Source organism: Streptomyces bathyalis (genome assembly GCF_015910445.1).
GTDB classification, from domain to species: domain Bacteria; phylum Actinomycetota; class Actinomycetes; order Streptomycetales; family Streptomycetaceae; genus Streptomyces; species Streptomyces bathyalis.
The window spans coordinates 3,032,776-3,090,446 of record NZ_CP048882.1 but is presented as its reverse complement, the minus strand read 5'-3'; the positions used below and the strand labels follow the sequence as shown (position 1 = coordinate 3,090,446).

Sequence of the window (57,671 nt, the reverse complement as noted above, 5' to 3'; positions counted from 1 at the left end):
GTCCTCGGCCAGCCAGTCCGCGTCCACGGCCGGCGGGCGCGAGGTGACGAGGCAGAGGTTGCCGGAGTACCTCTGCAGCAGCGGGCGTAACTGGACGTGGACCGCCTCGCGTTGGGGCTCCGGCGCCTCGTCGATGCCGTCGACGAGAAGCAGGCCGCGCTCCGAGGCCAGTACGCGTTCGACCCAGCCGTCCGGTGCCTCCGCCGCGAGCGGATGGTGCACGGCCGACAGGAACTCCTCGGGCGCCGGGAACCCTTCGGTGGCGAAGCGGCGCACGGGCAGCACGAAAGGTATGCGGTCGTGCAGCGTCTGCAGTTCCTCGGGGAGGGCCGCGCGTGCGGTGGAGACGGCCAGCCACTGGATGAGGGTGGTCTTGCCCGAGCCCGCGACTCCCCGCAGCAGCACGCGTTTGTGCCTGGCCAGTGCGCGGTCCGCGGTCATGACGGGGGCGGCCCCTCCCGCACCGGCGCCTGACGCGGTGGGCTCGTCGTCGTTCGGCTCGCCGTTCCCCTCGGGGGAACCCTCCCCGTCGCCGTCGGTCTCGCCGGTGTCGCCGTCGCCGCTGAACTCGGCGGAGAGATTCAGGTAGGTCGCGTCGAGCGACCAGTGGTCGGGCGCGTCGGGGTTGGGCAGGTCGATGCCGTAGATGGTGACGCGGTTGTACTGCTCCGCGACGTGCCGCAGATACCGCAGCTCGAACTCGGAGTCCTCCGGCAGGTGCCGGGCCGCCGATGCGGCCAGCGCCTCCCTGTCCTCGAATTCGACGAGTTCGCGGACGTACTTGCACTGGTCCGGAAGCGAGTTGGTGAGCGAAGGGGAGTTCTGGACGATCAGATGGAGGAAGTGGAGGCATACGGCCGCCAGCAGGTCCTCGAAGAACCACGAGGCCTCGGAGGAGAGTTCGGGCCCGGCGTCCGGCACGGCCGAGTGCAGCCGCCTCGCGTATGCGGGCGCCCCGAGCCGCACGGCCTCCGCGTCCGTGGTGTCCAGGTCGCCGACCGCCCACAACGAGTGCGCGAGGAGGGTCGCGACGCCGGGCTCCTCGTCCGGGGGCAGCCGCTGCCCCGTGCCGCTCAGTCCCAGCCGGACCAACTCGGCGGCCACCTCGGACAGTTCGGCCCGGCCCAGCGTCGGTTCCTCGCCGCGGTAGGCGACCAGATGGGCCATGAGCCGCCCCGACGGGGACGCCGGAGCAGCGGCGGCGACCGGGCCCGGAACGAGAAGAGGACTGATGAGCGGGTCGACGACGGAGGAGGCGAGACGTACGACGGGCTGATCCATGGACTCGGGGACTCCCGGCAGGGCTGGTGTCAGCGGTGAAGTGCGCTGACAGGCGAAGCGGATGAGTGTGCGTCAGATCACGTTGTGTATCCAGCCTATGCGGACGAGTCGCGCCTCGGCCACGGTCGGGGAGCCGACCGGGCATCAGCCGACGGAGAACACGTCGCTCTCCCGCACAACTGTCAGATGGGAGGGGAGAGTTGCCGTGTACCGGGGGGCCGTCTCGGGGACGACGAGCGTGTGCAGGCGCGGGAACGCCGACAGCCACTCCTGCCCACCCTGACGCGCGTAGCCGTCGCGCAGCCACAGGTGCGTCAGCTTGTGCGGGTCGAGGTGTTCGACCAGCTGGTCGGGGTGGTACTTGCCGACGATCTGGATGCGCGAACGGCCGCCCATGGCACGCAGAGCACGCAGATGGTCGGTGTGGTGCGCGGTGAAGTACAGCTCCGACTCGTCGAGATGAGCGATGATCTCGCGCGCGTATTCGTCCGTGTCGAACCGGTGCCACGCCCACACCAGTTGACGCCTCAGATCGAGTGAGGGGTGGTCGCGGAAGCGGGCCAGCACCGGCAGCGCGGCGTCCGTACCCGTACGGGACGCGGCCACGACCGCGCACGTGGCCTCGGCGTCCGTGAGCCCCTCAGGCCCGGGCAGCAGCCCCAGCAGCATCGGACCGCCGATGTCCGCCACGTGACGGGCCGCGGCCATGCTCCTCGGAGGGAAGAGCCGCGAGGTCTTCGCGGTGACCTCCTCGCGCACCTGCGGATGCAGGTCGGTCGCATGCTCCAGGCAGGCAGCGGCCAGCAGGAGATTCCGTACGCCCCCGGGCTGCACGTCCTTCTCCGTTCCGCCCGCACCGTCCTCGTCCGGCACCCGCGCGACGAGACCGCGCAGCAGCCGGGCCCGGTCGATGGGCTGGGCGTAGTCGACCGCCATGCGGATCACGTCCTCCCAGTGATCCTTGTGCGCGTTGTCGAGCAGCAGCGGGAAGTCGCCCTCCTCGACCGCCGCCTTGGCGCCCAGTGCGTCCTGGAAGGTGCGGTGGACGAAGTCGACGCGGCCTTCCGCCGGTTCGCGCAGCACCCCGGACCGGTCGAGCAGGTAGCGGAAGAGCTCCCTGGGTGTGGCGTCGACCGGCGCCACCAGCGGCATCCAGCGGCCGAGTTGGGCGACGGCGTCCTCCTCGTCCATCTCCGTGCGTCCGTTGCGGATCATCCAGTGCGCCAGCCGCTCGAGCAGCAGCAACTGGGCATCCTTCGTGAGGCGCAGCCCGTCCGGCACCGGGACGGAACGCTCGCGGTCGCGGTGCTCCAGCAACATCGAGAGCGCCGCGTCGTACAGATCGCGGCGGCCGTACGGGAGAGCCCCGCAGCGTTCGCGGCTGAGGGCGCACAGCAGCCCGCACATCAGCGGGTTGACGGCGAGGCGCCCCAGGTCGGGGTTGGTGCGGACGGCGCTGATGAGGGCCTCGGCATGTCCGGGCTCCGCCTCGGCGGCGCTGTGCCAGCGGTTGATGAACGCGGCGACGTCGTATCGCGACATCGGCGAGAGGGACAGCTCCGTGAAGCCCTGCCCGGCCAGCCAGTTCTCGGGGGCGGCGGACGGGCGCGACGTGACCAGCCAGAGGTTGCCGGGGAAGTCGCCGGTCAGCTCCCGCAGCCAGCGCCTCGTCTCCTCCCTGCGGTCCGCGGGCACCTCGTCGATGCCGTCGATCAGGAGGAGCGCGCGCCCCGCGGTCAGCACCCGCAGCGCCCATCCGTCTGGTTGCGCCCCGGCGAGGTTGCTGCGTACTGCGTGCAGGAAGCGGTCCGGTGCGGGCAGGCCCTCGTGCGTGATGCGGCGGAGCGGCAGTACGAAGGGGATGCGGCCCAGCAGATGTGTCGTCTGCTCGTCGTAGGCCTGACGGGCGGCCGTCACCGCCAGCCACTGCATCAGCGTCGTCTTGCCCGAGCCGGCCCCGCCGCGCAGCAGCACACGGTCGTGACCGGCCAGGATGCGGTCCGCCGCCAGCGGTGCCCCCGAGCGGAGAGGCTGTGCCTGCTCCTGTGCGCCGCCCTGTGTCCCCTCGGCGTCCGGTGTGTCCTGCGTGATCTCGAGCGGTATGTAGGCGGCGTCGAGGCGCCATTCGCGGTGGTGGCCGAAGTCGAGGCCGTAGATGGTCAGTTCCCCGTGCCTGCGGGCGATGTGCTCCGCGTACCGCTGCTCGAAGCGGGCGTCCTCCGCCGACCGGGCCGGGACGCGTTCGAGGAGCAGGTCCGCGGTGTTGATGAGGCGGTCGAGCTGGTGCGTCTGCTCGGTGAGGGTGCGGGGGATGAACGTCGAGCGCCGGCTGAAGAAGTCCAGGATGTGCAGGCAGGCCGTGTGCAGGAGGGGCCCGAAGTAGGCGTCGGCGTCGGCCGAGAGCGAGCGCGGGACGGTGAGCCTCCGCGCAAGGCCCTGGGGCCCGAGGCGAACTGCCTGCACGTCGTCCATGTCCAGGTCGCCGAGGCTGTGCAGGGCGGTCGTGAGCGCGTCGGCCAGTTCGCGGCGGGTCTCCTCGCAGGGGCCCTCGCGCGGGCCGGACGCGTGAACGGCACGCTCCGTCAACTCGGCGGCCAGCCTGCGCAGGTCCCCGTCAGTAAGGGTGCGCTTCTCGCCCCTGAAGGAGACGAGGGAGGAGACACGGACCGGCCGGTCGGTCAGGCCCGCTCCCGGGCCTTCCTGCACGAACAGCTTCTTGACGATCGGAGCGACCGCTGCGGAGGCGATGCGCGTGGCGATCGTGACGGGCTCCATGGGCGGATCGTAAGGGACGGGAAGGGCGCCCGGCGCGGGAGTTGGGGAGTCGCAGGGATGCACGCTTCCCGTCCACGGATGCACACACGGTCATGCGACGTGGGTCACTCGCAGTCCCTGCGAACCGGCCGCGCAGTGCTCTTCGGCGTGAGGTGAGGCACAGCCCGACGGGCGTGTACGAGCGGCGTTAGGAGTGCCGCGGCGCCGAGTTCCGGTCTTCCGGTTTCCGGGTGGGCCGCGGCACAGAGCGGTTATGAGGGGACGGCCGCTTGGGCGCTGTCCGAATAATCCTTAAGAGTGCCTTGACGTCTGCTCTATCCGTACTGGCCGCATTAGTAATAACGCTCTTTGGTATCCCGGATCGGGCGGGTTACCAATGATTTGTCCCCGAGGTCCCACGCCGGGGGTTCCCCCAAAGCCATTCCGGAGGTAGTACCCGTATGTCGAAGACGCCCAAGAACGCGCACAACCCCCGTAGCCGCAACCGCCTCGCCGTAATAGCGGCCGGGCTCGGCGTATCGGTGGTCCTGGGCGCGGGCTCGGCTGTCGCCGCCCACTCGGACGGGCAGAGCGACGTCTTCGCGTCAGGAACCGCGTCGCAGATGGCCGACTCCGCGCGGTCACAGGCCGATTCCGCGCGTGCGCAGGCCGACCAGCAGCACATGCAGGCCGCGGCCAAGAAGAAGGCGCAGCAGCGAGCGGAGGACCAGAAGGAAGACCGGAGTTCGCGCAGTGCCGACCGCAAGAGCTCCCTGAAGAAGAAGGCGAATTCCTGGACCAAGCCCGTGTCCGGCAAGTACGAGCTGAGTGCCGGATTCGGCAACAGCGGTGACCGCTGGTCGCACAAGCACTCCGGCCAGGACTTCGCCGTGCCGACCGGCACTCCGGTGAAGGCCGTGCACAGCGGCACCGTCGTCAAGGCGGGCCCGAACGGAGCCGGTGACGGCTCCTCGTACGGCAACGCCGTCGTCATCAAGCACAAGAACGGCACGTACTCCCAGTACGCGCACCTCTCGAAGCTGAAGGTGAAGTCCGGTCAGCATGTGAAGACCGGCCAGAAGATCGGGCTTTCGGGCTCGACCGGCAACTCGTCCGGTCCGCACCTGCACTTCGAGATCCGCAGCACGCCTGACTACGGGTCCGGCAAGGAGCCGGTCCAGGTCATGCGCTCGCACGGCGTCAAGGTCTGACGGGTCGCCGGCTCCGGCCGGAACGGTCCCGATCGGTCCGGCCGGAGCGGTTCTGCCCGGCGCGGTTCTCCCATCGGAGGGGGAACCGCGCCTCGGCGGTCTGTGCCCGGCCCGGAAGGGCCCGTCCCCCAGCCCGGCCGAGCCACCGCTCGCCGCGTCGGCAGGGTCAGTCACGGCCCCCGTGCGCGGTGGTCAGCAGCTCCTGGGCGACTTCGAGGACGGCCTGACGCTTGTCCTCGGGATCGCTCTCGATGTCCTGCAGCGTGAACATCCCCGCGTGCACCGTGAACAGCGCGGCGGAACAGCGCACTTGATCGCTCAGTCCGGCGTCCGGCAGCTGGATGATGGCGATCAGCTTCAGCAGCCGGTCCTTGAAGGACTCACCGATGCTCAGCTCGCGCATCGTCGCCTGGTTCTCATGCATGAAGCGGAACAGGGGGGCGGCCTGGTGCAGGACTTCGCTGTAGCGCCGCAGCACCTCCAGCTTCGTCTCCAGGACGGGAGGCTGCTCGCCGGCCCAGGCGATCAGCTCGTCACAGGGCCGGGCCAGGTCCTCGAACAGGCTGATGACGATGTCTTCCTTGGTCTTGAAGTGGTAGTACAGCGCGGCCTTGGTGACGCCGAGATGCTCGGCGATCTCCCGGAGCGAGGTCTTCTCGTATCCGCGTGCCGCGAAGAGTTCCAGGGCGACGTCCTGAATGCGCTGCCGCGTGTTGCCCCTGGTCATGAGCCTCGGCCCCTCGTCTCCCGAAAAACTTACTTGACGCCCGGCTAGCTGCCGTCCTAACTTGCTCATAGTACTCAACTAGCCGGTCGGCAAGTAAGTGATGTGGGGGAGCGGGATGAGCACGGAGACAGCGGAAGAGCCGGCCGGTAAGGCCGGCGGAGGGCCCGGCCCCAGCGTACGGATGTCCGTCTTCGCGCTGATGATCGCCGTGATGCTCGCCATGCTCGACAACATGATCGTCGGCACCGCGATGCCCACGATCGTCGGCGAACTCGGCGGCCTCGAACACCTCTCCTGGGTCGTCACCGCCTACACCCTCACCACGGCCGCCTCGACGCCGCTCTGGGGGAAGATCGGCGACATGTACGGCCGCAAGGGCGTCTTCCTGACCTCGATCGTGGTCTTCCTCGCCGGTTCCGTCGCCTCGGGCGCCGCACAGACGATGTCCCAGCTCATCGGCTTCCGCGCCCTCCAGGGCCTCGGTGCCGGCGGCCTCATGGTCGGCGCCATGGCGATCATGGGCGAGCTGGTGCCGCCCCGCGAGCGCGGCAAGTACATGGGGATGATGGCCGGAGTGATGTCGCTCGCCATGATCGGCGGCCCGCTCGTGGGAGGCACCCTCACCGACCACCTCGGCTGGCGCTGGGCCTTCTACATCAACGTGCCCCTGGGCGGCATCGCGCTCGTCATGGTCGTCACCCTGCTGCATCTGCCCAGGAGGCGTGCGAAGGGCAGCATCGACTACACCGGGGCGGTCCTGCTCACCACCGGGATCACCTCCGCGGTACTGGTCACCAGCTGGGGCGGCACGGAGTACGACTGGTCCTCGTCCGTGATCATCGGCCTCTCCGTGCTGGCGCTCGCGGCGGTCGTGGCCTTCCTCGTCGTGGAGCGGCGGGCCGCGGAGCCCGTGCTGCCGCTGGGCATCTTCCGCAGCCGCAACTTCTCGCTGATGGCGCTGATCGGTTTCCTGCTGGGCTTCGTGATGTTCGGGGCCATGACGTTCCTGCCGCTATACCAGCAGAGCGTCCAGGGCGCCTCGGCGACCAACTCCGGGCTGCTGCTCCTGCCCGTGCTGCTGCCGATGATGGTCGTCTCCGTGACCACGGGCCGCGCCACCACGCGCACCGGCCGGTACCGCGCGTATCCGGTGATCGGGGGCGCCCTCATCCCCGTCGGGCTCTTCCTCCTCGCGCAGCTGGATGTCGGTACGAGCCGGACCACCTCCGCGCTCTACATGATGGTGCTCGGCGCCGGCATGGGCTTCCTGATGCAGCTGACGATGCTCATCGCGCAGAACAGCGTGGAGCTGAAGGACATGGGTGTCGCCTCGTCGACGACCACGCTCTTCCGCACGATCGGCGGCTCCTTCGGCGTCGCCCTCATGGGCACGCTCTTCGCCGACCGCGTCCGGGAGACCATGACCGAGCGGGCGGGCGCGGCCGCGGGCGGCGGGCCCAGCGGTGGCGGCGGGACCCCCGCGCAGCTGGACGCGGCGTCGCTGGAGCGGCTGCCGGCGCAGGTGCGGGAGGCATACGAGCACGCGGTGGCCGACGGGACGCACACCGTCTTCCTGGTCGCGGCCGTGACGGCGCTGCTGATGTTCGTCGCCACCTGGTTCGTCAAGGAGGTCCCGCTCAAGGGCGGTGAGCCGGCCGCCGAGGACGAGACCGAACCGACCCCGGAGCCCGAGGGCACTGTCAGCCCCGTGTGACAGCCTCTACGCATGAACACGCCGGGCATGGCGCGGCTGCGCGCCATGCGCTTCGCCAAGGACGCCATGGACCGCGACTGGTCCGACCCAGGGCTCGACCTGGACGCCGTCGCGGCCCATGCCGGTTACTCGCGGTATCACTTCGTCCGGGCCTTCAAGGCCACCTACGGTGAGTCGCCAGGCCAGTACCTCAGCCGCCGCCGCATCGAGCGGGCGGAGGAGCTGCTGCGCTCGGCGAACCTGTCGGTGACGGAGATCTGCATGGCGGTGGGTTTCACCAGCCTCGGCACCTTCTCCGCGCGGTTCAAGAAGCAGACCGGCACCAGCCCGAGCGCCTACCGCAGGCAGCACGGGCGCCGGGCGGCGGCGATGATTCCCGGCTGCTACGCGATGCTCTTCACCGGCGGCTTCAAGGAGCCCCCTCCGGCATCCGGGAGTCCGCTGGGCAAGCGCCCTGAGGGCACGTCCGGCGGCGCGCCCTTGCCGGACGGCGAAGAGCGCAACAACGGAGAAGCCCTCCGGCAGCGGCGCTGAAAAGGTGAGACGCAGCCGCGGGCACTGCCGCGGCGAGATCCCTGCCCATCGACAGATCCGGAGCTGACCGTGATCAAGAGTCTGGCCATCACCACCGTCTGGTCCACCGACCAGGAGCGGGACAAGAGGTTCTTCATCGAGACCCTCGGTTTCACCGAGCGCACGGACATGGACATGGGCGAGATGCGCTGGGTCACCGTCAGCCCTCCCGGGCAGCCGGACGTGCAGCTCACGCTGATGCGCCCGGACGGGCCGGGCCTGGACCCGGAGTCGCGCGAGGCCATGACCGCGCTGGTCAACAAGGGCGCGCTCGGGGCGGGCGTGTTCAGCACCGACGACTGCCACGCGACGTATGCCGAGCTGAAGGCGAAGGGCGTCGAGTTCCTTCAGGAGCCGCAGGAGCGCCCGTACGGCATCGAGGCTCTCTTCCGCGATCCGTCAGGCAACTGGTACTCGCTCACCCAGCAGCGGGAGAGCGAGGAGCTGGACATGAGCAAGCCCTGGAGCGGCAGCGTCGACGACGCAGGGGACGACTCCTAGGACGAGCCCGGCACACGACGCTGGCACGACGCCGGCACGACGCCGGGACGGCGCATCCGACGGCGCCGCCGCGCCCGGGGGACCGGCGGCGCCGTCGAGGTCAGGTGAGCGGCAGCCGGTAGACACCGCCGGGCATCGGCTCGACGAGGCCGTCGGCCACCAGCCCGTCCAGGGCGCGCGCCCGCTGTACGGAGTCGTTCCAGACGCGGTCGAGGGTGGCCTGCGGCACGGGCGTCACCGCCTCGCGCAGCACCGCCAGCAGCTTTCCCCGCACCTGCCGGTCCGTCCCGGCGTAGGTCTGGGTGCGGCGCGGCGGGTCCACGTGTTCGGGAGCACCCGCAAGCTGCCACGCGCACAGATGCGTGATCGGGCACCGCGAGCAGGAGGGGGCGCGTGCGGTGCACACCAGCGCCCCGAGTTCCATCGTCGCGGCGGCCCAGCGCGCCGCCGTCGTCTCGTCCTCGGGGAGCAGCGCGCGGGCGAGCTTGCGCTCGGCGGCGGTGGTGGCGTTCGGCGGGTACTGCCGGCCGCTGACCGAACGGGCGAAGACGCGGCGGACGTTGGTGTCCAGGACCGCGTGCCGCTGCCCGTACGCGAATGAGGCCACGGCTGCCGCCGTGTACTCGCCGACGCCGGGCAGCGCCAGGAGTTGTGCGTGTTCGTGCGGCACGTCGCCGCCGTGCCGTTCAGCTATGGCGGCCGCGGCGCCGTGCAGGCGCAGAGCACGCCGCGGGTAGCCGAGCCGCCCCCAGGCGCGCACGGCTTCGCCGGGCGGTTCGGCGGCGAGGTCGGCGGGGCGTGGCCAGCGGCTGAGCCACTGCTCGTACACCGGCAGCACCCGGTTCACGGGCGTCTGCTGCAGCATGAACTCGCTGACCATGACCCCCCACGCGCCCGCTTCGGGGCGGCGCCAGGGAAGGTCTCGGGCGTTCGCGTCGAACCAGTCGACGACGGGGGAGTGGAGGGCGCGGGCGGTCTGCTCGAAGGAGCCGGGGGTTTCTGCCGACTCGGCTCCGGGCTCGGGCTCGGGCGGAGCGGTCTCGGTGGTCGCAGTCATGGCAGAACCGATCCTGACACGGAGGCAGCCGCCCGAGAAACGCGACGCACAGGCGACGGGGGTGGTCATCGGAGTCGTGACATCCCTGGCACGCGCCGTTGTCCCGGCGGGACGGGGAGTTGGAGCGCGCGTGCGCGAAGTGGGCGGCGCGGTGGGCGAGATCGCGGTGCGCCGACCGCCGCACCCGCCCTGCGCCGGGTGCGGAGACATCCGAATCGGAAGCCCGTCCGGGGCCGGTGGCGTGTCGTCACATCAGCCTACGAGAGGTGTGTGTACAGGGCCTTCGCAATTCGGATACGGATGATCCGCACGTTCATCATAAAAGTTGCCGCATCGTGCGGCGGGTACCGGGCTTTGGGGCCCGTGTTGTCTCGTAAGGTTTCCGCGTGGGATCACTGCGTAATCCGATCGGCCCCCTCCCTTCCTCCATCTACTGGCGCCGAAGGGCAGTTGCTCTTGTCATCGTCGCGCTGCTGGTTCTGCTGGCCGTCTGGGCGCTCGGCCTGGGCGGCGGTGACAGCGGCAACGAGGGCAAGGGCGACGACGGCAAGCCGCCCGTCAGCACCATCACACCCGGGCCGACGGATTCCGGTCCCGCCATCACCGAACGCCCCGGCGGGCGCGACGAGTCCAACGAGGGCGCCGGCTCCCAGGGCGGCTCGGGAGGCGACGACGGGGACGGCGGATCCGGTGGCGTTGGTGACGGATCGTCGGGCGGAGGCTCGGGCTGGCGGCCCGGCGGCAGCGACTCGTCCGCCACCGGCGGCGACAGCGCCGGCGGCGGCGGTTCCGGCTCGGGAGCGGGAGGCGGCTCGGGAGACTCCGGCGGCGGCGCGGCCGTACCGGCCGGGTCCAAGCTGCCGGCCTGCGGTTCCGGCGTCACCGTGACCCTGCGCAGCGTGCACAAGGAGTACGAGCCGGGGGAGAAGCCCGAGTTCGAGCTGACGGTGAGGAACAAGCGCGGCACGCCCTGCAAGCTCGACCTGGGACGCAAGGAGTCGATCGTCACCATCAAGAGCGCCGGCGGCAAGAAGATCTGGGCGTCCGACGACTGCGTGCGCGACGAGAAGCCCGCGCTCTACCAGCTCTCCGGGAGCGGGACCTCCACCCACACATTCGTCTGGTACCGCGAACCCAGCGTGGCCAACTGCGGCACGCCGGCGAGCGATTCGGTGAAGCCCGGTGACTACGAAATCGAGGTCGACGTCAAGGGCGTGAGGGAGCTCGACGCCTCCTTCGAACTGAAATAGGGGCCGCTTCCCCTACGTGCCCGGCAGCGGGCGTGCGCAGGGCGGCCGCGCGCCGGTGTGCGACTGTCGGCAGACCAGGGTCCCTCAGACGTACCGCTCCAGAATGCTGGACTCCGCGAGCCTGGAGAGTCCTTCCCGCACGGAACGGGCCCGCGCCTCCCCGACTCCGTCGACCGTCTGCAGATCGTCCACGCTCGCCGCGAGCAGCTTCTGCAGACCACCGAAGTGTTCGACCAGGCGCTCGATGACGGTGCCGGGCAGCCTCGGCACCTTCGCCAGCAGCCGGAATCCCCTGGGCGAGACGGCGGAGTCCAGCGTCTCGGGGGCGCCGCTGTAGCCCAGCGCCCGCGCCACCGTGGGCAGTTCGAGCAGCTCGGAGTGGGTGAGCCTGTCCAGTTCGCCGAGGGCTTCGCCGACCGTGCGTGAGCGGCGCCCGCTCGGCTCCGGCACGTAGTCGCGGGCCACCAGCTCGCGCTCCGGCTCGACTCCCGCGATCAACTCGTCGAGCTGGAGGGAGAGCAGCCGCCCGTCCGTGCCCAACTCCACGACGTACTCCGCGATCTCCGTCGCGATGCGGCGCACCATCTCGAGGCGCTGGGCGACGGCGGAGGCGTCGCGCACCGTCACCAGGTCCTCGATCTCCAGGGCGGAGAGCGTGCCCGCGACCTCGTCGAGCCGCAGCTTGTAGCGCTCCAGGGTGGCCAGGGCCTGGTTGGCGCGGGAGAGGATCGCGGCCGAGTCCTCCAGCACGCGCCGCTGCCCGTCCACGTAGAGCGCGATCAGCCGCATCGACTGGCTGACGGAGACCACCGGGTATCCCGTCTGGATGGAGATCCGCTGCGCGGTGCGGTGGCGGGTGCCGGTCTCCTCCGTGGGGATCGAGGCGTCCGGCACGAGCTGCACGCCGGCCCGCACGATCTTGGTGATGTCACGGTCGATGATCAGCGCGCCGTCCAGCTTGCACAGCTCGCGCAGCCGGGTCGCCGTGAAGTCCACATCCAGGACGAAGCCGCCGGTGCACAGCGGTTCGACGTTCCTGTCCATGCCGAGGAGGATGAGTCCGCCGGTGTTGCCTCGCAGTACCCGCTCAAGGCCGTCACGCAGGGCTGTACCGGGCGCCACCGCGCTCAGCGTGGCGCGCATCAGGCCCTCGGCACCGGATCCTCCCCCACCGGTCCTGCCGGGAGCTGCTGCCCGGTCATTGGCTGCCACGGCACTCCTTCGGTCGTTCGTGCGTACGGGCGGGACCGGGGCAAAGTCTACCGGCGGCGCGCGCCGCACCCTACTGCGCTGGCGGGGCGGCACCCTCCCGGAGTGCGCCGGACGCCCTGGACCGGGCGGGCAGCACGGCCAGCGCATCCCCGATGTCCGCGACCTCGCGCACGCGCATGCCCTCCGGGACCTTGCCGGGGTCGACCGGAACGAGGGCGTGTGTGAACCCCAGACGGGCGGCCTCCGCGAGCCTGCGCTGAACCCCCGTGACCCGGCGCACCTCACCGGCTAGACCCACCTCACCCACGGCGACGAGGTTCTTCGGGAGCGGGGTGTCGCTCGCCGCGCTCGCCAGCGCCAGCGCGACCGCCAGGTCCGCGGCCGGCTCGGAGAGCTTCACGCCGCCGACGGTCGCGCTGTAGATGTCCCGCTTGCCGAGGGCGCTGATCCTGCCCCGCTGCTCCAGCACCGCGAGCATCATCGAGACACGGGAGGTCTCCAGGCCCGACGTCGTGCGCCGCGGCGAGGGGATCTGGCTGTCCACCGTGAGCGCCTGCACCTCCGCGACGAGGGGGCGGCGGCCCTCCAGCGTCACCGTCAGGCACGTCCCCGGCACCGGCTCGGCGCGCCGGGTCAGGAAAAGCCCCGAAGGGTCGGCGAGGCCCGTGATGCCTTCGTCGTGCAGCTCGAAGCAGCCGACCTCGTCGGTCGTCCCGTACCGGTTCTTCACGCCGCGCACCAGGCGCAGCCGCGCGTGACGGTCGCCCTCGAAGTGCAGGACGACGTCGACGAGATGCTCCAGGAGGCGCGGCCCGGCGATCGATCCGTCCTTGGTGACGTGGCCGACGAGCAGCGTGGACATGCCGCGCTCCTTGGAGGCGCGGATCAGGGCGGCGGCCACCTCACGCACCTGTGCCACACCGCCCGCCGCGCCGTCGATCTCGGGGGACGCGACGGTCTGGACGGAGTCCATGACGAGCAGGCTCGGCTTCACCTCGTCCAGGTGCGCGAGAACGGCGGACAGGTCCGTCTCCGCGGCGAGGTACAGATGGTCGCCGATCGCCCCGATGCGGTCCGCGCGCAGCCGCACCTGGCCGGCCGACTCCTCGCCCGTGACGTAGAGCGTGCGATGGGCCTCGTCGGACGCCTTGGCCGCGACGTCCAGGAGCAGCGTCGACTTGCCCACGCCGGGCTCGCCCGCGACCAGGACCACCGCTCCGGGCACCAGCCCGCCGCCGAGCACCCGGTCCAGCTCCGGGACGCCGGTGCCGCGCGCGGCGACCTGCGTGCTGTCGACCTGGCCGATGGGCAGCGCGGAGGCGGAGACACGGCCGGGCGCCGTCGTGCGCGCGGCGGGAGCGCCGCCGGCCTCGTCGACGGTCCCCCACGCATGACACTCCGGGCAGCGGCCGAGCCACTTGGCCGTCTGCCAGCCGCACTCCGAACAGCGGTACGTGGGGCGGTCCTTGGCGGAGGGTTTGCGGGCAGCCATGGTCGTCACCGTAGACGGAGGCGCTGACAACGCGGGCACCACCCGCGCTCGCACGCTCCCCGAATCTCCCGCGGTGACGTCGCGTCCGGGCTCGGGCCAAGCCTTCCGCGCTTTCCGGTCACGCTGCGTGTGCGGCGTCGGCAGCTTCTCTTGCCGCCCGGTGTCACCCGTGCGTGTAAGGGCAGTTGGGCCCTTCGTGAGGGGGCACGTCCCCTTTCGTGGGAGATGGTCACCCGTAAGGATTAAACCTGGGCAACTGGGTCCGCAGCGGGAGCGCCGCCCGCCTACCGTCTCCGGGTGATGAGCAGCAGGCGCGACCACCCCACGCACACCACCGGTGCACACCGTGCGCATTCGGTGCGGCGGCCGAAGCAGCACCAGCGCTCCGGTGCGTCCAAGGTCTTCAGCAGAGGCGGCGCGTCCCCGAAGGCGGGGGCGAACGGCAAGGCCGCTGCGGCGGCTTCGGCCGTCGCCGACGCCGCGGCGGGCACCTCCGGCGCCGTGCGCACGGCGGGCACCACCGCCGGCACGGTCGCGTGGCCCGAGGCCGAGGGGTCTGTCGGCCGGTCAACCGGCGCCGGCGCGGCCTCAGTTGCGACGGCCACGGCCGAGGCCGCGCCGGAGGGCGAGCCGGCCGAGTCCGGGCTGGTTCGCTACGAGCCGTACCTGGACGGCCTGTTCACGTACTGCCTGTCGGTGATGTGCGAGCACGACGCGGCCATCAGCGCCGTCGGGGAAGCGCTCGTGATCGCCGACCGGCAGCACGAGCGTGACCGCGCCCCCTGCCGCCGCGCCCTGCACCGGCCATGGCTGTACGCGCTCGCCCGCTGGGTCTGCCTGCGCCGTCTGGCCGAGCAGAACGGCCGCGAGGGCAACCGCGGCACGGTGCCCGCCACCGCCGCGCATCTCACGGAGGCCGCCCGCACGCAGCGCCGCCGCGACCTCGCGGCCCTCGCCTGGCCGGAGGCCGCCGGCACCACGCCCGAGCAGCGTGAGGCGCTGGAACTGGCCGTGCGCCACGGCCTGCCCGCGCACGAGGTCGCCGCCGTGCTGTCGCTCAGCGCCGAGGCCGCGAGCGCCGTGCTCTCACAGGCGGCCTGCGAGGTGGAGCGCACCCGCGCCGCGCTCGCCGTCGTCAAGTCCGGTGGCTGCCCCGCCGTCTCGGGTCTCGCCGGTGAGGACCAGTTGCTGCTCGGCCCCGCCTTCCGGCGCGAGCTCGTCAAGCACGTCGACGAGTGCCCGCACTGCCGCCGCGCCGCCGAGCGGGCCATGTCCGGGGTCGCGTGGCCGGGCACCGCTCCGGCGGGCACCGCTGTGCTGGCCGTGCTCGAGGCCCCGCGTCCGGCTGTGGAGGCGGCCGTGCTCACCGTGCGGCGGGCGCGTCACAAGCACATCCCCCGGTTCGACAGGACCGGCTTCCCGGTGGAGATCAAGGACCGTGGCGCGCGCCGCGACAAGCTGCGCTCCAGGGCCGTGACCACCACGGTCGTGGCCACTGTCATCGCCGCCCCGGTGCTCGCGCTGTGGGCCGCGTACCGGGGTGCGCCGCTGACCGGGGAGTCGGACGGCTCGTCCGTATCGGCCGCCGGCCCCGACGAGGATTCGGCCCTGCGCGGGCAGCCGTTCGAGAACGCGGCGCAGGACGGTACGCGCGGGCACGACGGCCACCGGAAGCACGGCAAGGGCGCCGACTCGCGCAAGAAGGACGACAAGGAAAAGGACGCCAAGGACAAGGACGGCGCCACCGCGCGCGCCGGCCGGCTGGCCGTCGACGCACGGCCCGTGGGCGGCGCGACGCTCATCAGGCTGACGGCGAGCGGGAGTTCACCCGTGCGCTGGTCGATGTCCGGCGATGCGTCATGGCTGGTCTTCAGCCGCACGAGCGGTGTGCTGCGCCCCGGCGAGACCATCACGGTCCGGGTCGGTGTCGTGCGCAGCAGGGAGCCCGCGGGCGCCTGGTCCGCGCACATCCGGGTCGCACCGTCCGGCGCGGTCGTCACGATCCAGGGACGGGGTTCCGGATCGACCTCACCGAAGCCGCCGTCGAACCACCCGACTCCGCCGCCGTCCGACGATCCCACTCCGCCGCCGTCCGAGGAGCCGACGACGCCGCCGCCGTCGGATCCTCCGTCCTCCGGCGAGCCGAGTTCGTCCCCCCGCTGACGCGGGCAACGGCACCGGCGGCCGGTCGACTTGGCCGACCGGCCGGGGCCACCGCCCTCGTTCAGTTCCGCGCCGGCTGCGGGTCGGCCGGGTGCGGCGCCAGCAGCGGCAGCGGAGTGAACCGCGACCCCGAACCGGAAGTCGCACCGCCGTTGCCCTCGGCACCGAGCCGCTGTTCGCACAGCCCGGCGAGGGTTTCATAGCCCGCCTCGCCCATCAGCTCGGTCAACTCCGGCTTGTACGAGACGTATACGGGATCGCCGGCCCCGTGCGCGGACGGTGCCGAGGTGCACCACCAGTGGAGGTCGTGTCCTCCCGGCCCCCAACCCCGCCTGTCGTACTCGCCGATCGACACCACCAGCACCTGCTCGCCGTCCGCCTGCTCGACCCACTCGAAGGTCCTGCGGATGGGCAACTGCCAGCACACATCAGGCTTCGTCTCCAGCGGCTCCCGGCCCTCCCGCAGCGCCAGCTGGTGCAGGGCGCAGCCCTGACCGCCGGAGAACCCGGGCCGGTTGTGGAAGATGCAGGCGCCCTCCCAGCGGCGCGTCTGCCTCTCCCCGTCGTTCTCGTCCTTCTCCACCCAGCCGGACCCGGTGCCCACGTCGTGGAACTGCCATGTCTCGGGCGTCAGTCGGGCCACGTGCGCGGCGACGCGCTCCTCGTCCTCCTCGTCGGAGAAGTGCGCGCCCAGCGTGCAGCAGCCGTCGTCCGCGCGGCCCGGCCTGATGCCCTGACAGCCCTGCCCGAAGACGCAGTGCCACCGCGAGGTGAGCCAGGTCAGGTCGCAGCGGAAGACCTGCTCGTCGTCGGCGGGGTCGGGGAACTCCACCCATGCCCGCGGGAAGTCCAGGCCGGTCTCCTCGGACCTGGGGCCTGCGCCGTCCTGGCCCTGCGGGTCCTCGTCCACCGCACCGCTCTCGCCGGCCCGCTGCTGTGCGATCTGTGCCTCCTGGTGGCCCTGTGCCTCCTGAGCTCCCTGGGCCTGTTGTCCCGGCTGCCCCGGCTTTACCTGCCTGCCCTGCTTCCGGCGCTTCGCCGCTTTCGTCTTACCCACGTGCCCCAGCGTAGCCGTGGCGGCGCCCGATACGGCTAGCGTGAGCGTATGAGACTCGGTGTCCTCGACGTGGGCTCGAACACGGTCCACCTGCTCGTCGTAGACGCGCATTCCGGCGCGCGACCCCTTCCCGCCTACTCCCACAAGGCAGAGCTCAGACTCGCCGAACTCCTCGACGGGGAGGGCGCGATCAACTCCGACGGCATCGACCGTCTCGCCGCCACCGTCGCCGAGGCACTCCAGGTCGCCGAGGACCAGGGCGTCGAGGACCTTCTCCCTTTCGCCACCTCCGCGGTGCGCGAGGCTGCCAACGCGGAGCACGTACTCGTACGCGTCGCCGAGGAGACCGGCGTCAAGCTGGAGGTCCTCACGGGCGAGGACGAGGCGCGGCTCACCTTCCTCGCCTCGCGTCGCTGGTTCGGCTGGTCCGTGGGCCGGTTGCTGCTCCTCGACATCGGCGGAGGCTCGCTGGAGATCGCGTTCGGGCAGGACGAGGAGCCGGACGCCGCCGTCTCGCTGCCCCTCGGCGCCGGCAGGCTCACCAGCGGCTGGCTGCCCGGTGATCCGCCCGACACGGAGGCGCTGCGGTCGCTGCGCCGCCACGTACGGGCCGAAATCGCCCGCGTCGTCGGCGAGTTCACCCGCTTCAACCCCCCGGACCACGCGGTGGGCACGTCCAAGACGTTCAAGCAGCTCGCCCGCATCGCCGGTGCGGCGCGCAGCTCCGAAGGCCCCTACGTGGAGCGGCGGTTGAGCCGCGCCGGGCTGGAGGAATGGGTCCCGCGCCTGGCCGCCATGACCGTCGAGGAACGTACGGAACTGCCCGGGGTCTCCGAGGGGAGGGCGCGCCAACTCCTCGCCGGCGCCATGGTCGCGGAGGCCGCCATGGATCTCTTCCGCGTGGACGAGGTCGAGATCTGCCCCTGGGCGCTGCGCGAGGGCGTGATCCTGCGCCGCCTCGACCACCTGCGCGGCTCGTGAGATCCCTCACGGCAGCCGCGGCCGTACGTGCGCTGCCGGGGCCCCCATGGGGCGTCGCGGCAGCGTTGTGACCAGCGGGACGATCAGTGGGTGCGCCGCGGCGGGGTGGCCTTCCGCTGCCGGATTGATCATCCGGCCGGAGCCTTAGGCTGTCTGCTGTGGTTCAACCTGCTGCGCGCGTCCCCGATGTGAAGGTCGCCCTGTCCACGGCCTCCGTCTATCCGGAGTCGACGGCGACGGCCTTCGAGATCGCCGCACGTCTCGGCTACGACGGAGTCGAGGTCATGGTGTGGACGGACCCGGTGAGCCAGGACATCGAGGCACTGCGCCGCCTTTCCGACTTCCACGGCGTGCCCGTGCTCGCCGTGCATGCGCCCTGCCTGCTGATCACGCAGCGCGTGTGGTCCACGGATCCCTGGGTGAAGCTCCAGCGTGCGCGGTACGCGGCCGAGCGGCTCGGGGCGTCGACGGTCGTCGTGCACCCGCCCTTCCGGTGGCAGCGCAACTACGCGCGCGACTTCGTCAGCGGAGTGTGGCGGATGGCCGGCGAGACCGACGTGCGCTTCGCCGTCGAGAACATGTTCCCGTGGCGCTACCGCGACCGCGAGATGCTTGCCTACGCGCCCGACTGGGACCCCACGCAGGACGACTACCGGCACTTCACGATCGACCTCTCGCACACCGCGACGTCCCGCACCGACACCCTTGCCATGCTTGACCGCATGGGTGACAGGCTCGGGCACGTGCACATCGCGGACGGCACCGGATCGAACAAGGACGAGCACCTCGTCCCCGGACGCGGCACGCAGCCGTGCGCGGAGATGCTGGAGCGGCTGGGCGCGACCGGCTTCGACGGCCACGTCGTCGTCGAGGTCAACACCCGGCGCGCGATGTCCGCGGCGGAGCGGGAGACGGACCTCGCCGAGGCACTCGCGTACACGCGGCTCCACCTGGCCTCGGCGTCCGTCGGGGACGCGTCCGCGCAAGGCCAGCGGTGAGCGCGAACGGGCCGGTACGCAGACGCGGCCGCCCCGCCTCGGCGGAGAAGGCCGCCGGAGAGCCGGCAACCCGTGACCGCATCCTCGGCTCGGCACGTGCGGAGTTCGCCGAGCGCGGCTACGACAAGGCGTCGATCCGGGCGATCGCGCGCGGCGCGGGCGTGGACTCCGCCCTCGTGCACCACTACTTCGGCACTAAGGAGCAGGTCTTCACGGCAGCCGTGCAGGGCGCGTTCGCGCCCGCGCTGGGCATCCCGGACCTGCTGCTCTCCGGTGACCCCGAGGAGTGGGGCGAACAGCTCGTCGGCTACATCTTCATGATCTGGGAGGACGCCGTTACGCGTGATCCGCTGCTGGCCATCATGCGTTCCGCCGTCAACAACGAGACCGCGGCGTCCATCTTCCGGGGGCTCATCACACGCAACCTGCTGGAGCGCGTCGCCGGGGGTCTGGACCGGCCGGACCCGGAGCTGCGGGTGGAGCTGGCGATGGCCCAGCTCGTGGGCACGGCCATGCTGCGTTACGTGATCAAGGTCGAGCCCATCGCGTCGGCCCGGCCGGAGGACCTGATCCCCCGGCTCGCGCCCGTCGTGCAGCGGCACCTCACCGGCTGAGGCCCGGCGGGCAGGTCGCCGGCGGGCCGTGCGGCCTCCCTGGACGGCAGGTCTCAGCATGTGATCCCGAGGTCCGGATCGCGGGCGTGTGGGCGTATCCTCGGGCGCTACCGAATGTGCGAGCTGCCGCCCCGCAGGCGAGGCGAACGCAGGCGCCGGGCGGCGCGCACCGGAGACATCGCGCGTCACCGGAAGGCGCACGCACCGTACGAGGGAGTTCCACCATGCCCGAGCTGAGGTCCCGCACCGTCACACACGGCCGCAACATGGCGGGTGCCCGAGCTCTCATGCAGGCCTCGGGCGTAGCGCGCGAGGACTTCGGCAAGCCGATCATCGCGGTCTCCAACAGCTTCACCGAGTTCGTCCCCGGGCACACGCACCTGCAGCCCGTGGGCAGGATCGTGAGCGACGCGATCAAGGCGGCGGGCGGCATCCCGCGCGAGTTCAACACCATCGCCGTGGACGACGGCATCGCCATGGGCCACGGCGGCATGCTCTACTCGCTGCCCTCCCGGGACCTGATCGCGGACTCGGTGGAGTACATGACGGAGGCGCACTGCGCCGACGCCCTGATCTGCATCTCCAACTGCGACAAGATCACGCCCGGGATGCTCAACGCCGCGATGCGGCTCAACATCCCGACCGTCTTCGTCTCCGGCGGCCCCATGGAGTCCGGCACGGCGACCCTCGTCAACGGCACGGTCCGCAAGCTCGACCTGATCAGCGCCATCTCCGAGTCCGCCAACGAGAGCGTCTCGGACGAGGACATGCGCCGCATCGAGGACAGCGCCTGTCCCACCTGCGGTTCCTGTTCCGGCATGTTCACCGCCAACTCGATGAACTGCCTCACCGAGGCCATGGGCCTCTCGCTGCCGGGCAACGGCTCCGTCCTCGCCACGCACACCGCCCGCAAGGCGCTGTACGAGGACGCCGGCGCCGCCGTCGTCGAGCTGGCCAAGCGCTATTACGAGCAGGACGACGAGACCGTGCTGCCGCGGAGCATCGGCTCCCGTGCCGCCTTCGAGAACGCCATGGCCCTCGACATCGCCATGGGCGGCTCCACCAACACGATCCTGCACCTGCTGGCCGCCGCCCAGGAGGCCGAGCTCGACTTCACCATGGCGGACATCGACCGGCTCTCCCGCTCGCTGCCCTGCCTGACCAAGGTCGCGCCGAACGGCACGTACTACATGGAGGACGTGCACCGGGCCGGGGGCATCCCCGCCATCCTCGGCGAGCTCTACCGCGCGGGCCGGCTCAACGAGGACGTGCACAGCGTGCACTCCCCGTCTCTGGCCGACTGGCTCAAGAGCTGGGACATCCGCGGCGGCTCGCCCTCCGCGAAGGCCACGGAGCTCTTCCACGCGGCGCCGGGCTGTGTCCGTTCCGCCTCGGCCTTCTCGCAGTCCGAGCGCTGGGACTCCCTCGACACCGACGCCGCGGGCGGCTGCATCCGCGACATCGAGCACGCCTACTCCCAGCAGGGCGGCCTCGCCGTCCTCTACGGCAACCTCGCCGAGAACGGCTGCGTCGTGAAGACGGCCGGCGTCGACGAGTCGATCCTCACCTTCACCGGCCCGGCCGTGGTCTGCGAGTCGCAGGAGCAGGCCGTCGAGGCCATCCTCACCAAGCAGGTCAAGGAGGGCGACGTCGTCGTCATCCGCTACGAGGGCCCCAAGGGCGGCCCCGGCATGCAGGAGATGCTCTACCCGACGTCGTTCCTCAAGGGACGCGGGCTCGGCAAGGCGTGCGCGCTCATCACCGACGGCCGCTTCTCGGGCGGCACTTCGGGCCTGTCCATCGGCCACGTCTCGCCGGAGGCGGCGGGCGGCGGCACGATCGCACTCGTCGAGACCGACGACGAGATCGTCATCGACATCCCGAACCGCACCATGCGGCTGAACGTCCCGGATGAGGAACTCGCCGCGCGCCGCGAGGCGCTGAACGGCCGGTACGCGCCCCGCGACCGCGACCGCAAGGTGTCCACGGCGCTGCGCGCCTACGCGGCCATGGCCACCAGCGCCGACAAGGGTGCCGTGCGCGACCTGACTCAGCTCGGCGGTTAGCCCGCAACCGCCACGGCCGTCCGTCCCGAACGGGCCGTACGCGACCCCTACGGGTCCGCCGTGCGGCCCGTTCCGGGTGCTGCGCACCGGAGCACCCGGAACCGACTCGGGGAGAACCCTGAACGGCCCCCGATGTCCGCGGTGGCGTCTTTCCCGGACCGGCTGCCCTGTGCGCATCATCAAGTGCGCACATTCCCGCAGGAGTCGGAGAAAGAGGCAGCGAAGTGAGTGAGCGAACAGTCGGCCTCGCCGTCGCCGATCCTGCCGGGGTCTGGGCAGCGGCCATCGGGACCGCGGGTGTCTTCGTCCTGCTGATCGTGCTCGTGTGGCAGATCGCCGCGACGTGGCGCGCCCGCATGCTCGCGGCACGCGAGGAGCAGTACAAGGAACTCGCCCGCAAGTACGCGGAACTCCTCGAGGACAACGTCGAGTTGCACCGTCGCAGCATCGAGGAGCTGACGACGGCCCGGCGTTCCATCGATTCGCTGGACCGGAAGATGATGCGCGAGGTCGAATGACCGCCGGCCACCCGCGACTCCCGACGGACGCCACCCGCCCCCGAGCCGCCCGTCAGCCGGGTGGCGGCGCGGACCCTCCCGGGCCCCCGGAGCCCGCGGGCCCCTGAGCTGCCGGTGAGAGCGAAGGCGCAGCCCCCGCACGGGAGTTGTGTTCCTCCTCCCACGCGGCCAGTGCCATCCCGCACGCGTGGTCGACGTGCCGCAGCCCTGCCAGATTGAGCTCGACGCTCCGGTCCGCGGGCAGGGACTCCAGCTGGTCCAGCAGCTTGGGCAGCCGCAGGAACGTCGCGTTGCCCAGCACCCGTACGCGCAGCGCCTGATCCGCGCCCGCGTCCTCCGTCTCGACCTGTACGTGCGAGATCTCCCACGCGGTCTTCACCACCGCCAGAAGGAGCCCGACCAGTACGCCCTCGAACAGGTTCGTCCCCACGATCGCGAACGCGGTCACCGCCAGCACCACCGCCTCCGCGCGGTGGTCCCGCCACAGAGGCACGAACTGCCGTACGGGAATGAGCCTCCAGCCCGCGTGCACCAGCACCGCCGCCAGCGTGGCCACCGGAATCATTCCCAGCGCCCCCGGCAGCGCGGCCACGAAGAGCAGCAGCCACACCCCGTGCAGCACGCGCGAGAGCTTGGTCCGCGCCCCCGCGGCGACGTTCGCGGAGCTGCGCACGATGACAGCGGTCATCGGCAGCGCGCCCAGCGCACCGCACACCGCGTTGCCCGCGCCCTGCGCCATCAGCTCCTTGTCGTAGTCCGTACGGGGACCGTCGTGCAGCCGGTCCACGGCCGCCGCGCTGAAGAGCGACTCGGCCGACGCGATGAGCGTGAAGGCCAGGACCGTCGCGGCCACTCCGACCGACAGCAGCGCCCCGAAGTCCTGTGCGCCGGGCGGCTGTACGGCCTCCAGCACGCCCTGCACCCGTACGCGCGCGACCGGAAGGTCGAAGGCGGCGGTCGCCGCGGTCGCGAGCCCCACGGCGGCCAGCGGCGCGGGCAGGACCTTCGCGGCGCGCCTCCACCTGGGCCAGAGGACGAGCACGGCGATGGTCCCCGCTCCCAAGAGGGCAGCGGTCGGTGCGATGCCTCCGCCGAGCAGGTCGCCGCCGAGACCGGGCAGTCCCACGATCTTCGCGGGGCCTCCGGCGGGCGCCTTCGCGTCGGCCATCGCATAGACCTGGCCCGCGATCAGCACCATGCCGATCCCCGCGAGCATGCCCTGCACGACGGCGACGGAGATCGCCCGGAACCACCTGCCCAGGCGCAGCGCGCCCATGAGCAGCTGAAGCAGTCCGGCGCACAGCACCAGCACGCCGAGAACGGCGAGACCGTACGCCTGCACGGCCTCGTACACGAGCACCGTCAGGCCGGCCGCGGGCCCGCTCACCTGGAGGCTGCTGCCCGGCAGCAGACCGACGACGAGGCCGCCCACGATTCCGGTGACCAGGCCGAGTTCGGCCGGGACGCCGGACGCGACGGCGATGCCGACACACAACGGCAGTGCGACGAGGAAGACGACGAGGGACGCGGTGACATCGGCCCGGAGGGTCGCGCGGGCCTTGAATTTCACAGGCATGGGGCATCTCCAGCCCGCCCGCCGCCCACGCCGCATGGGACGGCGGGAGACGGCGCGACGGGTCGCTGCAGGGTTCGCTGAACGAAGAGGGGAGCGGAGGACTCGTGCGGGGGCGGGCCCGGGGCCGGCCGGCACGTCCGTCCGCACGGACGGGACGCGGGTGCGCGCGAACGATCAGCAGCGGAAGGTCTGGTGGAGCAGGGGCCGGTCGACCGCCCGGCCACGCGCAGCGAAGTCACTCTCAGTGATGGACTCCGCCCGCCGATGCGCCCGGATCGTGTGGACATCGCAGTCGCACACGCGTCCGGGAGTGCCTCTCGGCACCTGGACCCCGGTCGAGCGCCGCGGTCCGTGTCTCGGTTTGCAGTCGTCCTCGGCCGCGCCGGAGTGCTCGTACGGGACAGCCGAGTACGCGGCAGCCGCCGTCGCCGGGCGCATTCCCTGGGCCATGGCCTGCGCGGACACGCACTCCGCGCCCAGGAGGGCGGCGAGCATCAGGACCATGGCGCTGACGAAGGCGCGTACGCCGCTGCGCGTGCTCGCCGGCATCAAGCCTCCCTCGATCCGCCCGACCGCTCGTTGACAGAGGGCTTCATTGTGTCAATCAGGCCGTACGCGTTTGCAAGTCGGCACAGGCACTCTGCGTGAAAAGCGACGGGTGGATGGCTGTAACCCGTCCCCGATCCGGTCGTGCGTCATACGTGCGTGCGAGAGCAGTCGTCATCGGCGCTTGACGCAGGCCAGGGGTGCGCCACACAATTCATCACATGATGAATAAGCGTCCTCCGGGACCGGCAGCACGTGATTCACAGGGGTCGGGACGCCCGGCGATCCACGCGGCCGGCCTCAGCGTCGTCCGAGGCGGCCGTACGGTCGTCGACGACCTCACCTTCGACGTCCCCGCGGGCAGCGTCACCGGCCTGCTCGGCCCGTCCGGCTGCGGCAAGTCCACGCTCATGCGCGCCCTCGTCGGCACCCAGGCCAAGGTCACCGGCACCCTCGACGTCCTCGGCCGCCCGGCCGGCTCGGCGCCCCTGCGCGCCCGCGTCGGCTACGTCACCCAGGACCCCTCGGTCTACGGCGACCTGACCGCACGCCAGAACCTCGACTACTACGCGGCCGTGCTCGGAATCCCACGCCGGGAGCGCTCTGGGATGGTGGACCGCGCCCTGAACGACGTGGACCTCACCTCCCACGCCGACTCCCTCACCGCGAACCTCTCCGGCGGCCAGCACTCCCGCGTCTCCCTCGCCGTCGCCCTGCTCGGCACCCCCGAACTGCTCGTACTCGACGAGCCGACGGTCGGTCTCGACCCCGTACTCCGCCGCGACCTGTGGAACCTCTTCCACCGACTCGCCTCCGAGCGCGGAACCACCCTCCTCATCTCCTCGCACGTCATGGACGAGGCGGACCGCTGCCAGAACCTGCTGCTCATGCGCTCCGGCCGGCTCCTGGCCGCCGACTCCCCGGCCGCCCTCCGCGCCCGTACGCACACGGACTCGGTCGAAGGCGCCTTCCTGCACCTGGTGGACGAGGCCCGCCGGGCCGAGACCGCCGCCTCCTGACCCATGCACGCCGCGGCACCGCACACCCGTGCCCCGCTACCCCCGAATTGCTGGCCCCTGACCCGCGGAGAACAGCCATGAAGCCGGCCCGAACCCTCGCCACCGCCCGGCGCGTACTGCGCCAGCTCGGCCACGACCACCGCACGATCGGCCTGCTGCTGTTCGTGCCCGTCCTGCTCCTCGTCCTCCTGTACTACGTCTTCGACGCCGACCGGCGCGCCTTCGACGCCATCGGCGCATCCCTGCTCGGCATCTTCCCGCTGGTGACGATGTTCCTGGTGACGTCCATCGCCACCCTTCGCGAACGCACCTCGGGAACCCTGGAGCGACTGCTGTCGATGCCGCTGGGGAAGGGGGACCTGATCGCCGGCTACGCGCTCGCGTTCGGAGTCCTCGCCGTCGTTCAGGCATCCATCGCCACGACCGTGGCCGTGTGGCTGCTCGACCTCGACTTCGCGGGCTCGCCGGGCATGCTGCTGCTGATCGCCCTGCTCGACGCGATCCTCGGCACCGCCCTCGGGCTCTTCGTGAGCGCCTTCGCCGCGTCGGAGTTCCAGGTCGTGCAGTTCATGCCGGCGATCATCTTTCCGCAGATCCTGCTGTGCGGCCTCTTCGCGCCGCGCGACAGCATGCAGCCCGTCCTCGAGTACATCTCGAACGTCCTGCCCATGTCGTACGCCGTCGACGGCATGAACGAGGTGCTCCAGCACTCCGATCCCACAGGCGACTTCGTACGGGACGGCGTCATCGTCGCGGGCTCGGCCCTCCTCGTCCTCTTCGTGGGCGCGGCGACCCTGCGGCGACGCACGCCATGACCGCCGGGCCGCGGCGCATCCACCAGCCGGACGGATGCGCCGCGGCCCGGGAGCCGGTGCGAGGATGAAGACAGCACGTGTACGCACTGGACGAGGTGAACCACCCGATGACCCAGAAAGTCGCTGTCCTCGGCACCGGCAAGATCGGTGAGGCCCTGCTCTCGGGGATGCTCAGGGGCGGCTGGTCACCGTCCAACCTCCTGGTCACCGCACGCCGCCCCGAACGGGCCAAGGAACTGCGTGACCGGCACGGCGTGGAGGCCGTCAGCAACACCGAGGCCGCCAAGCACGCGGACACGCTCATCCTCACGGTCAAGCCGCAGGACATGCACACGCTGCTGGACGAACTGGCACCGCACACCCCGTCCGAACGCCTCGTCATCAGCGGCGCCGCCGGCCTTCCCACCTCGCTCTTCGAGGAGCGCCTCCAGCCCGGTACTCCGGTCGTCCGCGTCATGACCAATACCCCCGCACTCGTGGACGAGGCCATGTCGGTGGTCTCCGCCGGCAGCCACGCCACCGAGGCCCATCTCGCCCTCACCGAGGAGATCTTCAACGGCGTCGGCAAGACCCTGCGCGTGCCGGAGTCCCAGCAGGACGCGGCAACCGCGCTCTCCGGGTCGGGTCCGGCGTACTTCTACTTCCTCGTCGAGGCGATGACGGACGCCGGGATCCTGCTGGGGCTGCCGCGTGACAAGGCCCACGACCTCATCGTGCAGGCCGCCATCGGTGCCGCGGCGATGCTCCGCGACAGCGGCGACCACCCGGTGACCCTGCGGGAGAACGTCACTTCGCCGGCCGGCACCACCATCAACGCCATCCGCGAACTCGAGAACCACCGCGTGCGCGCCGCCGTCCTGGACGCCCTCGAGGCGGCGCGCGACCGCAGCCGCGAACTGGCCGCGGGCAAGCGCTGATTCACCTCCACGTGCCTCCACCGGGAGCGGTTTTGGGGGGCGTTCGCACGTGGTGTAGGCTCCAACAGTTGCCGGTCAGCCGTAATGGCTCCGCCGGCGGCACTCCCGCCGTCCGACGGCAACCACTGATGGTGCGATCCCCCTTAACGCGGGGCTGTTTTTCGTGTGCCTGTGTGTGCGGAAATCAGTTCGGTGTGGGTTGTGAGGCGTCTCGATTTTGAGGTGCCGGGGGAGTTCCTCTACTGTGGCGGCCGCGTCGGAAGACGACCCCCTCCCGGCAGGGGAATCAGAGAAGAAAATTCCGGTCCGTTCGGAGCGGGAATTCAGATCTGATAGTGTCGGGATCACCGAGAGGGAAGCGCCCGGAGTGGCCCGTGAGGGTTGTGATGGAAGCGTCCGTTCTTTGAGAACTCAACAGCGTGCCAAAAGTCAACGCCAGATATGTTGATACCCCGCACCCCTGGGTTTTTGGGGGTGTGGATTTCTTTGATGACAGCGAGGACGCTGTGCACGACTGGGATTATTCCTCCTGGTTGTGCCGCTCTTTGTGGTCTGTCTTTTTGAAGGCATTCACGGAGAGTTTGATCCTGGCTCAGGACGAACGCTGGCGGCGTGCTTAACACATGCAAGTCGAACGATGAAGCCTCTTCGGGGGTGGATTAGTGGCGAACGGGTGAGTAACACGTGGGCAATCTGCCCTGCACTTCGGGACAAGCCCTGGAAACGGGGTCTAATACCGGATACTACTTCCTTGGGCATCCTTGGGGGTGGAAAGCTTCGGCGGTGCAGGATGAGCCCGCGGCCTATCAGCTTGTTGGTGGGGTGATGGCCTACCAAGGCGACGACGGGTAGCCGGCCTGAGAGGGCGACCGGCCACACTGGGACTGAGACACGGCCCAGACTCCTACGGGAGGCAGCAGTGGGGAATATTGCACAATGGGCGGAAGCCTGATGCAGCGACGCCGCGTGAGGGATGACGGCCTTCGGGTTGTAAACCTCTTTCAGCAGGGAAGAAGCGAAAGTGACGGTACCTGCAGAAGAAGCACCGGCTAACTACGTGCCAGCAGCCGCGGTAATACGTAGGGTGCGAGCGTTGTCCGGAATTATTGGGCGTAAAGAGCTCGTAGGCGGCCTGTCACGTCGGATGTGAAAGCCCGGGGCTTAACCCTGGGTCTGCATTCGATACGGGCAGGCTGGAGTTCGGTAGGGGAGATCGGAATTCCTGGTGTAGCGGTGAAATGCGCAGATATCAGGAGGAACACCGGTGGCGAAGGCGGATCTCTGGGCCGATACTGACGCTGAGGAGCGAAAGCATGGGGAGCGAACAGGATTAGATACCCTGGTAGTCCATGCCGTAAACGTTGGGCACTAGGTGTGGGCGACATTCCACGTTGTCCGTGCCGCAGCTAACGCATTAAGTGCCCCGCCTGGGGAGTACGGCCGCAAGGCTAAAACTCAAAGGAATTGACGGGGGCCCGCACAAGCGGCGGAGCATGTGGCTTAATTCGACGCAACGCGAAGAACCTTACCAAGGCTTGACATACACCAGAAAGCTGTGGAGACACGGCCCCCCTTGTGGTTGGTGTACAGGTGGTGCATGGCTGTCGTCAGCTCGTGTCGTGAGATGTTGGGTTAAGTCCCGCAACGAGCGCAACCCTTGTCTCGTGTTGCCAGCAGGCCCTTGTGGTGCTGGGGACTCACGGGAGACTGCCGGGGTCAACTCGGAGGAAGGTGGGGACGACGTCAAGTCATCATGCCCCTTATGTCTTGGGCTGCACACGTGCTACAATGGCCGGTACAATGAGTTGCGATGCCGTGAGGTGGAGCGAATCTCAAAAAGCCGGTCTCAGTTCGGATTGGGGTCTGCAACTCGACCCCATGAAGTCGGAGTCGCTAGTAATCGCAGATCAGCATTGCTGCGGTGAATACGTTCCCGGGCCTTGTACACACCGCCCGTCACGTCACGAAAGTCGGTAACACCCGAAGCCGGTGGCCCAACCCCTTGTGGGAGGGAGCCGTCGAAGGTGGGACTGGCGATTGGGACGAAGTCGTAACAAGGTAGCCGTACCGGAAGGTGCGGCTGGATCACCTCCTTTCTAAGGAGCATCTTCAGTCCCGCTCTCTACGCCATCACGGTGTAAGGGGTGCGGCTGCAGAGGCCAGTACACCGGCGCACGTCCGGTGCTGGTAGCTCATGGGTGGAACGTTGACTATTCAGCCTGCTGACGCGGGCCTGCTTCCAGTACTGCTTTCTCCGTCCCTCGGTTTGCGAGGGGTGGTGGGGTGTGGAACGAGCAGGTGGTGTCAGGGGGTTGGGCGCGCTGTTGGGTGTCTGAGAGTGCGGGCGCCACCGCTGTTGTTGTTGTTGTGGTGGTGGTGTGTGTCTCTTGGTTGCCGGCCCTGGTGTACTCAGGCTTGTGTGGTCTGGGGTGGTGGGTGGCTGGTTGTTGTTTGAGAACTGCACAGTGGACGCGAGCATCTGTGGCCAAGTTTTTAAGGGCGCACGGTGGATGCCTTGGCACCAGGAACCGATGAAGGACGTGGGAGGCCGCGATAGGCCCCGGGGAGTTGTCAACCGAGCTGTGATCCGGGGGTGTCCGAATGGGGAAACCCGGCAGTCGTCATGGGCTGTCACCCGCATCTGAATGTATAGGGTGTGTGGAGGGAACGCGGGGAAGTGAAACATCTCAGTACCCGCAGGAAGAGAAAACAACGGTGATTCCGGGAGTAGTGGCGAGCGAAACTGGATGAGGCTAAACCGTATGTGTGTGAGACCCGGCAGGGGTTGCATGTACGGGGTTGTGGGAGTTCTCTTGATCGGTCTGCCGGCCGGTCGGCGAGTCAGAAATTGTTGATGTAGGCGAAGGGTATGCGAAAGGCCCGGCGTAGAGGGTAAGACCCCCGTAGCTGAAATGTCGGCAACTTGTTTGAGGACCACCCGAGTAGCATGGGGCCCGAGAAATCCTGTGTGAATCTGGCGGGACCACCCGTCAAGCCTAAATATTCCCTGGTGACCGATAGCGGATAGTACCGTGAGGGAATGGTGAAAAGTACCGCGGGAGCGGAGTGAAAGAGTACCTGAAACCGTGTGCCTACAAGCCGTGGGAGCGTCGCACAGGGAGTTTTCTTCCTGTGTCGTGACTGCGTGCCTTTTGAAGAATGAGCCTGCGAGTTTGCGGCATGTTGCGAGGTTAACCCGTGTGGGGGAGCCGTAGCGAAAGCGAGTCCGAAGAGGGCGTTTGAGTAGCGTGTTCAAGACCCGAAGCGGAGTGATCTAGCCATGGGCAGGGTGAAGCGGAGGTAAGACTTCGTGGAGGCCCGAACCCACCAGGGTTGAAAACCTGGGGGATGACCTGTGGTTAGGGGTGAAAGGCCAATCAAACTCCGTGATAGCTGGTTCTCCCCGAAATGCATTTAGGTGCAGCGTCGTGTGTTTCTTGCCGGAGGTAGAGCACTGGATAGGCGATGGGCCCTACCGGGTTACTGACCTTAGCCAAACTCCGAATGCCGGTAAGTGAGAGCGCGGCAGTGAGACTGTGGGGGATAAGCTCCATGGTCGAGAGGGAAACAGCCCAGAGCATCGACTAAGGCCCCTAAGCGTGTGCTAAGTGGGAAAGGATGTGGAGTCGCAGAGACAACCAGGAGGTTGGCTTAGAAGCAGCCATCCTTGAAAGAGTGCGTAATAGCTCACTGGTCAAGTGATTCCGCGCCGACAATGTAGCGGGGCTCAAGCACACCGCCGACGTCGTGTCACTCCAACATGAGGGCTAACGCCTGTTGGGGTGGGTAGGGGAGCGTCGTGTGCCGGGTGAAGCAGCCGTGGAAGCGAGTTGTGGACGGTATGCGAGTGAGAATGCAGGCATGAGTAGCGATACATACGTGAGAAACGTGTGCGCCGATTGACTAAGGGTTCCTGGGTCAAGCTGATCTGCCCAGGGTAAGTCGGGTCCTAAGGCGAGGCCGACAGGCGTAGTCGATGGATAACCGGTTGATATTCCGGTACCCGTGGCAGTGCGCCAACGCTGAATCAGGTGATGCTAAGCCCGTGAAGCCCCCAGTGGTGTCCTTCGGGATGCTGCTGGTGTGGTGGAGCCGGCGGACCGAGCTTGTAGTAGGTGAGTGATGGGGTGACGCAGGAAGGTAGTCCAGCCCGGGCGGTGGTTGTCCCGGGGTAAGGGTGTAGGGCGTCATGCAGGTAAATCCGCATGACATAGGCCTGAGACCTGATGCCGAGCCGATTGTGGTGAAGTGGATGATCCTATGCTGTCGAGAAAAGCCTCTAGCGAGTGCTGTTGCGGCCCGTACCCTAAACCGACTCAGGTGGTCTGGTAGAGAATACCGAGGCGTTCGGGTGAACTATGGTTAAGGAACTCGGCAAAATGCCCCCGTAACTTCGGGAGAAGGGGGGCCACGGCTGGTGATCCCACGTGCTGGGGGAGCTGGTGGTGGCCGCAGAGACCAGCGAGAAGCGACTGTTTACTAAAAACACAGGTCCGTGCGAAGCCGTAAGGCGATGTATACGGACTGACGCCTGCCCGGTGCTGGAACGTTAAGGGGACCGGTTAGTCACATTTCGGTGTGGCGAAGCTGAGAACTTAAGCGCCAGTAAACGGCGGTGGTAACTATAACCATCCTAAGGTAGCGAAATTCCTTGTCGGGTAAGTTCCGACCTGCACGAATGGCGTAACGACTTCTTGACTGTCTCAACCATAGGCCCGGTGAAATTGCACTACGAGTAAAGATGCTCGTTTCGCGCAGCAGGACGGAAAGACCCCGGGACCTTTACTACAGCTTGATATTGGTGTTCGGTTCGGTTTGTGTAGGATAGGTGGGAGACTGTGAAGCATTCGCGCCAGCGGGTGTGGAGTCGTTGTTGAAATACCACTCTGATCGTGCTGGATGTCTAACCTGGGTCCGTGATCCGGATCAGGGACAGTGTCTGGTGGGTAGTTTAACTGGGGCGGTTGCCTCCTAAAATGTAACGGAGGCGCCCAAAGGTTCCCTCAGCCTGGTTGGTCATCAGGTGGTGAGTGTAAGTGCACAAGGGAGCTTGACTGTGAGACTGACGGGTCGAGCAGGGACGAAAGTCGGGACTAGTGATCCGGCGGTGGCTTGTGGAAGCGCCGTCGCTCAACGGATAAAAGGTACCCCGGGGATAACAGGCTGATCTTCCCCAAGAGTCCATATCGACGGGATGGTTTGGCACCTCGATGTCGGCTCGTCGCATCCTGGGGCTGGAGTCGGTCCCAAGGGTTGGGCTGTTCGCCCATTAAAGCGGTACGCGAGCTGGGTTTAGAACGTCGTGAGACAGTTCGGTCCCTATCCGCTGCGCGCGTAGGAGTCTTGAGAAGGGCTGTCCCTAGTACGAGAGGACCGGGACGGACGAACCTCTGGTGTGCCAGTTGTTCCGCCAGGAGCATGGCTGGTTGGCTACGTTCGGGAGGGATAACCGCTGAAAGCATCTAAGCGGGAAGCCTGCTTCGAGATGAGGACTCCCACCCCCATTGTGGGGTTAAGGCTCCCGGGAGATGACCGGGTTGATAGGCCGGATATGGAAGACCCGTGAGGGTTGGAGTTGACCGGTACTAATAAGCCGAGGGCTTGACCACAGATTTGCTCGCGTCCACTGTGCGGTATCTGAAACAACAACCCCATGTTGTTCAGCTGGTTTTAATTGAAGAGTGCGCTGACACACATGAGTTTCCTCGGCCGTTGTGCTGGGGGTGTGTTTCGGTGGTCATAGCGTGAGGGAAACGCCCGGTTACTTTCCGAACCCGGAAGCTAAGCCTTACAGCGCCGATGGTACTGCATGCGGGAGCGTGTGGGAGAGTAGGTCACCGCCGAACTATCTGTAGGAGAAGCCCCGTTGGAAGGGTGGGACAACAACCCACACACACCAACGGGGCTTCTTCATGTGCCCGTACAGTTGCCGCATGGGCAGGTATGACGTGGTCGTCTTCGACAACGACGGTGTGCTGGTGGACAGCGAGCCGATTTCCAATCGCGTACTCGCCGAGTATCTGACGGAGTTGGGGCATCCGACCACGTTCGAGGAGTCGGTGCGCGACTACATGGGTTCGGCGGTGCACCGCATTCACGACCTGGTGCTGGAGCGGTCGGGGCGGCGGCTTCCGGACGACTTCGACGACACCTTTCACGGCCGCGTGTTCTCCGCGTTCCGGAGCGAGTTGAAGGCCGTGGAGGGTGTGCACGAGGTGCTGGCGAAACTGGACGCGGACGGTGTGCCGTACTGCGTCGCCTCGTCCGGGAGTCATGAGCGCATCAGGGTGGCTCTGCGGAAGACGGGGCTGTACGGGCACTTCGGTGAGGGGCACATCTTCAGCGCGGAGGACGTCGGTCGGGGCAAGCCCGCTCCGGATCTCTTCCTGCTTGCGGCAGAGAAGATGGGTGTGAGGCCCGAGCGGTGCGCTGTCGTCGAGGACAGCCCGCTGGGTGTGCAGGCCGCGCTGGCAGCCGGGATGGACGTCTACGGCTTCGCTTCCATGACGCCCCGCGAGAGGCTCGGCGGGGCGACCGCCCACTTCTCCCGCATGGAGCAGCTGCCGGCGCTGCTCTCCTAACAGACGGCTCCGGGTGGGCTCTGTGATCCGTCCCCGGACCATGCCGGTACGGTGTCGGGATGAGTGGCGGCGCACAGTTGATGTGGGACGAGGCAGTCACCGGTTACGACTTCGGGCCGGGACACCCGATGAATCCGGTCCGGTTGGCGCTGACGATGCGGCTGGTCGAGGCGCTCGGTCTTGACGCGCACAAGGACCTGAAGGTGACCTCCGCGAAGGCGGCCGGGGATTCCACGCTGCGGCTCGTACACAGACAGGATTACATCGACGCGGTGCGGCAGATCTCCGACGATCCGGCCTCGGCGACGGGCGAGTTCGGCGTCGGTACGCCGGACGATCCCGCGTTCGCCGGCATGCACGAGGCCTCTTCGCTGATCGCGGGCCAGTCCGTGGCGGCCGCCGACGCCGTGTGGCGCGGGGAAGTGAAGCACGGGGTCAACTTCGCAGGCGGGCTGCACCATGCGATGCACGCGTCCGCATCCGGGTTCTGCATCTACAACGACGCGGCGCTGGCCATCGCGCGGCTCCTGGAGAACGGGGCGGAGCGCGTCGCGTACGTCGACGTGGACGTGCACCACGGGGACGGCGTCCAGGACGCATTCTGGAACGACCCCCGCGTGCTGACGATCTCTCTGCACGAGCACCCGCGGATGCTGTTCCCCGGCACCGGCTGGCCCGAGGAGAGCGGCGGCCCTGACGCCGAGGGCGGAGCGGTGAACGTGGCGCTTCCGGCCGGCACCGGCGACGAGGGCTGGCTGCGGGCGCTGCACGGTGTGGTGCCCGACCTCCTCCGCGAATTCCGGCCACAGGCTCTCGTCACACAGCACGGCGCGGACACGCACTTCGAGGATCCCCTGGCTCATCTGGCCGTCAGCGTGGACGCCCACCGCATCGCCGCCGAATCGCTCCACGGCTGGGCGCACGAGTACGCGGACGGGCGCTGGGTGGCTCTGGGCGGCGGCGGCTACGCCGTGTTCGACGTCGTGCCGCGCACATGGACGCATCTTGTGGCGATCGCCGCGGGTGCGCCCGTGCCGCCGGAGACCGAAGTCCCGGAGTCCTGGCGGGAGTTGGTGTACGCGCGCACGGGCAGCCCCGCGGCGCCGCAGCGGATGACGGACGGGCGCGACCCGGAGTGCCGCAGGTGGGCGGAGACGGGCTACGACCCTGCCGACGCGCTCGACCGGGCGGTGTACGCGACGAGGAAGGCCGTCTTCCCGGCGCACGGGCTGATGCCGTAGCCGGACGGGAAGAGCCCGGTCCCGGCGGCAGCCTGCACCCGTACAAGGTTTCGCCAGGTGGTCGCGGCCCGGAGCACGGGCCACGGGGGGCCGCAGATCGCCAGCATGGGCGGTGTGCTGAGCATCGGCGGATCAGAGGCGGGGAAGGTCGGGGCGGACAACGGTCCGCCCGGCGCGAGCCAACTGCGTGCGCATCTCCTCGATTCCCGCCTTGCCGGCACGACGGCCACCAGCCGGGAGAAGAGTCTGCGCCGGTACCGGCTCTTCGCCGCTCGTGACCCGCGCGCGCTGATCGGGCTCGAACCGGAACGCGAGTGGCCCGTACCGGCGTTGCTGGCACTTATGGCTGAAACCTGTGGTGTGTCGGGCGACGCGGCTACTGTCACGGGTCACGACACCATCGATCCCGAGCGCACCATCGCCGCGCTGGACGCCTTCGCCGACCGGCTGCGAAGTGCGGCTGAGCGGCGGGTTCCCGTGTTGCTGGGGACGGGGCATCCGGCGCGTCTTCTGGGCTTCTACGCAACATTGGCCTCAGCTCTATCGTCGGCCGGATGCACTCTCCTCACATCAGCGACGGGGAGACGTATCGACATAACGACCCGGTTCGGCGTACGCACTCTCACCCTCGGCTACGCACGGGGTGTTGCACTGATACACGAACCCGGCGTGCGCCCGGCAGTTGATGCGCCTGGTGTGCACACGCATTCGCCGTTGCCGCTGCGGACCGTGCTTTCCGCCGCGATGGCGGACGGTGGACCGCTGCCGGGTCTGGTCATCGGGGACCACGGATGGGTCTGCGCAGCAGGTCAGTTGGGTATTGAGGCCATCGGGCCCGCAGATACGGATGATCCGGCGCCGTTCGTGGGTCAGGCCGAGGGGAGGGTGTCAGTTGCGGTACCTGTCGATGACGCTGCGCGGTCCGACAGCTACCGTCCGCTGGCGCACTATGTACTCAATCGAGCGTGTCTGTCACAGTAGGAGACCGATCGCTACTCCTCTTCCCCACTTGCATCACCCGCCCCTAATCTGGGGAGGAGCGCACATGCGAGCGGGAGTCGCCGGAAGGGGAAGCCGGTGACCGACATGTGCGGAAGGTTCAGGTGTGACATGGCTGCTGGCAAGGGACCTCTCAACGAGGTCAACTTTCTGACCGTGGCGGAGGTCGCCTCGGTGATGCGAGTGTCCAAGATGACCGTGTACCGGCTGGTGCACAGCGGTCATCTGCCGGCGATCCGGGTGGGCAGGTCCTTCCGGGTCCCAGAGCAGGCCGTCCATGAATACCTCCAGGAATCCTATGTGGGGGTGGAAACGGCCTGAAGGCGTCGCGCGACGACCCTCGGATTACGAGCCGCGCCCGGCGCCGGGTAGGCTGACCCTTCATGTAGGTCGTGTGGGCTCGGACGCCCCGCGCCGAGTGAAGGCAGTTCTCTCCGTCCAAGCGGAGATGATTTGTGAGCGAGGGTTGTCGTGGGCTCAGTAATCAAGAAGCGGCGTAAGCGGATGGCCAAGAAGAAGCACCGCAAGCTCCTGAAGCGCACGCGAGTTCAGCGTCGCAACAAGAAGTGAGCGAGCGCCGAGTTCGTCGGTGACCGCCGTTCTGCTGCCCGCACCAGGTGTGCGGTGCGGTGGGGCGGCGGTTTCGTTTGGTACAGGCGTCCGAGTTTCGCCTTCGCGTGTGCGGACAGGCGAGAAACGGAATCCGCGGAAACGGAGTCGGCCGGCACACGCGGTGACCCCGCTTCATGCTGCACGGTCCGCAAGCGGGCGTCAGGGGAGGGATCTTGGGCAGGGTCGTACTCGTCACCGGCGTGGCCCGGCAGCTGGGCGGCCATTTCGTGCGCCGTGTCCAACGTGAACCCGATGTGGACCGGGTCGTCGGCGTCGACATCACGGAGCCCGTGCACCACTTGGGCGGCGCCGAGTTCGTCCTGGCGGACATCCGGCAGCCCGACATCGCCGGAGTGCTGGCGCAGCACGGCGTGGACACCGTCGTCCACATGGATGTGCACGGCTCGCCGCCGTCGGTGCCGGGGACGGTCGGCCGCAGCTCGGTCAAGGAAGTCAACGTCATAGGCACCATGCAGCTGCTCGGCGCGTGCCAGAAGGCGCCGACGGTGCGCCGGCTGGTCGTGAAGTCGACGACGAGCGTGTACGGAGGCGCACCGCGCGACCCGGCCGTCTTCGACGAGTCCACTCCGGCCAAGTCGCTGCCCAGCGGCGGCTTCGCGAAGGACGCCGTCGAGGTCGAGGGGTATGTGCGCGGCTTCGCGCGGCGCCGGCCCGACGTGTCCGTCACGGTGCTGCGGTTCGCACATGTGCTGGGTCCGTCCGTGGACTCACCTCTCGCGGCGTACTTCGCGCTACCGGTGCTGCCGACCGTCCTCGGCTACGACCCCCGGCTCCAGTTCGTGCACGAGGACGACGCCGTCGAGGTGCTGCGCCTGGCGGCCCGCGAGCCCCGGCGGGGCACGCTCAGCGCGGGTACGTTCAACATCGCCGGGGACGGCACTCTGTTGCTCTCCCAGTGCGCACGCAGGCTCGGGCGGCCGACGGTGCCGATGCTGCTTCCCGCGATCCGCTGGGGCAGGTCGCTGCTGCAGTCGGTCGGGGCGACGGATTTCTCGCCGGAGCAGGTGCGGCTGCTGACGCACGGACGTGTCGTACGTACGGCACAGATGCGTGAAGTCCTCGGATTCGAGCCGCGGTTCACGACGGGCGAGACGCTGGCGGCCTTCGCGCGCAGCCGCGGTCCGGGGCTGATGCCGCCGGAGGCCTTGGCCCGTACGGTCGACAGGGTGGCTGCGATGCTGGAGCCACCAGAGGTAGGAGCGCAGGACGAGGAGGTCGGCCGGCGTGGCTGATGCGAAGGTCATCCCGTTCGGGTCTCCTGACGACGGGCACGAGCGGCGCGGCGGGTACCAACGGCACGAGGCGCGCGGGGAGCGGCATCTGCGCACGGGAAACACGGGCACGGGCGGCAGCGACTCCGGTGGAGACGGCCACGATGCGGCGTCCGGCGGTGGCGCGGAGGCGCAGGACGCGGCCCAGGCGGAGGGCGGCTGGGAGCGGAAGGCCGCACAGGCGCTGGCCTTCCTGCGCAGGCGCGTCACGGGCGAGTACGAGGTCGACGACTTCGGCTACGACCCCGAACTGACCGACCAGGTGCTGATGTCGCTGCTGCGGCCCATGTACGAGAAGTACTTCAGGGTCGAGGTGCGCGGTGTCGAGAACATTCCCGACGAGGGCTCGGCGCTCATCGTCTCCAACCATTCGGGCACGCTGCCGCTCGACGGTCTGATGATGCAGGTCGCCGTCCACGACAACCATCCGGCCGGCCGCCATCTGCGCCTGCTCGCGGCGGACCTCGTCTTCATGCTGCCCGTCGTCAACGCGCTCGCGCGCAAGGCAGGGCACACGCTTGCCTGTTCGGAGGACGCCTCGGCGCTGCTGGCAAGGGGCGAGGTCGTGGGGGTCATGCCGGAAGGGTTCAAGGGGCTCGGCAAGCCGTTCTCGGAGCGCTACAAGCTGCAGCGGTTCGGGCGTGGCGGCTTCGTGTCGACCGCGCTGCGCGCCGGGGCGCCGATCGTGCCGTGCTCGGTCGTCGGGGCCGAGGAGATATTCCCGATGGTCGGCAACGCCAAGACGCTCGCAAGGCTGCTGGGTTTCCCGTACTTTCCGGTGACGCCGACGTTCCCCTGGCTCGGGCCGCTGGGAGCTCTGCCGCTGCCGACGAAGTGGACCATCCAGTTCGGTGAGCCGATCCCGACGGACGGCTACCCGGCCGGATCGGCCGAGGACCCCATGCTGATGTTCAACCTCACGGACCAGATACGCGAGACCATCCAGCACACGCTCTACAAGCTGCTGGTGCAGCGCCGGTCGGTGTTCTTCTAGCCGTACCCGGCGGGAGGGCACGCGTCAGGGGGCACACGTCCCGCCGACAGTGACCGTGGGACGGAACGAACAACGCCCCTCCTGTGTCCCGGACTTCACTGCCCGGTGCACCGAAGGGGCGTCGCCTGCGCCGCTCTCCCGCCGCGCTACTTGCCGTTCTCCGAGAGCTTCTTCAGCCCCGGCAGCACATCCGGGACGATGGGCGGCAGTGTGACCTGCGAATCCTGCTGCGAATCGCCGTCCGAGCCCGGGTGCGACGGATTCCCGTCCGCGTCCCTCGACGGGTCCAGGAGGCCGCCACCGCCGATGAGTTCTCCGGCACGCGGATCCGAGCCGGTCGGCGACGGTTCGCCGCTCCCGCCGGCCTCGCGCCCGTCCCCCGAGACACCGGACGAGGACGTCGACGAAGGACCGGGCGACGTACGGCCGTGACCGTTCCGGCCCTCACCGCCCTGCCCCTGGCCGCGAGACGACTCCTTGTCCGAGCCGGACAGCAGGCCCGCGATCGGGGTGATGTCGTGGTCCATGGCGTCGAAGACCGAACTCACGTCGTCGCGTACGTCGGAGAGTTGCGGGGGGAGGTTCCGCTGGAGCTTCGCCCAGCTCTCGCGGTTCCCCGAGCTGAAGGAGGAGAGCGAGCGCATCGGTCCGATGCGGCCATCCCTCTCGTACGCCGAGCTGAGCAGCTGGTGTCCCTCGGCCGCGTCGTAGCGCATCCCGGCGAGGGCCCTGCGGACCTTGCCCATCGACTCGTCGTCCAACTCGGCGCCGCCGCGGGCCCCTTCCATCAGGCGGCGGGCCTCCCGCAGCCTTGCCGACGCACGGTCCAGATGCACCTGGCCGCGGTCCGTCTCGTCGTCCGCGAAGTCGAGGCGCAGATCCTCCATGCCTCGCTTGAGGCCGTACAGCGAGTCGCCGGGCAGGGCCTCGCTGCTCGCCGCGGCGACGCCGCCGAGCGCGGACGCGGCGACTCCGACGCCGAGCCCGCCGGCGGCAAGCCCCTTGCCGAGACGGGAGTTGGGGCGGAGCTTGCTCAACGGGCCGGCGGTGGGGGCGCGATGGGCGCCCTTCCTGGATCCTCGGCCGTCCCGCTGTGCCGGCACCTGACGGGTGCGCGCCTCGGGTGAGGCGAACTCCGCCTCCATGGCGGCGATCAGCTGCGCCCGCTGGACGGTCTTGACGTCGGGCGCCAGCGCCGGCCGGGGCACTGAGCGGAGCCTCTCCGCCAGACCCAGCAGCAGCTCGGGCTCGCTGTCCCCGTCTTCCCCGGACGAGCTCTCCGCCGCACGTGCGGCGGTCGCCACGCTGTCGCCCGCCTGGAACGGACGGACCGGCGCGGGCGCGGGAACGGGCACCGGTGCAGTGATGCCCGCGCTCCCGACCACCTCAGCCGTCCGGTTGTCCGCCCCGGCCTCGTCGAGCGCGTGCTCGTCCAGGGCTTGTGCGAAGGCGGCAGCCCGCTTGCTCGCGGCTGCGGACCCGATCACGGGCGGCACCTCCTCTCGTCAGCACGGTCCACTCCCCACCACGGATGGAAGTTGTGGGAAAGCGCTCATGTTCACTCGGAAGTGTGAGCAAACCCTTGCGCGCCACGGGTGCGGGGAGACTGCACCCCGACAACGAGCGGCAAGCCACTCGGGTTACGGACTCACGATGATGTGACCACATGCATGCACCGAGTCACGCTGTGGTGAACGCCAAGCCCGGCAAAAATGGATGAACTGGTCAGCGCAAAGCGCGAGTTGGGCTCAGCGGGCGTCCTGGGGCAGCAGCCGCGCGAGAGTGCGGACAGCCCGGTACTGGAGGGTCTTGATGGCGCCCTCGTTCTTCCCCATGGCACGGGCGGTCTCGGCGACCGACAGGCCCTGGAGGAAGCGGAGCGTGACGCACTCCTGCTGCTGGGGGTTGAGCCTGCGTACGGCCTCGAGCAGGGCGGCGTTCGAGAGCGACTCCAGGACGGAGTCCTCCGGGCTGCGCTCGACCTCGTTGGCGTCGAGCATCTCGCCGGTGGTCACCTCCAGCCGGAAGCGGCTCGACTTGAAGTGGTCGGCGACGAGATTGCGGGCGATGGTGACCAGCCATGCGCCGAAGTCCCGGCCCTGCCAGGTGAAGGTGCCGATGCGCCGCAGGGCCCGCAGGAACGTCTCACTCGTGAGGTCCTCGGCCGTCGCCTTGCCGCCCACGCGGTAGTAGATGTACCGGTACACCGTGTCGCTGTACTGGTCGTAGAGGCGGCCGAAGGCCTCGGCCTCGCCGGCCTGCGCCCGCTCGACGAGATCCATCATCCGGCGGCCGTCGGCGTCCGAGACCGCTGGACGGGCGCGCCGGGCGTTGGAGGTGCCCGCGCTTCCCGATGCGGAGCTGCGGGTGCGCCTGCCGACACTGCCGGAGGACGCGGCGGAGACGGCCGGGGCGGCGTGGGCGGCGGGCGCGCCGACGGCCGCGCTGGTGGCGGCGCGGTGCGCCATGACATAGCGGTGGCCGGCGGGGACGGGTACGGCCGATGCGAGGGCGGGGGCATACGCGCGGGGGACAAGATCGCGCAGCCGGCCGAGTGCCGCAACGACCGTGCTGCGCAGCGTAGCCAGGCCCGAGGCGTCAACCCCGACGTGTGGGTACACGGGACTCCCAGAGGCAGAGCTTCCATCACGTGCAGTACGGGACCGTTCGACCCGGTAGGGGCGTGCGGGTACCGATTGCGTCTGAGGAGAATAACGCTTCGTATAGACAGTGCTACGCGTAGTTGCTGAAATCGCCGATTCAGTCGGATCTGTTACGCGTTGATGCCCTCAATTGAACAGACTGTGAACAGCTCAACGATCGTTTGCTGATCACAACTTGTCGTTCGAGTTACGACTTGTGCCCGGAAGTCCGAAGCGTGACTGGCGGGAAGGACCGTGCGCGGGATGTGCGAAACGCGGGCCCAACTGCCGCGCGCCATTGGCCGATACGGCGTGTCGGGACGTGGCCGGCCGGACTGCGGCCTTACCGGCGACGGCGCTGCAGAGCCACCGCCGCGGCCGCTCCGCCCGCCACCGCGCCGACGCCGGCGGCCGCCGGGATGCCGACCTTCGCCGCCTTGCGCCCGGTCCTGTAGTCGCGCAGCCGCCAGCCCATTTCGCGCGCGTGCTCGCGAAGCCTGCTGTCAGGATTGATCGCATACGGATATCCGACGAGCGAGAGCATCGGGATGTCGTTCGCCGAGTCGCTGTACGCGGCGCACCGCTCCAGCTCCAGGTCCTCCGCCGCGGCGAGCGCCCGTACGGCCTCGGCCTTGGCGGGGCCGTGCAGCGGCTCGCCCACCAGCCGTCCCGTGTAGACGCCGTCCACCGATTCCGCGACGGTGCCGAGCGCGCCGGTCAGTCCGAGCCGCTGGGCGATGATCGTCGCCGTCTCCACGGGAGCGGCGGTCACGAGCCAGACCTTCTGTCCCGCGTCGAGGTGTGCCTGGGCGAGCGCACGCGTGCCGGGCCAGATGCGGCCGGCCATGTACTCGTCGTAGATCTCCTCGCCGATGGCGGTCAGTTCGGAGACGCTGTGGCCCTTGACGATGGAGAGCGCGCTGGAGCGCACGTCCGCCATGTGCCCGGCGTTCTCGTTCCCCGCCATCCTGAACCAGGCCTGCTGCCAGGCGAACCGGGCCAGTTCGCGCTTCTCGAAGAAGTCGCGCTTGTACAGGCCGCGGCCGAAGTGGAAGAGGGCGGCGCCCTGCATCACCGTGTTGTCGAGGTCGAAGAAGGCGGCCGCACGGATGTCGCCCGCTACGGGGAACTCGGACTCCTCGTCCTCGTCCGCCTGCGCCGCCTCGAAGACACCCTGCTGGAGCTCTTCCGCCTGCCGCTGCTCAAGCTCGTGCTTGCGTGCCGCGTCGGCCGACGCCTCGCCGGCGAGCACGCTGCGCGCGGTCGCGGAGCCGGCCCGGCTCGCGATCCAGGACCAGGCGTGACGGGGAGAGGGACGGGAGGGCATGACACCGAGGATAGCCACTTCGTGGCGCGCGCCTGTTACGCCCGGATGTCCAACTGTGGGCCGTACGGGACACATTCGGAACTCACCGGTTGCGTACGGGTGTTAGGCGTGCCCGCCGTCCCTGTCCGGGCGGCGGGAGTGCCCGTGACCGTCCCGTACCTGTACGTACGGGCATCAGGGACGGCCCATCCGGCGGCAGCGGTGCCGGATGTGAAGCCGCGGGGAGGTGACGTGTGGTGCCGGAGAAGCGTGACAATGGCGGGCATGAGGACTGTCACCCTGATCGGTAAGCCCGGGTGCCATCTGTGCGACATCGCGCGGGACGTGATCGTGCGGGTGTGCGCCGAGACCGGAGCGGCCTGGGAGGAGAAGAACATCGAGGACGACCAGGAGCTGTACCGGAAGTACTGGGAGCAGATCCCGGTTGTACTGGTGGACGGTGCGCAGCACGATTTCTGGCGCGTGGACCCGCAACGGCTGCGCAAGGCGCTGGAGAGCTAGCCGACGGGACAACGGCGGCCTTCGGACGGCCCCGGGAGGACCGGTTGCCGTGCTGGGCAAGGGAGTTGGGCCCTTTCGCGGCAGCGCCGGTCACGACCGGTGGCAGATGAGGAGTGACGTGTGTCGCGCGTGTTGCATGTGGCACCGGTCACGTTGACCGGACAAATCGGACTCCATCTTTGTGCACGCGTTCACAAAGGCATAGCCTTGTCGCGATGGAGCGTTCGGAACGCGCGGCTCGCGCGAGATCGCTCACCGCTTCGCGCAAACGGCAGGAGCACCGTGGCAACTGGCCGAAACCACCGACCGGCGACGACCCGGAGCCGAGGGATCCCCGAGGCCACCGTCGCCCGGCTTCCGCTGTACCTGCGGGCCCTGACGGCGCTTTCCGAGCGTTCGGTGCCCACGGTCTCCTCCGAGGAACTGGCCGCCGCGGCGGGGGTCAATTCGGCCAAGCTGCGCAAGGACTTCTCCTATCTCGGCTCCTACGGCACCCGCGGGGTCGGATACGACGTCGAATACCTCGTCTACCAGATCTCGCGAGAGCTGGGTCTGACGCAGGACTGGCCCGTCGTGATCGTCGGTATCGGTAACCTCGGCGCCGCACTCGCCAACTACGGGGGCTTCGCCTCCCGCGGATTCCGCGTGGCCGCCCTCATCGACGCCGACCCGTCCCTGACCGGCAGGTCCGTCGCAGGCATCGACGTGAAGCACACCGACCAGCTCGAGCAGATCGTCGACGAGAGCGGCGTATCCATCGGCGTCATCGCCACGCCGGCGGGCTCCGCGCAGCAGGTGTGCGACCGGCTCGTGGCCGCCGGGATCACTTCCATCCTCAACTTCGCCCCGACCGTGCTGTCCGTCCCCGAGGGCGTCGACGTACGGAAGGTGGACCTGTCCATCGAGCTTCAGATCCTCGCCTTCCACGAGCAGCGCAAGGCCGGCGAGGAAGCGCCCGAGGAGGAGACGGCCCCTCCGGCGGTCCCGCCCGCCGCGGCTGTCAGCAAGCGTCCCGAGCCGGGATCTGACGGGGACCGCCCCGCCGTGATGCCCGCATGAGTCTGCTGGTCGTCGGTCTCAGCCACCGCAGTGCCCCGGTGAGCGTCCTGGAGCGGGCCGTGCTCGCGCCCCAGGTGCGCGGCAAGCTGCTTCAGGATGCCGTGAGCGCCGAGCCCGCCGCCGAGGCCGCGGTGCTCTCCACCTGCAACCGCATCGAGCTGTACGCCGACGTGGACAAGTTCCACGCCGGCGTCGCCGATCTGTCGACGCTGCTGGCACAGCACAGCGGCGTCGGCCTCGACGAGCTGACTCCTCACCTGTACGTGCACTACGAGGACAGGGCCGTGCACCACCTGTTCTCGGTGGCCTGCGGCCTGGACTCGATGGTCGTCGGCGAGGGCCAGATCCTCGGCCAGATCAAGGACGCCCTCGCTGTCGCCCAGGAGCAGCACACCGCGGGGCGGCTGCTCAACGACCTCTTCCAGCAGGCGCTGCGCACGGGCAAGCGCGCCCACAGCGAGACGGGCATCGACAAGGCCGGGCAGTCGCTCGTCACCTTCGGCCTGGAACAGCTCGCCCGTCCGGCCCCCGTCGAGGACTGGGTGCGGGGCAAGCGCGCCCTGGTCATCGGCGCGGGATCGATGTCGTCCCTCGCCGCGACGACGCTCGCGCGGGCCGGTGTGGCCGAACTGGTGATCGCCAACCGGACCCTGGACCGCGCCGAACGGCTGGCCTCCGGGCTGGGGCCCGGGCTCGCCGCGGGTGCGGCGCCGGTCGCAGCGCTGAGCGCCGGGCACGGTCCGCGCGCACACGCTCTGCCGATCGACGGCCTCGCGGCGGAGCTGCCCCGCGCGGACATCGTCGTCTCCTGCACGGGCGCCACCGGTCTCGTCCTCACCGAGGAGGCCGTACGCGAGGCGCTGGAGCGGCGCTCCGCCGCCGACGCGGAGGTCGCCGCAGGGCCCGGCGGGGACATGGCGCTGCTCGACCTGGCCATGCCCCGCGACATCGACGCGGCCCTGCACGGCACCGAGCGGGTGCGGCTCGTCGACATCGAGTCGCTCGCGGAGGTGGCCGCGGACGCGCCGCTGGCCGCGGACGTGGACGCGGTGCGGAGCATCGTCAGTGATGAGGTCTCCGCCTTCGGCGCCGCGCAGCGGGCCGCGACGATCACCCCGACGGTCGTCGCCCTGCGCACGATGGCGGCGGACGTCGTCGCCTCCGAGATGGCCCGGCTCGAGGGCCGGCTCCAGGGCCTCGACGACAAGCAACGCGCGGAGATCACGCAGACCGTGCGGCGCGTCGTGGACAAGCTCCTGCACGCGCCCACCGTGCGTGTGAAGGAGCTGGCCGGTGAGCCCGGCGGCGCGGGATACGCGGACGCGCTGCGCGAGCTCTTCGACCTCGACCCGCAGACGGTCGCAGCCGTCAGCAGCCCCGTGACCCCCGGCGTCCCGGAGCCCGCCGAGTCCCCGGAACGCCGTGGTGCGGCACGGCGGGCCGAGCAGAACGACGAAGCAGGCGTCCCGGGCCCGAACACGGCCGGGCGCGACGAGGTGAGCACATGAGCAACAGCCCAGCGAACGCCCTCCGCCTGGGCACCCGTCGCAGCAAGCTCGCCATGGCCCAGTCGGGGCTCGTGGCCGAGCAGGTGCGGCGGCTGACGGGACGCCCCGTCGAGCTGGTCGAGATCACGACGTACGGCGACGTCAGCAGGGAACAGCTCGCGCAGATCGGCGGCACTGGCGTCTTCGTGACGGCTCTCCGCGAAGCGCTGCTGGACGGACGGATCGACTTCGCCGTCCACTCGCTCAAGGATCTGCCCACAGCGCAGCCCGAAGGGCTGAACCTGGCTGCCGTGCCCCGCCGTGCCGACGCCCGTGACGTGCTGATCGCCCGCGACGGGCTCGGCTTCGAAGAGCTCGCGGCGACGGTGCGGATCACGGGCAGGCCCGCCCGCATCGGCACGGGATCGCCCCGCCGGATGTCCCAACTGGCCGCCTGGGCACGCAGCTTGGGCGTCGAGGTCGACACCGTGCCGATCCGGGGGAATATCGACACGCGCATCGGGTATGTGCGCTCAGGCGAACTCGACGCCGTGGTGCTCGCAGCTGCCGGGATGGAGCGCACCGGACGCCTCGACGAGGTCACCGAACTGCTCAGCCCCGACGTCGTGCTGCCGGCCCCCGGCCAAGGGGCCCTCGCTGTCGAGTGCGCGTCGGCCGACGCACACCTGGCCACCCAGCTCGCCGAGCTCGACGACCCGCACACGCGGGCCGCCGTGACCGCCGAGCGAACCCTGCTCGCCGCCTTGGAGGCCGGCTGCAGCGCACCCGTGGGAGCGCTCGCCGACCTGCTGGACGACGGGCAGGTTGTCACCGAAATGCGCCTGCGCGGCGTCGTCGGAACCATCGACGGCGAGACGCTGGTGCAGCTGTCCACCACCGGTCCCGTACCGGCGTCCGCGGAGGGCACAGCGATCCCGGAGAACATGGGTCGTGAGCTCGCCGACGAGATGCTCGCCAAGGGCGCGGCCGGTCTGATGGGGGAGCGAGCACTTTGAGCCCCACCACTGCCCACAACTCGACAGTCCGGCACCTCTACGGCGCACACGGACACGTCACCTTCCTAGGTGCCGGGCCCGGGGACCCGGGTCTGCTGACCCTGCGCGCCGTCGAGGCGCTGGCACAGGCCGACGTGCTTGTGGCCGACCCGCATGTGTACGACGTGGTCCGCGGCCACGCGCGGGCAGGGGTGGACACGCCGCTTCGGGTGGAAGCCGAGGCGAAGCCGGACGCGAAAGCTGACGGTGCGTCAGCGGACGCGGCCGCGAACGGTGCAGCAGATATTGCCATGGCAGCCGCACGCTCGGGCAAGCGGGTCGTGCGAGCGGTGACGGGCGATCCCGGCCTGGACGCGGACGCGTCGCGCGAGATGCTGGCGTGCGCACGCGAAGGCATCCCGTTCGAGGTCGTGCCCGGCATCGCGACCGCCGTGGGCGTGCCCGCGTATGCCGGGATCCCGCTCCGCGACGCGGAGGGCACCGACGTCCGCTTCATCGACGCGCGCACCGCCGACGACAGATGCTGGACCGAGGTCGGCGCCAGCGACGCCACAGTCGTCGTCTCGACGAGCCTCGACTCCGTCGTCTCCGTCGCGGGCGAACTCGTCGCCGGCGGCCGCAAGCCCGAGACCCCGCTGACGGTCACCGTCGCGGGCACCACCACCCGGCAGCGGACGTGGAGCGCCACGCTCGGCACCATCGGGCAGGTGCTCAAGTCCGCGAAGGTGCTGCCCTCCCCCGAGGGCGGGCAGCCGGTCATAGCCGTGGTCGGCGAGCGCAGCGGCGCTGCGGAGCGTCATCGCCTGGCGTGGTTCGAGTCCAAGCCGCTCTTCGGATGGCAGGTGCTGGTCCCGCGCACGAAGGAGCAGGCCGAGTCGCTCTCCGACCAGCTGCGCAGCTACGGTGCCGTGCCCGCCGAGGTGCCCACGATCGCGGTGGAGCCGCCGCGCACGCCGCAGCAGATGGAACGTGCGGTCAAGGGCCTGGTCACCGGGCGGTACGAGTGGATCGCCTTCACCTCGGTCAACGCCGTGAAGGCGGTGCGCGAGAAGTTCGAGGAGTACGGGCTGGACGCGCGCGCCTTCGCGGGGATCAAGGTCGCCGCGGTGGGCGAGCAGACCGGCAAGGCGCTGATCGAGTTCGGCGTGAAGCCGGACCTGGTGCCCAGCGGTGAGCAGTCCGCCGCAGGGCTGCTGGAGGACTGGCCGCCCTACGACCCCGTCTTCGACCCCATCGACCGTGTGTTCCTGCCGCGAGCCGACATCGCCACCGAGACGCTCGTGGCCGGGCTCATCGAGCTCGGCTGGGAGGTCGACGACGTGACCGCGTACCGCACCGTGCGCGCCTCGCCGCCGCCCGCCGAGACGCGGGAGGCGATCAAGGGAGGCGGCTTCGACGCGGTGCTGTTCACCTCGTCGTCCACGGTGCGGAACCTCGTCGGCATCGCCGGCAAGCCGCACAACGTGACCGTCATCGCCTGTATCGGCCCGGCCACCGCCAAGACGGCGGAGGAGCACGGGCTGCGGGTGGACGTCATGTCGCCGGAGCCGTCGGTGCACAAACTGGCCGAGGCGCTGGCGGACTTCGGCGCGGAGCGCCGCGCCGAGGCCGTCGCCGCCGGCGACGTGGTGAAGCGGCCGAGCGAGAAGCGCCCGGCCAGGAGGAGGGCACGATCGTCGTGACAGCGCACGTTCCCGGCGGTGCCGGTGCCGGTGGTGTCGGCAGTGGCGCCGTCCCGGGCGGCTTCCCGTCCGTGCGGCCGCGCAGGCTCCGCACCACCCCGGCGATGCGCCGCATGGTCACCGAGCACCGGCCGCACCCGGCGGACCTGATCCTTCCCGTCTTCGTACGGGACGGCATCAGCGAGCCGGTGCCCGTCTCGTCCATGCCGGGCGTCGTCCAGCACACGCGGGAGACGCTGAAGAAGGCGGCCTCCGAGGCCGTACGGGCGGGCGTCGGCGGCATCATGATCTACGGCGTGCCCGAGGAGGCCGACAAGGACGCTGTCGGCACCGCCGGCACCGACCCCGAGGGCATCCTGCAGGTCGCGCTGCGGGACGTACGTGCAGAGGTCGGAGACGACATCGTGATCATGTCCGACCTGTGCCTGGACGAGACCACGGATCACGGCCACTGCGGCGTCCTGGACGCGCAGGGCCGGATCGACAACGACGCGACGCTGGAGCGGTACGCCGAGATGGCCCGCGTCCAGGTCGAGGCCGGGGCCCATGTGCTGGGCCCCAGCGGCATGATGGACGGCCAGATCGGTTATGTACGCCGCGCGCTGGACAAGGCGGGCCACCAGGACGTGGCGCTCTTCGCCTACACGGCCAAGTACGCCTCGGCGTTCTACGGCCCGTTCCGTGAGGCCGTCGGATCCTCGCTCAAGGGCGACCGCAACACCTACCAGCAGAACCCGGCGAACAACGCCCGTGAGGCGCTGCGTGAGCTGTCCCTCGACGCGGCAGAGGGCGCGGACATGGTGATGGTCAAGCCGGGGCTTCCGTACCTGGACATCCTCCGCGACTTCGCCGAGCGGGCCGAAGTCCCCGTCGGCGTCTACCAGATCTCCGGCGAGTACGCGATGGTCGAGGCCGCCGCGCAGAACGGCTGGATCGACCGGGACCGGGCCATCATGGAGACGCTGACGAGCTTCAAGCGCGCCGGTGCGAACCTCATCCTCACCTACTGGGCCACGGAGGCCGCGGGGAAGCTGTAGCGCGGGCCCTCCGGTGCGTACGGGGACGGAATCAGACGTCCCGTCGGGAGGCGAGGACCGGTCAGGGCTTCCTTCCGATGCCGGCGTAGAAGAACGCGTCCGCGTCCGTGATGCCGGAGTCACCGTCGGGGCGCCAGCGGTGAGTCGTGGTCAGGCCCGGCTCTATCAGTTCCGTGCCCTCGAAGAAGCGCATGATCTCGGACTTGGTGCGTATCTGCGCCGGGGTCCCGCTCGCCCGGTAGACCTCCACGGCCTTCTCCGCGGCCGGGTTGAAGTCGGGGGTGGCGTGCGAGAGCACCAGGAAGCTGCCGGGGGCGAGGCGCTGGACCATTTCTCGCACGATCTCCACGGGCCCGTCCTCGTCCGGGAGGAAGTGGGTCACGGCGAGCATCGACAGCGCAACGGGCTTGTCCAGATCGATGGTTGAGCGCAGCTCCCGCGATTCCAGCACGGCGTCGTGCCGCAGATCGGCGTGCACGTAGGCCGTCTTGCCCTCCGGCCTGCTGAGGGTCAGCGCGTCGGTGTACTCCAGCACCGTCGGGTCGTTGTCGGCGTAGACCACGCGTGCGTCCGGGGCCACCTCCTGCGCGACTTGGTGCAGGTTGGGCTCGGTGGGGATGCCGGTGCCGATGTCGATGAACTGCCGCACGCCGTACTCGGTGGCGAGCGTCCGCGTCGCACGGTGCATGAAGTCCCGGTTGGCGCGGGCGCCGGTGACGATGAAGGGGAAGACCTCTTTGACCTTCTCCGCCGCCTCCTGATCGACCGGATACCAGTCCTTGCCGCCGAGGTAGTAGTCGTACATCCGGGCGGAGTGGGCCTTGCTGGTGTCGATCTGCTGGGGACGGGCGCCGGATCCGGTCATCGCTGTGCTTCCTCTTCTGCCGCTGCCAGGACGGGTGCAGGGCGAATCACGTCCGTGCCCTTGCCGGTTCGTCAACAGCCCTTCGGTGCAGCCGATTTGAAACTATCAGAACGATGGTTGCGTGTTGAAGGTCCTGGGCGGCGGGACCTTTGCGCCGGTGACCTGGCCATCCGCCCCGGGCGCTCGAGGAAGGCGCCGGCTGCGGCGTTCAGGACGGGAATTCCACGACGAGGTCGGCGGCCTCCCGGCCCGCGGCGACGACGCGGGCATTGGCCTCGTCGGAGCGGTGCACCCAACTCTCCGCCTCGGAGGGCGACTTCCCGTACCGCACATGCCGGTCGATGAGCCGGGCCAGCCGTATGCCGTCGTCGAGGCTCACCCACCAGCACTCGTCCAGCAGCGGGCGGACCGGCCGCCACGCGGGCTCGTCCAGCAGCAGGTAGTTGCCTTCCGTGACGACGAGCGGGACCTCCGGCGGCACCGGCAGGGACCCGGCGACGGGCTGCTCCAACTCCCGATCGAATCCCGGCGCGTACACGGTCTCGCCCTCGCGGGGATGGCGGAGCCGCCGCAGCAGCGCCGCGTAGCCGTAAGGGTCGAAGGTGTGCGGCGCGCCCTTGCGGTCGAGGCATCCGAGGCGGCGCAGTTCGGCGTCGGCGAGATGGAAACCGTCCATCGGGACGTGCACGGCCCGGGCCGGACCGAGCGAGTCGACCAGGAAGGCCGCCAGGGTGGACTTGCCGGCGCCCGGCGGCCCCGCGATCCCCAGGATGCGCCGGCCTCCCCCAGGGCCTTCGGCCTGGGTGGGGGTCCCCCCTGGGGGCACCTCCCGGCGAAGCCAGGGGGAGGAGCGAGGGGGAGTGCCCCCAGCCGCGAGCCGTGCCGCTCTGGCCAGCAGGTCCTGCGGGTCGGCCGACGCCTCCTGTGAACTCATGGTCCTCCCGGTCAGAAGATGCCCTGGCCCGGGACGAGGATGCCCGCGGGGTCGTAGCGGCGGCGGGCCGCCTCCAGCGCCGGCCAGGCGCGGCCGAAGTGGTCCCGCCAGTCGGAGCGTTGGAAGGGGATGGAGCCCACCGGGTACTGCTTGCCTCCCGCGTCGCGGACCTTCTCGTACGCGGCACGGTTGGCCGCGAGCAGCCGGTCGACGGTGGCGGGATCGTCCGGCGGGCTGGTGCGCAGCACCGCGAGCAGGTACGGCGCCGGGTCGTCCGGCATCTGGAGCATCGGCGTGTGCAGCACCTCCCTGCGCAGCGGGTAGAGCAGCACCACTCCGCTCGCACCGACGTCCTCCGGCTTCAGGGCGTCGAGGATGCCGGAGGCCAGGTCCTCGACGGAAGACGACGGCAGCAGCAGGTTGAGCCACGGGTGCGGGTCGTCCCAGAGGCCCTGCTCCTTCTGGTCGGCGACGGAGGGCGCGAGCCGGTCGAGGAACGTGAAGTAGTCGAGAGTGTCCGCGGTCATGCCCGCGCTCTCGAAGCGCAGCCCTGCCAGCAGCGCCTCGTCGTCCGGCTCGGGGCCCGCGGGCGGCCCGTACGCGACGGCCTCCAGCACATGGACGCGGAAGGCCCCGGTCTCGTCGGGGAGCACGAGCCCCTCGACGTAGTCGAAGCGGCCCTCGGTGGTCAGCCGCCGCTGGTCTTCGAGGAAGACGGCCAGGTCGCGGTAGGGGAGCTGGAAGTGCCGCACGGTTTTCGGAGCCCGTACGAGTCGGAGCGTCGCGCCCACCACGATCGCGCACTGGCCCAGGCCCGCACGCACGGCGTCGAACAGGTCGGCGTTCCGCGTCGCCGAGCAGCGCACCAATTCGCCCGCGCCCGTGACGACTTGGAGTTCGCTGACGGTGTCCGTCTGGGTGCCGTGCCGGTGGGCCTGACCGCCGAGACCTCCGACGGACAGCGTGCCGCCGACGGAGAGTTCGAGATAGTCGGTGAAGACCGGAGGCGTGAGCCCTTGGGGCAGCGTGGACTTGGCGACGGCGCTCCAGCGCGCACCCGCGCCCACGGTCACCGTGCCGTCCCCCAGGGCCTTCGTCCTGGGAGGTGCCCCCAGGACGGAGCCGATGTCCTTCAGCGGGGCGGTCTCGATCACCAGGCCGCCCTCGGTCTGAGCCTGCCCGTGCGTCGCGTGCCCCTGGCCGCGGGGCGCCACCGGGATGCCGTGCTTGCGGCAGAAGCGGACCATCACCACGACGTCGTCGACGGAACCGGGGCGCAGAACCGCCGCCGGGCGGCGGTGGACGATGTGCCCGAAGTCCTCGGCCGCGGCGTCGCGCGAGGCGTCGTCGGTGAGCAACTCACCGTCCAGGGGCGGCACATCGTCGAAGTCGCCGCTCGCGGAGCGCGGCGGCCGGGTGCGTTCCGTGGCCCAGGCGCGTGTCGTGGGGTCGAATCCCACCACGGCTGGGGGTCCCCCCAGGCCCGCCAGGGCCAAGGGGGCGGCGGTGGCCAGGCCGTAGAGGGCAGCGGTCCGTCTCGAGGGTTCTGAGCGTTCCCGGCGCATGGGTGTCCTCCTGATGCGGCGTCAGCGGGTGTCTCCCGGCGGTGGATGCTACGCGCGTCCGTGCGGACGCGCGCGCCCTTACCCGCCGGACACGGGGGCCTCCCCAGGTCGAAGGCCCTGGGGTGGCCGTCCCCCGGCCGCGCCGCGCCCCGCCTGTACGGCCCGTGTACCGGTTCCGGCGCGTGACGGTACGTCCCCGGCACAGGTTGAGCAGGACGGGCAGGGGTGGGCACGGGGCACCGGAGGCGGGCATGAGCGAGGGCGCGGAACGCGGACCGGACGGCAGCGAGCGGCCGGTACGGGACGGCAGCGAGTGGCCGGTACGGGACGGCAGCGAGTGGCCGGTACGGGACGGGGCCGAGCGGCCGGTACGGGACGGGGACGACTCGGACGACACCACGGCGGTCGTGAGAACCGTCGGGCGGCTGGTCAGGCTGTGGCGCGAGCGGGCGTCCATGACGCAGGCCGAACTCGGCGCCGCCATCGGCTACTGCCTCGACCAGGTCTCGTCCGTGGAGCGCGGACGGCGAGTGCCACGCGCGGAATTCCTGACCGCTGCCGACGACGCGCTGGGCGCGGGCGGAATCCTCGCGGCGATGTCGAAGGACGTCGCCGAGGCGCGGTACCCGAAGAAGGTCCGGGACCTGGCGAAGCTGGAGGCCGAGGCGGTCGAACTCGGCGCGTACGCCAACCACAACATGCACGGGCTGCTTCAGACGGAGGAGTACGCACGGGCGTTGTTCCTGATGAGGAAGCCCGCCTACGGGACGACGAGGTCGACCAGCAGGTTGCCGCCCGCATGGCCCGGCAGGCGGTCATCAGCGGCAGCACCGCCCCGATGCTCACCTTCGTCCAGGAGGAGGTCACGCTCCACCGGCCCGTCGGAGGTCGCGCTGTGCTCAGGCGGCAGCTCCAACGCCTGCTGGAGGTGGGTCAGTTGCGGAACGTGAACATCCAGGTGATGCCTACGGCCCGCGACGACCATGCAGGCATGGGCGGACCGTTCCAACTGCTGAAGCTCAGGGGTGGTACGGCGGTGGGGCACACCGAAGTCCAGCTCACCAACCGCCTGATCTCCGATCCGAAGGAAGTCCAGCTCCTGGAGATGCGGTATGGGATCATCCGTGCGCAGGCGCTTACACCCAGTGAGTCCCTGGCCCTGGTCGCAAGAGCCTTGGGAGACACATGACACTCAAGTCCGTTGCCGAGAACAGCTCCACGCCCGAATGGGTCAGGAGCAGCTACAGCAGCAACGACGGCCCGGAGTGCGTCGAGGTCGCGGCCGTTGCCCCCGGCAGGGTCCGCGTGCGGGACTCGAAGGACATCGCCGGTCCTCAACTGGCGTTCAGCGCGGCGAGTTGGAGTGCGTTCACGGGCTTTGCCGCGAGTTAGCCGCCCGCGGGCTCGGAACTGACGCGTATCCGACTCCCTTTGGGCGGTTACGGCGCGCGCAGGCCCGTTTAGTGATCTGGGACACGTGCATGGCACTGTGTTGCGGGTGATACGAATTCCCGAGCATGCGCGGCGCCGCTGGCCGCGGCTCATCCTGTTCGCCTTATTCACCTACGTGTCGCTCCACCTGGCATGGGCGCTGTTCACGGCCAATGAACAGGCTGAGGCGGAACTGGTCGGTGTCGTGAGCATGTTCGCCGGGTTGTGGTCGTTCGCGGCGGCGGTCGCCCAGCTCCTTCCCCCGCGCCCACCCCCGCCGGACGCGGCCGAAGCCGCCGACCAGTTGGCGGCCACGGTGCGGGAGCAGTGGTCGGACGAGGTCGAGCACCGTCAGTTGCGGGACCCGGCAGTGATCCCGCTGTCCTGGGCGGCCACCGCCCGACCGGTGACCGCCCCGACCGAGACCGTCGTCGGGCCTCAGGCCGGGCGCGTCACGCGGCTCTCCCTCGAAGGGCGCCTGGAAGGGAACTTCCACCGCGCCGCTTCCCAGCTGGCGGCCGGCTTTCGGCAAGTGCCCAGCAGCAGGCTGGTGGTCCTTGGAGAGCCGGGGGCCGGAAAGACCGTCCTGGCCATCATGCTGACGCTCGGCCTGTTGGCCGACCGCGACTCGCACACCCCCGTCCCCGTATTGCTGTCCGTCTCGGGCTGGGACCCGGTCAGCGAATCGCTGGACGACTGGATCGTCGGCACCCTGGCCACCTCCTACTACGGCGGACAACCGCAGGTCCCGCGCCTCCTGCTGAACCGGCGGATGCTGCTGCCCGTCCTCGACGGGCTCGACGAGATACCCGAAGCGGCCCGCCGGAACGCCGTACGGGGTCTCAACGAGGCCTGCGGCGATGGTCGCGGCGTCGTGGTGACCTGCCGCTCAGTCGAGTACCAGGACGTGATCGAGGGCGGCTCACCCCCACTTCGCCGAGCGCCGGTGGTCGAGGTGGCGCCGGTGTCCGTGGCGGACACCATCGCCTACCTGACCGAGGTCAACTGGCCGGACGGGGTGGACTGGGAACCGGTCTACGCCCAACTGCGGCAACGTCCCGACGGGCAGGTGGCCACCGCGCTGTCCACCCCGCTGGCGCTCTCCCTCGCACGGGGCGTCTACCGCAACTGCGACCGGGACCCGCGCGAACTCCTCGACTTCGACGGCCGGCACGCCATCGAAGACCACCTCGTCGACCACACCATTCCCGCCGCATACGCCCCACCGCCCGGCACCCTCCCCCAGCAGACGGACAGCAGGTGGCAGGAGGAGTCACAGAAGGCGGAGCGGTGGCTGACGTTCCTGGCCACGTACCTTCACCAGCACCGTGAACGGGACCTAGCGTGGTGGCGCATGAGCCGCCGCCTCCTCTCCCGCTGGACAGGACTCCTGATCGGCATCGGGGTCGGGCTGATCTTCCTGCTTGCCGTGACAGCGGCGCAGAAGGCGGCCCACTTGCACCAGATCGATTGGCCCGTCTGGACCGGCGTGACGGTGGCGGTCTTGGTGATGCTCACCTGGTACGGGGCACCGGACCAGTCACCGGGCCGCATATCCTTCGCCCTACGCGGCTCCCTGGACCGGCTGCGCAGCGGATTCCGCACCGGCTTCGCCCTGACATCGCTCGTAGCCGTAACCCTGCTTGGCTCCGCCGGCGTCCTCGTGACCGCCGGCGATCAATGGTCTCCAACGGCACTGGTCTTCTCCGTCCGGTTGACCGCAGTCGCCGTGGGCGCCGCGACCGCCATCGGTCTGGCCTTCGCCGTCCGCAACTGGTTCAACACCCCACCCCAGCACTCCACTCGCACCACCCCCATGGGACTGCTGAACCAGGACCGCAGCTCGTCCGTACTGGGTGCGGGCTTAGCCGGAACCGTCCTCGGGATCACAGGTTTCCCGCTGCTGTGCGCAGCCGCCTCCACCGCGCTCATCGCGGTCCTGGCGCTGACCGGGGAATCGAAGATGTCCCTGACCGAAGCCGCCTCCCAGACGGCCATCGAGACGGGCATCTACGACCGGCTCCTGCCGACACTTGCTGTCACCGCGCTGCCCGGTGCCGTACTCGCCCTTCTGATCCTCCTCTCCCGAGCCTGGCCACGATTCGCCCTGCTCCACCTCGTCCTCGCGATAAAGGGCCAACTGCCCTGGCGCTACACCCGGTTCCTGGCCGACGCCCGAGAGCGCCAACTGCTGCGCCAGTCCGGCGGCCAGTACCAATTCCGCCACATCCGCCTACAAGAACGTCTCGCCGGCCGCTCCCTGGCACAAGATCGTGAACCGGTCCTCCAAACCCGGATCGTCCGCCGACGCCGCCTCCAATTTGCCGCCGCCGTATCCGTGTTCGCGACAGGCGCCCTCCTCGTCAACCAGACCCTGACCGAGGACACCTCTCGCACGACCTTGCCCACCGGCAACGTCGAGGCAATGGCGTTCGGGCCACCGGGACAGCACGTCCTCATTACGGTTGACGACCAGAAAATTGTGCGACGGTGGAACACCGAAACGGGAGAAGGGGTCACGGCAGGGAGGCTTAACGCACCGCCCGTTTATGAGGGCGGCGGAATTGCTACGGGCGAGAAGGGCGCGGTGTTACTCGAGCCCAATATGGGCAGTGACGAGCCCATCTCGAGGGCGTGGGAAGTTCCGTGGAACGGTCCTGCGAGACTGAGGTCGCCTCAACCCGTGAACGGCCCTGAACCACCCACCGCCAAGGTGATATTGAGCACGGGGGGTCGCTACCTGATGATGGCGACTGAGCGGGAGGAGCTGCTGTCGCGGGAAGTGGATGCAGGAAAGGAGTCCCTCCTGAAGGCCCCGGGGGGAGTGTCGCTTGAGAGCGATCTCTCGGCCGTGAATGACAGGAAAACACTCATAAGGTCTGTCATTCGCTCGGAACGCGATTACAGAACCGAGGTGCGCGACCTGAAGAGCGGCAAACTCCGATGCACAATCCGAGGTGAATCGGCGATGCCACGAATCGACGCCCACGGCACACGGTTCATCGCCACCCGGAAAAAGGCCGTGCTCCTCTGGGACAGTCAGTGCCGGAAGATGGACGTCTCACCCATCAAAACGTACGACTACATCGACGAAGTGGCCCTGAGCCCGGACGGCGACCAACTGGCGGCCACCTTCGACGGCGCGACCCACCTGTACCGACTCCCGCCGCCCGGGAAATGACGCGGGGTAACAGGTTCGGCCGCTGCACCGGCCGGGTCTCACCGGTGTGGCGAGCCCCGAGGGCGCACGTCGGGGCGGTCGCCGATCCACGGAGGTGGACCTTTCCGTCCCGAGCCATCGAGCTCCTCACGGACCAAGGACCGAGAGGAATCGTCACAAATGGAACCTCTGATCTGCCTCAGA

The 57,671-nt window shown here is 69.5% G+C and carries 44 protein-coding genes, 3 rRNA genes and 1 pseudogene (1 of these 48 running past the window's edge); 33 read left to right on the top strand and 15 right to left on the bottom strand.

All coding sequences use genetic code 11. The features are described from left to right. On the bottom strand, positions 1 to 1,281 hold the beginning of the coding sequence (locus tag G4Z16_RS13375) for an NACHT domain-containing protein (RefSeq protein WP_197350996.1). The gene continues 1,398 nt to the left of window position 1, outside the view; only the first 1,281 of its 2,679 coding nucleotides appear in the window; it begins with the start codon at positions 1,279 to 1,281; the stop codon falls past the left edge of the window. A 144-nt stretch (positions 1,282 to 1,425) separates the two neighbouring features. Next, on the bottom strand, positions 1,426 to 4,056 hold the full coding sequence (locus G4Z16_RS13370) for an NACHT domain-containing protein (protein WP_197350995.1): 2,631 nt from the start codon (positions 4,054 to 4,056) through the stop codon (positions 1,426 to 1,428). A 440-nt stretch (positions 4,057 to 4,496) separates the two neighbouring features. Between G4Z16_RS13370 and G4Z16_RS13365 the strand changes: the two genes are divergently transcribed. Next, positions 4,497 to 5,246: a M23 family metallopeptidase gene (locus G4Z16_RS13365; protein ID WP_197350994.1), complete on the top strand. Its 750-nt coding sequence runs from the start codon at positions 4,497 to 4,499 to the stop codon at positions 5,244 to 5,246. Positions 5,247 to 5,412: 166 nt separating this feature from the next. On the opposite strand, the gene G4Z16_RS13360 is transcribed toward G4Z16_RS13365, so the two are convergent. After that, complete coding sequence (locus G4Z16_RS13360; protein ID WP_197350993.1) at positions 5,413 to 5,973, bottom strand: TetR/AcrR family transcriptional regulator; 561 nt, start codon at positions 5,971 to 5,973, stop codon at positions 5,413 to 5,415. Positions 5,974 to 6,088: 115 nt separating this feature from the next. Here G4Z16_RS13360 and G4Z16_RS13355 point away from each other — a divergent pair, with 115 nt between their 5' ends. The 3 genes from G4Z16_RS13355 to G4Z16_RS13345 all read left to right on the top strand — a co-directional run bounded on the left by G4Z16_RS13355 (position 6,089) and on the right by G4Z16_RS13345 (position 8,761). Then, a complete protein-coding gene (locus tag G4Z16_RS13355) occupies positions 6,089 to 7,687 on the top strand; it encodes an MDR family MFS transporter (protein ID WP_281393691.1) in 1,599 nt (532 codons plus the stop codon). A 12-nt stretch (positions 7,688 to 7,699) separates the two neighbouring features. After that, positions 7,700 to 8,221: a helix-turn-helix domain-containing protein gene (locus G4Z16_RS13350; protein ID WP_425508075.1), complete on the top strand. Its 522-nt coding sequence runs from the start codon at positions 7,700 to 7,702 to the stop codon at positions 8,219 to 8,221. 69 nt (positions 8,222 to 8,290) lie between these two features. Beyond that, positions 8,291 to 8,761 (top strand): VOC family protein, encoded by a 471-nt coding sequence (locus G4Z16_RS13345; RefSeq protein WP_197350991.1) that lies wholly within the window; start codon positions 8,291 to 8,293, stop codon positions 8,759 to 8,761. Positions 8,762 to 8,861: 100 nt separating this feature from the next. Here G4Z16_RS13345 and G4Z16_RS13340 read toward each other — a convergent pair whose 3' ends face one another. Continuing rightward, entirely contained in the window at positions 8,862 to 9,818 is a 957-nt protein-coding gene (locus G4Z16_RS13340) for an A/G-specific adenine glycosylase (RefSeq protein WP_197350990.1), read from the bottom strand. Positions 9,819 to 10,204: 386 nt separating this feature from the next. Here G4Z16_RS13340 and G4Z16_RS13335 point away from each other — a divergent pair, with 386 nt between their 5' ends. Beyond that, positions 10,205 to 11,068, top strand: a complete 864-nt coding sequence (locus G4Z16_RS13335; RefSeq protein ID WP_197350989.1) for a hypothetical protein — start codon at positions 10,205 to 10,207, stop codon at positions 11,066 to 11,068. Positions 11,069 to 11,152: 84 nt separating this feature from the next. Here the strand turns inward: G4Z16_RS13335 and disA are convergent, their stop codons facing one another. Further along, positions 11,153 to 12,280: a DNA integrity scanning diadenylate cyclase DisA gene (gene disA, locus G4Z16_RS13330; RefSeq protein WP_197350988.1), complete on the bottom strand. Its 1,128-nt coding sequence runs from the start codon at positions 12,278 to 12,280 to the stop codon at positions 11,153 to 11,155. A gap of 70 nt (positions 12,281 to 12,350) precedes the next feature. Beyond that, positions 12,351 to 13,772, bottom strand: a complete 1,422-nt coding sequence (gene radA, locus G4Z16_RS13325; RefSeq protein ID WP_197350987.1) for a DNA repair protein RadA — start codon at positions 13,770 to 13,772, stop codon at positions 12,351 to 12,353. A 300-nt stretch (positions 13,773 to 14,072) separates the two neighbouring features. Here radA and G4Z16_RS13320 point away from each other — a divergent pair, with 300 nt between their 5' ends. Beyond that, entirely contained in the window at positions 14,073 to 15,935 is a 1,863-nt protein-coding gene (locus G4Z16_RS13320) for a sigma-70 family RNA polymerase sigma factor (protein WP_197350986.1), read from the top strand. A 61-nt stretch (positions 15,936 to 15,996) separates the two neighbouring features. Here the strand turns inward: G4Z16_RS13320 and G4Z16_RS13315 are convergent, their stop codons facing one another. Then, positions 15,997 to 16,845 carry a DUF3109 family protein gene (locus G4Z16_RS13315; RefSeq protein WP_197354482.1) on the bottom strand — a complete coding sequence of 283 codons (849 nt, stop codon included), beginning with the start codon at positions 16,843 to 16,845 and terminating at the stop codon, positions 15,997 to 15,999. Positions 16,846 to 17,040: 195 nt separating this feature from the next. Between G4Z16_RS13315 and G4Z16_RS13310 the strand changes: the two genes are divergently transcribed. The 5 genes from G4Z16_RS13310 to G4Z16_RS13290 all read left to right on the top strand — a co-directional run bounded on the left by G4Z16_RS13310 (position 17,041) and on the right by G4Z16_RS13290 (position 22,169). After that, positions 17,041 to 17,973, top strand: coding sequence for a Ppx/GppA family phosphatase (locus tag G4Z16_RS13310; RefSeq protein ID WP_197350985.1), 933 nt, complete (start codon positions 17,041 to 17,043; stop codon positions 17,971 to 17,973). Between the two features lie 158 nt (positions 17,974 to 18,131). Beyond that, positions 18,132 to 18,971 carry a sugar phosphate isomerase/epimerase family protein gene (locus G4Z16_RS13305; RefSeq protein ID WP_197350984.1) on the top strand — a complete coding sequence of 280 codons (840 nt, stop codon included), beginning with the start codon at positions 18,132 to 18,134 and terminating at the stop codon, positions 18,969 to 18,971. Beyond that, entirely contained in the window at positions 18,968 to 19,585 is a 618-nt protein-coding gene (locus G4Z16_RS13300; RefSeq protein WP_197350983.1) for a TetR/AcrR family transcriptional regulator, read from the top strand. The genes G4Z16_RS13305 and G4Z16_RS13300 overlap by 4 nt, the downstream gene beginning before the upstream one ends. Before the next feature lie 224 nt (positions 19,586 to 19,809). Further along, positions 19,810 to 21,651, top strand: coding sequence for a dihydroxy-acid dehydratase (ilvD, locus tag G4Z16_RS13295; protein ID WP_197350982.1), 1,842 nt, complete (start codon positions 19,810 to 19,812; stop codon positions 21,649 to 21,651). Positions 21,652 to 21,875: 224 nt separating this feature from the next. Continuing rightward, entirely contained in the window at positions 21,876 to 22,169 is a 294-nt protein-coding gene (locus tag G4Z16_RS13290; protein WP_197350981.1) for a hypothetical protein, read from the top strand. Between the two features lie 52 nt (positions 22,170 to 22,221). Here the strand turns inward: G4Z16_RS13290 and G4Z16_RS13285 are convergent, their stop codons facing one another. Both G4Z16_RS13285 and G4Z16_RS13280 read right to left on the bottom strand, forming a co-directional pair. Further along, on the bottom strand, positions 22,222 to 23,745 hold the full coding sequence (locus G4Z16_RS13285) for a SulP family inorganic anion transporter (protein ID WP_246530827.1): 1,524 nt from the start codon (positions 23,743 to 23,745) through the stop codon (positions 22,222 to 22,224). A 174-nt stretch (positions 23,746 to 23,919) separates the two neighbouring features. Further along, the gene (locus tag G4Z16_RS13280) at positions 23,920 to 24,294 is read right to left on the bottom strand and encodes a hypothetical protein (RefSeq protein ID WP_197350979.1); all 375 of its coding nucleotides are present in this window, start codon (positions 24,292 to 24,294) and stop codon (positions 23,920 to 23,922) included. Between the two features lie 218 nt (positions 24,295 to 24,512). Between G4Z16_RS13280 and G4Z16_RS13275 the strand changes: the two genes are divergently transcribed. From G4Z16_RS13275 to G4Z16_RS13215, 13 genes are all read left to right on the top strand, one after another. Continuing rightward, complete coding sequence (locus G4Z16_RS13275) at positions 24,513 to 25,310, top strand: ABC transporter ATP-binding protein (RefSeq protein WP_246530826.1); 798 nt, start codon at positions 24,513 to 24,515, stop codon at positions 25,308 to 25,310. Positions 25,311 to 25,387: 77 nt separating this feature from the next. Next, positions 25,388 to 26,125, top strand: coding sequence for an ABC transporter permease (locus G4Z16_RS13270; protein WP_197350978.1), 738 nt, complete (start codon positions 25,388 to 25,390; stop codon positions 26,123 to 26,125). Positions 26,126 to 26,232: 107 nt separating this feature from the next. Beyond that, on the top strand, positions 26,233 to 27,042 hold the full coding sequence (proC, locus tag G4Z16_RS13265) for a pyrroline-5-carboxylate reductase (RefSeq protein ID WP_197350977.1): 810 nt from the start codon (positions 26,233 to 26,235) through the stop codon (positions 27,040 to 27,042). A 569-nt stretch (positions 27,043 to 27,611) separates the two neighbouring features. Further along, positions 27,612 to 29,138: ribosomal RNA gene (locus G4Z16_RS13260) — 16S ribosomal RNA — on the top strand. 387 nt (positions 29,139 to 29,525) lie between these two features. After that, positions 29,526 to 32,651, top strand: a 23S ribosomal RNA gene (locus G4Z16_RS13255). Between the two features lie 120 nt (positions 32,652 to 32,771). Beyond that, positions 32,772 to 32,888, top strand: a 5S ribosomal RNA gene (gene rrf / locus G4Z16_RS13250). The 16S, 23S and 5S rRNA genes sit together here, the layout of an rRNA operon. A gap of 87 nt (positions 32,889 to 32,975) precedes the next feature. After that, on the top strand, positions 32,976 to 33,623 hold the full coding sequence (locus G4Z16_RS13245) for an HAD family hydrolase (RefSeq protein WP_197350976.1): 648 nt from the start codon (positions 32,976 to 32,978) through the stop codon (positions 33,621 to 33,623). Between the two features lie 59 nt (positions 33,624 to 33,682). After that, a complete protein-coding gene (locus G4Z16_RS13240; protein ID WP_197350975.1) occupies positions 33,683 to 34,864 on the top strand; it encodes an acetoin utilization protein AcuC in 1,182 nt (393 codons plus the stop codon). A 105-nt stretch (positions 34,865 to 34,969) separates the two neighbouring features. Then, a complete protein-coding gene (locus G4Z16_RS13235) occupies positions 34,970 to 35,845 on the top strand; it encodes a phosphatase (protein WP_197350974.1) in 876 nt (291 codons plus the stop codon). A gap of 129 nt (positions 35,846 to 35,974) precedes the next feature. Continuing rightward, positions 35,975 to 36,184, top strand: coding sequence for a helix-turn-helix domain-containing protein (locus G4Z16_RS13230; protein WP_158677109.1), 210 nt, complete (start codon positions 35,975 to 35,977; stop codon positions 36,182 to 36,184). A 150-nt stretch (positions 36,185 to 36,334) separates the two neighbouring features. Continuing rightward, the gene (locus G4Z16_RS13225) at positions 36,335 to 36,433 is read left to right on the top strand and encodes a 30S ribosomal protein bS22 (RefSeq protein ID WP_003948845.1); all 99 of its coding nucleotides are present in this window, start codon (positions 36,335 to 36,337) and stop codon (positions 36,431 to 36,433) included. Positions 36,434 to 36,648: 215 nt separating this feature from the next. Beyond that, positions 36,649 to 37,728, top strand: coding sequence for an NAD-dependent epimerase/dehydratase family protein (locus G4Z16_RS13220; protein WP_197350973.1), 1,080 nt, complete (start codon positions 36,649 to 36,651; stop codon positions 37,726 to 37,728). Further along, complete coding sequence (locus G4Z16_RS13215; protein WP_197350972.1) at positions 37,721 to 38,761, top strand: lysophospholipid acyltransferase family protein; 1,041 nt, start codon at positions 37,721 to 37,723, stop codon at positions 38,759 to 38,761. The genes G4Z16_RS13220 and G4Z16_RS13215 overlap by 8 nt, the downstream gene beginning before the upstream one ends. Before the next feature lie 146 nt (positions 38,762 to 38,907). Here the strand turns inward: G4Z16_RS13215 and G4Z16_RS13210 are convergent, their stop codons facing one another. The 3 genes from G4Z16_RS13210 to G4Z16_RS13200 all read right to left on the bottom strand — a co-directional run bounded on the left by G4Z16_RS13210 (position 38,908) and on the right by G4Z16_RS13200 (position 42,730). After that, positions 38,908 to 40,248 (bottom strand): DUF5667 domain-containing protein, encoded by a 1,341-nt coding sequence (locus G4Z16_RS13210; protein WP_197350971.1) that lies wholly within the window; start codon positions 40,246 to 40,248, stop codon positions 38,908 to 38,910. 261 nt (positions 40,249 to 40,509) lie between these two features. Then, positions 40,510 to 41,382: an ECF subfamily RNA polymerase sigma factor, BldN family gene (locus G4Z16_RS13205; protein ID WP_197350970.1), complete on the bottom strand. Its 873-nt coding sequence runs from the start codon at positions 41,380 to 41,382 to the stop codon at positions 40,510 to 40,512. 364 nt (positions 41,383 to 41,746) lie between these two features. Continuing rightward, on the bottom strand, positions 41,747 to 42,730 hold the full coding sequence (locus G4Z16_RS13200) for an HAD family hydrolase (protein WP_197350969.1): 984 nt from the start codon (positions 42,728 to 42,730) through the stop codon (positions 41,747 to 41,749). Positions 42,731 to 42,994: 264 nt separating this feature from the next. On the opposite strand from G4Z16_RS13200, the gene G4Z16_RS13195 reads away from it, so the two are divergent. From G4Z16_RS13195 to hemB, 6 genes are all read left to right on the top strand, one after another. Next, a complete protein-coding gene (locus tag G4Z16_RS13195; protein WP_197350968.1) occupies positions 42,995 to 43,231 on the top strand; it encodes a glutaredoxin family protein in 237 nt (78 codons plus the stop codon). Positions 43,232 to 43,513: 282 nt separating this feature from the next. Beyond that, positions 43,514 to 44,290, top strand: a complete 777-nt coding sequence (locus G4Z16_RS13190) for a redox-sensing transcriptional repressor Rex (protein WP_197350967.1) — start codon at positions 43,514 to 43,516, stop codon at positions 44,288 to 44,290. Beyond that, positions 44,287 to 45,798: a glutamyl-tRNA reductase gene (locus G4Z16_RS13185; RefSeq protein ID WP_197350966.1), complete on the top strand. Its 1,512-nt coding sequence runs from the start codon at positions 44,287 to 44,289 to the stop codon at positions 45,796 to 45,798. The genes G4Z16_RS13190 and G4Z16_RS13185 overlap by 4 nt, the downstream gene beginning before the upstream one ends. Then, positions 45,795 to 46,793 (top strand): hydroxymethylbilane synthase, encoded by a 999-nt coding sequence (gene hemC / locus G4Z16_RS13180; protein ID WP_197350965.1) that lies wholly within the window; start codon positions 45,795 to 45,797, stop codon positions 46,791 to 46,793. The genes G4Z16_RS13185 and hemC overlap by 4 nt, the downstream gene beginning before the upstream one ends. Then, on the top strand, positions 46,790 to 48,475 hold the full coding sequence (locus G4Z16_RS13175) for a bifunctional uroporphyrinogen-III C-methyltransferase/uroporphyrinogen-III synthase (protein WP_197350964.1): 1,686 nt from the start codon (positions 46,790 to 46,792) through the stop codon (positions 48,473 to 48,475). The genes hemC and G4Z16_RS13175 overlap by 4 nt, the downstream gene beginning before the upstream one ends. Then, positions 48,472 to 49,512: a porphobilinogen synthase gene (gene hemB, locus G4Z16_RS13170; RefSeq protein ID WP_425508074.1), complete on the top strand. Its 1,041-nt coding sequence runs from the start codon at positions 48,472 to 48,474 to the stop codon at positions 49,510 to 49,512. Before G4Z16_RS13175 ends, hemB begins: the two co-directional genes overlap by 4 nt. Before the next feature lie 61 nt (positions 49,513 to 49,573). Here hemB and G4Z16_RS13165 read toward each other — a convergent pair whose 3' ends face one another. The 3 genes from G4Z16_RS13165 to G4Z16_RS13155 all read right to left on the bottom strand — a co-directional run bounded on the left by G4Z16_RS13165 (position 49,574) and on the right by G4Z16_RS13155 (position 52,876). Continuing rightward, complete coding sequence (locus G4Z16_RS13165) at positions 49,574 to 50,377, bottom strand: SAM-dependent methyltransferase (RefSeq protein ID WP_197350963.1); 804 nt, start codon at positions 50,375 to 50,377, stop codon at positions 49,574 to 49,576. Positions 50,378 to 50,585: 208 nt separating this feature from the next. Then, a complete protein-coding gene (locus G4Z16_RS13160) occupies positions 50,586 to 51,311 on the bottom strand; it encodes a nucleoside/nucleotide kinase family protein (protein ID WP_197350962.1) in 726 nt (241 codons plus the stop codon). 11 nt (positions 51,312 to 51,322) lie between these two features. After that, the gene (locus G4Z16_RS13155; RefSeq protein WP_197350961.1) at positions 51,323 to 52,876 is read right to left on the bottom strand and encodes an FAD-binding protein; all 1,554 of its coding nucleotides are present in this window, start codon (positions 52,874 to 52,876) and stop codon (positions 51,323 to 51,325) included. A 251-nt stretch (positions 52,877 to 53,127) separates the two neighbouring features. Here G4Z16_RS13155 and G4Z16_RS13150 point away from each other — a divergent pair. The 3 genes and pseudogenes from G4Z16_RS13150 (at position 53,128) to G4Z16_RS13140 (ending at position 57,488) form a co-directional block, all read left to right on the top strand. After that, positions 53,128 to 54,065: pseudogene (locus tag G4Z16_RS13150) on the top strand (helix-turn-helix domain-containing protein). After that, positions 54,062 to 54,268, top strand: coding sequence for a DUF397 domain-containing protein (locus G4Z16_RS13145; protein ID WP_197350960.1), 207 nt, complete (start codon positions 54,062 to 54,064; stop codon positions 54,266 to 54,268). The pseudogene G4Z16_RS13150 and the gene G4Z16_RS13145 overlap by 4 nt, the downstream one beginning before the upstream one ends. 106 nt (positions 54,269 to 54,374) lie before the next feature. Beyond that, the gene (locus G4Z16_RS13140; protein ID WP_197350959.1) at positions 54,375 to 57,488 is read left to right on the top strand and encodes an NACHT domain-containing protein; all 3,114 of its coding nucleotides are present in this window, start codon (positions 54,375 to 54,377) and stop codon (positions 57,486 to 57,488) included. The last annotated feature ends 183 nt before the right edge of the window (positions 57,489 to 57,671 follow it).

Coding starts and splice junctions, on each gene's coding strand:
- G4Z16_RS13370 (WP_197350995.1), bottom strand. CDS start 4,056: ATGGAGCCCGTCACGATCGCCACGCGCATCGCCTCCGCAGCGGTCGCT.
- G4Z16_RS13365 (WP_197350994.1), top strand. CDS start 4,497: ATGTCGAAGACGCCCAAGAACGCGCACAACCCCCGTAGCCGCAACCGC.
- G4Z16_RS13360 (WP_197350993.1), bottom strand. CDS start 5,973: ATGACCAGGGGCAACACGCGGCAGCGCATTCAGGACGTCGCCCTGGAA.
- G4Z16_RS13355 (WP_281393691.1), top strand. CDS start 6,089: ATGAGCACGGAGACAGCGGAAGAGCCGGCCGGTAAGGCCGGCGGAGGG.
- G4Z16_RS13350 (WP_425508075.1), top strand. CDS start 7,700: ATGAACACGCCGGGCATGGCGCGGCTGCGCGCCATGCGCTTCGCCAAG.
- G4Z16_RS13340 (WP_197350990.1), bottom strand. CDS start 9,818: ATGACTGCGACCACCGAGACCGCTCCGCCCGAGCCCGAGCCCGGAGCC.
- radA (WP_197350987.1), bottom strand. CDS start 13,772: ATGGCTGCCCGCAAACCCTCCGCCAAGGACCGCCCCACGTACCGCTGT.
- G4Z16_RS13320 (WP_197350986.1), top strand. CDS start 14,073: ATGAGCAGCAGGCGCGACCACCCCACGCACACCACCGGTGCACACCGT.
- G4Z16_RS13310 (WP_197350985.1), top strand. CDS start 17,041: ATGAGACTCGGTGTCCTCGACGTGGGCTCGAACACGGTCCACCTGCTC.
- ilvD (WP_197350982.1), top strand. CDS start 19,810: ATGCCCGAGCTGAGGTCCCGCACCGTCACACACGGCCGCAACATGGCG.
- G4Z16_RS13285 (WP_246530827.1), bottom strand. CDS start 23,745: ATGCCTGTGAAATTCAAGGCCCGCGCGACCCTCCGGGCCGATGTCACC.
- G4Z16_RS13280 (WP_197350979.1), bottom strand. CDS start 24,294: ATGCCGGCGAGCACGCGCAGCGGCGTACGCGCCTTCGTCAGCGCCATG.
- G4Z16_RS13275 (WP_246530826.1), top strand. CDS start 24,513: ATGATGAATAAGCGTCCTCCGGGACCGGCAGCACGTGATTCACAGGGG.
- G4Z16_RS13270 (WP_197350978.1), top strand. CDS start 25,388: ATGAAGCCGGCCCGAACCCTCGCCACCGCCCGGCGCGTACTGCGCCAG.
- proC (WP_197350977.1), top strand. CDS start 26,233: ATGACCCAGAAAGTCGCTGTCCTCGGCACCGGCAAGATCGGTGAGGCC.
- G4Z16_RS13245 (WP_197350976.1), top strand. CDS start 32,976: ATGGGCAGGTATGACGTGGTCGTCTTCGACAACGACGGTGTGCTGGTG.
- G4Z16_RS13240 (WP_197350975.1), top strand. CDS start 33,683: ATGAGTGGCGGCGCACAGTTGATGTGGGACGAGGCAGTCACCGGTTAC.
- G4Z16_RS13235 (WP_197350974.1), top strand. CDS start 34,970: ATGGGCGGTGTGCTGAGCATCGGCGGATCAGAGGCGGGGAAGGTCGGG.
- G4Z16_RS13230 (WP_158677109.1), top strand. CDS start 35,975: ATGGCTGCTGGCAAGGGACCTCTCAACGAGGTCAACTTTCTGACCGTG.
- G4Z16_RS13200 (WP_197350969.1), bottom strand. CDS start 42,730: ATGCCCTCCCGTCCCTCTCCCCGTCACGCCTGGTCCTGGATCGCGAGC.
- G4Z16_RS13195 (WP_197350968.1), top strand. CDS start 42,995: ATGAGGACTGTCACCCTGATCGGTAAGCCCGGGTGCCATCTGTGCGAC.
- G4Z16_RS13185 (WP_197350966.1), top strand. CDS start 44,287: ATGAGTCTGCTGGTCGTCGGTCTCAGCCACCGCAGTGCCCCGGTGAGC.
- hemC (WP_197350965.1), top strand. CDS start 45,795: ATGAGCAACAGCCCAGCGAACGCCCTCCGCCTGGGCACCCGTCGCAGC.
- G4Z16_RS13165 (WP_197350963.1), bottom strand. CDS start 50,377: ATGACCGGATCCGGCGCCCGTCCCCAGCAGATCGACACCAGCAAGGCC.
- G4Z16_RS13160 (WP_197350962.1), bottom strand. CDS start 51,311: ATGAGTTCACAGGAGGCGTCGGCCGACCCGCAGGACCTGCTGGCCAGA.
- G4Z16_RS13155 (WP_197350961.1), bottom strand. CDS start 52,876: ATGCGCCGGGAACGCTCAGAACCCTCGAGACGGACCGCTGCCCTCTAC.
- G4Z16_RS13145 (WP_197350960.1), top strand. CDS start 54,062: ATGACACTCAAGTCCGTTGCCGAGAACAGCTCCACGCCCGAATGGGTC.